Source organism: Isoptericola sp. NPDC055881 (assembly GCF_053615895.1).
This window is the reverse complement of the sequence record NZ_JBSHCR010000005.1, coordinates 1-46,242: the sequence shown is the minus strand read 5'-3', so window position 1 is coordinate 46,242 and position 46,242 is coordinate 1. Positions and strand designations below refer to the sequence as shown.

Below are 46,242 nucleotides of genomic sequence, written 5' to 3'. Positions count from 1 at the left end.
CGGGGAACCCTTTTGGGGCCCGCCCCGGCCCCGCCCCCGTGGGTTGTTCTTTTCACCCACACGCCATGTTATGCTTTATAATCTCCCCACGCTCGTCGCGTGGACGCTCCGTCCTGTCGGTACGGCGTGAAACGGTGTGCCCATGACGACGACCCTCGCTCTGCTCCTCATCGTCGGCGCCCTCGTGGTCGGCACGCTGGTGGGCTGGCTGTGGCACGCCAACCGCGCAGCCCGCGCGGGGCGCTCGCACGAGATGGAGCGGCTGCGCGAGCACGGCGAGCTCGAGTCCGTGCGGCGGGACGCCGCCGAGCTGCGCAGCAGGCTCGGGCAGGCCGGCGACGAGGCGGAGCGCCGCCTGGCGGAGCAGCGCGAGCTGGCCGAGCGCGACCTGGACCGCGCTCGCGACGAGGCGGACCGGCGCGTGGCAGAGGCGCGTCAGCAGGCGGACCGCCTGCTGGCCCAGGTCCGGGAGGACCTCGAGCGGCAGCTCGCCGAGGCGAAGGGCGACCAGGAGGCGGCGGCGCAGCGGTTCCGCGCACTGGCCAACGACGCGCTGGCCGCCAACCAGAAGCAGTTCCTCGACCTCGCGGACGAGCGGCTGCAGCGCAGCACGCAGAAGAACGACGAGACCCTGGCCCAGCGCGAGCAGGCCTTCCGGGCGCTGGTCGACCCGCTCGGCAAGAGCCTCGAGAAGGTCCGCGAGGAGGTCGTCGCGGCGGAGAAGGCGCGCGCGGAGGGATCGTCCGCCCTGGGCGAGCACCTGCGGCAGCTCACGCTGGCCAACGCCGAGCTGCGGCAGGGCACCAGCGACCTGGTCACCGCGCTGCGCTCCTCGCAGACGCGGGGTGCCTGGGGCGAGCTCCAGCTCCAGCGGGTGGTCGAGGCCGCCGGGATGATGGAGCGCGTCGACTTCGACGTCCAGGTGCAGGCGACGAACGAGGACGGCGACGTGCTCCGGCCCGACATGGTGATCAACCTGGCGGGGGGCAAGAACGTCGTCGTCGACTCGAAGGTGGCGTTCCTCGGCTACCTGGAGGCCCAGCAGGCGTCCGACCCTGCGGTCCGCGAGCAGCGGATGGACGCCCACGTGCGCCACGTGCGCAAGCACGTCGACGACCTCGCGTCGAAGCGGTACTGGGACCTCTTCGACCACGCCCCGGAGTTCGTGGTGATGTTCGTGCCGGCCGAGGCCTTCCTCGCCGCCGCCCTGGAACGCGACCCGTCGCTCATGGAGGAGGCCGCGCGCAAGAACGTGCTCCTCGCGAGCCCGGCCACCATGCTCGCGCTGCTGCGGACGGTCGCGTTCGCGTGGCGGCAGCAGGCTCTCGCCGACAACGCGCAGGAGGTCCTCAAGGTCGGCAAGCAGCTGCACTCCCGGATCGTGACCATGACCGGCCACATCACCAAGATGGGACGCTCGCTCGAGAGCTCGACCAAGGCGTACAACTCGATGGTCGGGTCCCTGGAGCGCAACGTGCTCGTCTCGGCGCGCCGGATGGTCGAGCTCGACGTCGTCGACGGCAAGGACGAGATCGAGGAGGTCAGGGGCCTGCAGGAGGTGCCGCGGCCGATCACCCGGCCCGAGCTGCTCGCCGCCGCCGAGGGCGCCGTCGTCGCTCTGGGCGACCTGAGCGTCGAGGACGACCGGGCGTCGGTGGACTCGCTCGTGACGGCGGACCGGGACGCGCTCGAACGCGCCGGCCAGGAGGCCCAGGACGACTCCGCCGCCGGCTGAGCCCGCAGGGGCCGCCGCCGACGGCGCGCGTCAGGCGGGCTCGACGGGCAGCGCGGTGCGCGCGCCGCGGCGGGGCCGCTTCTCCTCCTGGCCCGCGGCCTTGAGGCCTCGTGCCAGCTCGCGCGGCAGGGAGAACATCAGGTCCTCCGTGGCGGTCCGCACCTCCTCGACGGCGCCGAAGCCGTGCGCGTCGAGGTGGGCGATGACGTCCTGGACGAGGATCTCCGGCACCGACGCTCCCGAGGTGACGCCCACCGTCGTCGCGCCGTCCAGCCAGGCGTCGTCGATCTCCGTCGCCCGGTCCACGCGGTACGCGGTGCGCGCACCCGCCTGCAGCGCGACCTCGACGAGACGCACCGAGTTCGACGAGTTCGCCGAGCCGACGACGATCACGACGTCGCACTCCGGGGCGAGCTTCTTCACCGCGACCTGCCGGTTCTGCGTGGCGTAGCAGATGTCGTCGCTCGGCGGGTCCTGCATCTCGGGGAAGCGGACGCGCAGCCGTCGCACGGTCTCCATGGTCTCGTCCACGGACAGCGTCGTCTGCGAGATCCAGACGACCTTGTGCGGGTCGCGGACCTCCACCTGGTCGACCTCGTCCGGGGAGTTCACGACCTGCACGTGGTCGGGCGCCTCGCCGGCCGTGCCCTCGACCTCCTCGTGCCCGGTGTGGCCGATGAGGAGGATGTCGTAGTCGTCGCCGGCGAAGCGCACGGCCTCCTTGTGCACCTTGGTGACCAGGGGGCAGGTGGCGTCGATGGTCTCCAGGCTGCGGGCCGCCGCGGCCTCGCGGACCGCAGGAGAGACGCCGTGCGCGGAGAACACCAGCCGCGCGCCCTCGGGCACCTCGTCCGTCTCGTTGACGAAGATCGCACCGCGCTCGCGCAGCGTCTCCACGACGTGCTTGTTGTGCACGATCTCCTTGCGGACGTACACCGGCGCACCGTAGGTCTCGAGCGCCTTCTCCACGGCCACCACCGCGCGGTCGACCCCCGCGCAGTAGCCGCGCGGCGCGGCCAGCAGCACGCGCTTGGTCGACGTCGGGAGGGTGGGGGCCGGAGCGGTCGCAGTCACGCGGCCAGTCTAGGTGGGCGCGTGTGGACGTCCTGTGACGGGGGTCTGACGTGCCCGTCAGGGGCGTGGGGCATGCTGGACGCCGTGTCGGACGTGTCCCAGCCGGAAACCCAGCCGCAGCCCCTGCCCGAGCTCGCCCGTGAGACGACGGCCGAGCGGCCCTGGCCGGTGCGCCTGCTGTCCGCGAAGATCCGGGACTACGTCGCGAAGATGTCGCTGGTGTGGGTCGAGGGCCAGGTCGTCGAGCACACCTACCGACCCCGGGCGGGCATGCAGTTCGTGACGCTGCGCGACACCGATGCCGAGGCCTCGCTGCCGGTGCACATGCTCACGCGCGTCTTCGACGGCCTGCACCACAAGCCTGAGGTGGGCGACCACGTGGTGGTGCAGGCCAAGCCGGAGTTCTGGGTGAAGACGGGCCGGATGTCGATGCGGGCCACCGCCGTGCGGCAGGTGGGCGTCGGCGAGCTCCTCGCACGCATCGACCAGCTGCGGCGGGTGCTCGCGGCCGAGGGCCTCTTCGACGTCGACCGCAAGCGCCCCCTGCCGTTCCTCCCCGCCGTCGTCGGCCTCGTGTGCGGGCGGGAGTCCAAGGCCGAGCACGACGTGGTCGTCAACGCGCGGGCCCGCTGGCCGCAGGTCCGGTTCGAGATCCGTGAGGTGGCGGTCCAGGGCGTCGACGCCGTGCGCGAGGTGAGCGCAGCCCTCGCCGATCTCGACGCCCGCCCCGAGGTCGAGGTGATCGTCCTCGCCCGCGGCGGCGGCTCCGTCGAGGACCTGCTCCCCTTCAGCAACGAGGCGCTGGTGCGGGCAGCCGCGGCGTGCACGACGCCGCTGGTCAGCGCCATCGGCCACGAGACGGACGCACCGCTGGTCGACCTCGTCGCGGACCTGCGCGCGTCGACGCCGACCGACGCGGCGAAGTGCATCGTGCCGGACGTCGCCGAGGAGCGGCTGCGCCTGGACCAGGCCCGCCGCCGCATGCGCGGCGCCGTGGCGGCTCGGGTCGAACGGGAGCAGCACGGCCTGGACGCGCTGCGGTCGAGGCCGGCGCTGGCCCACCCCCAGACGACCGTCGACGTCCGGGAGCGTGAGATCGCCCAGCACGTGCGCCACGCGCGGCACTGCCTGGACGCCGCCCTGCTGCGCGCCGCCGGCCAGATCGACCGTCTGGAGGCTCAGGTCCGCGCCCTCTCCCCCCTGTCGACGCTCGCCCGCGGCTATGCCGTGGTGCAGCGCGCCGACGGAGGCGTGCTGCTGTCGTCCGACGACGTCGCCACCGGGGACGCCGTCCGCGTCCGCCTGGCGCGCGGGGCACTCGAGGCCGCCGTCACGGGTCGGACGCCGGCCCCCGCGCCGCACGCCTGAACCGCTCCGCCAGGCGGTCGAACGCCGCGGCGAGCTCCTCCCCCTCGAGGACCTCGACGTCCGCCCCGAGCTGGGCGATCCACAGCGCGAGCCGGTCCGGGTCGTCCGAGCCGACGCCGACCCGGCAGGCGTCCGGCCCGTCCTCGGTGATGTCGAGCGGAGCCCCGATCCTCGCCGCGACCTCGGCGGCCGGCGCGTGCACGCGCAGTCGCGCCCGGTAGCGCCACGTGGCACGGCGCACCCGTCCGACCACGTGCTCCACCACCGCGTCCTCGGGGATCTCCCGGCGGCGGAACCGCGCGCCCGTCGGGGCGCGGGGCTCCATCCGGTCCACGCGGAAGACCCGCCAGTCCAGGCGGTCGAGGTCCCAGGCGAGCAGGAACCAGCGCGCGCCCCAGCTCACCACCCGGTGCGGCTCCACGTGCCGCACGGAAGCGGTGCCGTCGTGCGAGGTGTACCCGAACCGGAGCCGCTCGGCCGCGCGGATGGCGGCGGCGACCGCGGAGAGCACGGCCGGGTCCAGCACCGTGCCCGCGCGCGGGACCACGCTCGTCGCGTCGCGGACCGCCTCCACCCGCGCCCGCAACCGCGCCGGGAGCACCTGCTCCAGCTTCGCCAGCGCGGTGAGCGACGTCTCCTCGGCGCCCAGGCCGTGGGTCGCGACGACGCCGAGCCCGACCGCCACGGCCACGGCCTCGTCGTCGTCGAGCACGAGCGGCGGCATCGCCGTGCCGGCGGCCAGCCGGTAGCCGCCGGCGACGCCGGGGCGCGCCTCGACGGGGTAGCCCAGGGAGCGCAGCTTGCCGATGTCGGTGCGGACGGTCCGCGTGCTCACGTCGAGCCGGTCCGCGAGCTCCGTGCTGGTCCAGTCGCGCCGCAGCTGGAGCAGGGACAGTAGCTGCAGCAGCCGGGCGGACGTCTCGATCACCTCGAGATCGTGTCACCGATCGCGGAAGCTCGTCTTCCGCGTTTGCGGGCACAGTGGCGTCATGACCACGAACGCCGCGAGCACCGCCCTCGTCCCCTTCCGCATCGACGTGCCGCAGGCCGATCTCGACGACCTGCACGACCGGCTCGCGCGCACGCGCTGGCCCCTGCCCGTCCCCGGCCGCGACGACCGCACGGACTTCAGCCGCGGCATGCCGCTGCCGTACCTGCGCGAGCTCGCCGAGCACTGGCGTGACGGCTTCGACTGGCGCGCCCAGGAGGCGGCCCTCAACGCGCACGAGCAGGTCACGACCGTCGTCGACGGCCAGACCTTTCACGTGGTGCACGCCCGCTCGGCGAACCCGGACGCCACCCCGTTGCTGCTGTGCCACGGCTGGCCGGGTTCGTTCGTCGAGTACCAGCGGCTCCTGCCGCTGCTGACCGACGCGTTCCACGTCGTCGTGCCGTCCCTGCCGGGGTTCGGCTGGTCGACCCCGCTGGCCGGGACCGGATGGGAGGTGGCCCGTACCACCGAGGCCTACGCGGAGATCATGACGCGGCTCGGCTACGAGCGCTTCGGGGTGCACGGCACCGACATCGGCGCCGGCACCACGGGGCGGCTCGCCGCCCTGTACCCGGACCGGGTGATCGGCACCCATGTCGGCAGCGACGGCCGGTCGCTCGGCATGGTCGGGGACCAGTTCCCGCTGCCGGACGGGCTGACCGACGACGAGGTCGCCCAGATCGAGGCGGTGCGCGCTCGCGACGCCGCAGAGCACGGCTACTTCGAGATGCAGAACCACCGCCCCGACACGATCGGCGCCGCTCTCACCGACTCGCCCGTGGGCCAGCTCGCGTGGATCGTCGAGAAGTTCCAGACCTGGACGAACCCGGCGTGCCACACCCCGGACGAGTCGGTCGACCGCGACCAGCTCCTCACGAACGTGTCGCTGTACTGGTTCACCCGGAGCGGTGCGTCGAGCGCGCAGTTCTACTACGAGGCGTCGCACTCCGGGCTGGACTGGCTCGCGGCGTCGGACGTCCCGTCCGCCTGGTCGGTCTTCGACACCCACCCGCTGATGGCGAAGGTGTTCAACGGCTGGGGCGCGATCGACCAGTGGGTGGAGCACCCCGAGGGCGGCCACTTCCCCGCGATGGAGGAGCCCGAGCTGCTGGCGACGGACCTGCGCGCCTTCTTCGTCGGGCGGTCCCGCGGCTGAGCGCCCTACCTCGCGCGGGCCACCCGGCCCTCGTCCCAGACGGGCTCGGGGGTCTCGCGCACGGTGCCGTCGGCACCGAACACGAGGAACCGGTCGAAGCCGCGCGCGAACCACCGGTCGTGCGTGACCGCGAGGACGGTGCCGTCGAAGGCCTCCAGCCCCTCCTGCAGCGCCTCGGCGCTGGCGAGGTCGAGGTTGTCGGTGGGCTCGTCGAGCAGCAGCGCGGTGCAGCCGGCCAGCTCCAGGAGCAAGATCTGGAACCGCGCCTGCTGACCGCCGGAGAGGCGGTCGAACTCGCGGTCCGCGGCGACGGTCAGCTCGTAGCGGCGCAGCACGGACATGGCGGCGCCGCGGTCCCGGGCGTGGTCCTCCCAGAGCACCTGGGTCAGCGTCCGCCCGAACAGCTCGGGCTGCGCGTGCGTCTGGGCGAAGACGCCCGGCACCACGCGTGCGCCGAGGCGCCACTCGCCCGTGTGCGCGACGTCGTCACCCCCGAGCAGCCGCAGGAAGTGTGACTTGCCCGACCCGTTGGACCCGAGCACCGCCACGCGCTCGCCGTAGAAGACCTCGAGGTCGAAGGGCTGCATGAGACCCGTGAGCCCGAGCTGCTCGCAGGTCACCGCCCGCACGCCGGTGCGGCCGCCGCGCAGCCGCATGCGGATGTCCTGGTCGCGGGGCGGCTCCGGAGGCGGGCCGGCCTCCTCGAACTTGGCCAGGCGCGTCTGCGCGGCGCGGTAGCGGGACGCGAGCGCGTCGCTGTTGGCCGCGGCCTGTCGCAGCTCGCGCACGAGGCGCACCAGCTGGGCGTGCTTCTCGTCCCAGCGCCGGCGCAGCTCCTCGAACCGCGCGAACCGCTCCCGCCGCGCCTCGTGGAACGTGGCGAACGAGCCGCCGTGCACCCAGGCGTCCGCGCCCGACGGCGCGGGCTCGAGCGACACGATCCGGTCGGCGGACGTCGCCAGCAGCTCGCGGTCGTGCGAGACGAACAGGACGGTCTTGCGGGTGGCGCGCAGCTGGTCCTCGAGCCACCGCTTGCCGGGCACGTCGAGGTAGTTGTCCGGCTCGTCGAGCAGGAGGACCTCGTCCGTGCCGCGCAGCAGCGACTCCAGGACGAGCCGCTTCTGCTCGCCGCCGGACAGGGTGCGCACCTCGCGCCAGCGTGCCTGCTCGTAGGGGATGCCGAGCGCGGCGACGGTGCAGACGTCCCACAGGGTCTCGGCCTCGTACCCGCGCACCTCGGCCCAGTCGGCGAGGGCCTGGGCGTACGCGAGCTGGGCGGGTTCGTCGTCGACCTCCATGATGGCCAGCTCGGCGGCGTCGACAGCGCGCGCGGTGTCGCGGATGCGCGGCGGGGCGACGGCGACGAGCAGGTCGCGCACGGTGCTGGCGTCGCGCACGGAGCCGACGAACTGGGGCATGACGCCGAGGCCCCCGGTGACGGTGACGGACCCGGCCTGCGGGGTCAGCTCGCCCGACAGCAGGCGCAGCAGGGTGGTCTTGCCCGACCCGTTCGGCCCCACGAGGGCGGTGGCGCTGCCCTCCGGGACGCGGAACGAGACGTCGTCGAGCAGCGTGCGGCCGTCCGGCAGCACGTGCTCGACGTGCGCCACCTCCAGGTGTCCCATGCCGCGCACGCTGCCCGACGCCTGCGCGGCTCGCAAGGCATTTCCGCCCGTCCAGCGGACTGCGCTGTCACCGTGTCGTCGCCATGTTGTTGACTGTCCCCCGTGACCGACGCGATCCCCGACGCCCCTCCCCCGACGCCCGGCGCGTCCTCCGACCTGCCCGCCGACGTCGCCGCCCTGACCTACGAGCAGGCCCGTGACGAGCTGGTCCAGGTCGTGGCCCGCCTCGAGGCCGGCAGCGAGCCGCTGGAGGCGTCGCTCGCGCTGTGGGAGCGGGGCGAGGCCCTGGCCACCCGCTGCCAGCAGTGGCTCGACGGCGCACGCGAGCGGCTCGCCGCCGCCCAGGCCGGCGCCGTCGCGTCCGGCGACGCCACCACCGGGGAGGACGACGCGTGAGCGCGCACGTGCTCGCGGTCGGCGAGGCACTGGTCGACGTGGTGCACCGCCCGGACGGTTCGAGCGAGGAGCACCCGGGCGGCAGCCTGGCGAACGTCGCGCTGACGCTCGGCCGCCTGGGCCGCGACGTCCGGCTGGCGACCTGGTTCGGGCCCGACGCACGCGGCGACGACGTCCGCGCCTGGCTGGCCGGGTCCCGCGTCACGCTCGCCCCGGGCAGTGACGGCGCGGCACGCACGAGCGTCGCGCAGGCGACCCTGGACGCGACGGGCGCCGCGACCTACGAGTTCGACCTCGAGTGGCAGGTGCCCGCGGGCGCCGGGGCCACCGACGAGACGCTCGCGGTGCACACCGGGTCCATCGCCGCGATGCTCCCGCCCGGGGACGCCGACGTGCGCCACCTCCTGGCGGCCGCGCGCGACACCGCCACCGTCACGTACGACCCCAACGCCCGCCCGGCCATCATGGGCGACGCCGACGCGGTGCGGCCGCGGGTCGAGGAGATCGTCACGCTCTCGGACGTCGTCAAGGTCAGCGACGAGGACCTGGCGTGGCTCTACCCCGGCCGCGACCCGCTCGACGTGGCGCGCGCCTGGCAGGCCACCGGGCCGGCAGTGGTCGTGGTGACGTTCGGCGGCGAGGGCGCGACGGCGGTGACGGCGGCCGGCGACGTCACCGTCGCGGCCCCGCGGGTCGACGTGGTGGACACCGTCGGTGCGGGCGACTCGTTCATGGGCGCCCTCCTGGACTGGCTGTGGGGCGCGGACCTGCTGGGCGCGGCCCGGCGGGACGCGCTGCGTGCCCTCGACCGCGCGGCGACGACCCGGATGCTCGTGCGTGCGGTCGCCGTGGCCGCCGTGACCGTCTCCCGGGCCGGCGCGAACCCGCCGTGGCCCCACGATCTCATCGGGCCGGACCGCGTGCGGGTCGGCGAGCACGAAGCAGAGGAGCAGTCATGACCCTGACCCCCACCGAAGCCTGGGCGCGTCTGCGCGCCGGCAACGCCCGGTTCGTCAGCGACCAGCCCGAGCACCCCGACCAGGACGCCGTCCGCCGGCGCGAGCTGCGCACGGTGCAGCACCCGCACACGGTGATCTTCGGGTGCTCGGACTCCCGGGTGGCGGCGGAGATCATCTTCGACCAGGGCCTGGGCGACGTCTTCGTGGTGCGGACGGCGGGTCACGTGGTCGACACGACCGTGCTCGGCTCCATCGAGTACGGCACCGAGGTGCTGCACACCCCGCTCGTCGTGGTGCTCGGGCACGACTCCTGCGGCGCCGTGGCGGCGACCGCGCACACGCTCGCGACCGGCGAGCAGCCCCCGGGGTTCGTGCGCGCGGTGGTCGACAAGGTCATCCCCTCGGTCGCGGAGCTCACGAGCCGCCAGGGCGTCACCGGGCCGATCGACCCGGACGTGCTGCGCACCGAGCACGTCAAGCACACCGTCGCGCTGCTGCGCGGCTACTCGGCCGCGGTCGCCGCGGCCATCGACGAGGGTCGCCTGGCCGTCGTCGGCGTCGTCTACGACCTGGACGACGGCAGCGCGCGGCTCGTGGCGGTCGACGGCGAGGTCGGCGAGCAGCCGGCCGCCGCCTGACCTCTCCCCGCCCTCACCAGGCACCGGCGCGAGGCATCGGCGCTCAGGCCCGTGCGGCGGCCGCCAGCAGCCGCCGCACGGTGCCGAGCGTGCGCGTCGTCGCGACCCCGCCGGTGAGCCGCTCGACGGCGGTGTTCGGGTCGCCCCCAGCTCCCGGCCCGCCGCGGGCCACCCCGAGCACGACGCCCCGCCGCGCGGCCACGAGGTCGAGGAGGTCGCGCGCGTCCGTCCACGGCAGGGCCACGGCCAAGGGGTCGCCGCCGTCGACGAACGTCACCGTCTCGCGGTAGGTCCGCTCGTCGCGGGTGAGCGCGAACGGGTCGCCGTCGATCGCGGCGGTGACCTCGCCGAGGGACCGCACCAGTGCCGCGCCGGCGTACCCGCAGCCTGCGGCCAGCAGCGGGGCTGCGGCGCGGGTGACGGCGGCGGCCGTCGCGTCGTCCCCGTCCCCGTCCCCAACGTCGAGCAGGACGGTCCCGTTCGTCTGGAACGACCGCGCCGCCTGCGCGCCGCCGTCGAGCAGCGCGCGCTCCAGCGCGGCCCGCACCGGGCTGCCGCGGTGCCCCAGGTTCATCGCGCGGTAGAGGACCACGTGGGAGAAGGTCACCCCCGCATCCTCGTCCGGGACACCGACAGCGACGTGACCCGCCTCACGACGGAGCGCCTGCCGGGGTGCGGCACGATAGAGGCATGACTTCCGACACCGTCGTCCCCGGCGCGTCCGGCGCGGGCGAGACCGAGTACCGCATCGAGCACGACACGATGGGCGAGGTGCGCGTCCCGGCGCACGCGCTCTACCGCGCGCAGACGCAGCGCGCCGTGGAGAACTTCCCCATCTCCGGCACCACGCTCGAGCGCGGGCACATCGAGGCCCTCGCGCGCATCAAGAAGGCCGCCGCGCGGGCGAACGCCGAGCTGGGCGTGCTGGACCAGGACATCACCGACGCGATCGTCGCCGCCGCGGACGAGGTCGCCGCCGGCACGCACGACGCGCACTTCCCGATCGACGTGTTCCAGACGGGCTCCGGCACGTCCTCGAACATGAACACCAACGAGGTGCTGGCCACGCTGGCCACGCGCTCGCTCGGCAAGGACGTGCACCCGAACGACCACGTCAACGCCTCGCAGTCGTCGAACGACGTCTTCCCCACGTCGGTGCACGTCGCGGCCACGGCGGGCGCGATCCACGACCTGGTGCCGGCGCTGCGGCACCTGGCCGACGCCCTCGGCGCCAAGGCGGACGAGTTCGCCACGGTCGTGAAGTCCGGCCGCACGCACCTCATGGACGCCACCCCCGTGACGCTCGGGCAGGAGTTCGGCGGGTACGCCGCCGCGATCCGCTACGGCGTCGAGCGCGTCGAGGCGGCGCTGCCCCGCGCGGCAGAGGTGCCCCTGGGCGGCACCGCCGTCGGCACCGGCATCAACACGCCGGCCGGCTTCCCGCAGCGCGTCATCGAGCTGCTGCGCGAGGACACGGGCCTGCCGCTGACCGAGGCGCGCGACCACTTCGAGGCGCAGTCCGCCCGGGACGGCCTCGTGGAGCTCTCGGGCGCGCTGCGCACCATCGCCGTGTCCGTCACGAAGATCTGCAACGACCTGCGCTGGATGGGCTCCGGCCCGAACACCGGCCTCGGCGAGATCGCGATCCCGGACCTGCAGCCGGGCAGCTCGATCATGCCGGGCAAGGTCAACCCGGTGATCCCGGAGGCCGTGCTCATGGTGGCCGCCCGGGTGATCGGCAACGACGCCACCGTCGCGTGGGCCGGGGCCAGCGGGTCGTTCGAGCTCAACGTGCAGATCCCCGTCATCGCGCAGGGCGTGCTCGAGTCGATCCGCCTGCTCGCCAACGCGTCGCGCGTGCTGGCCGACAAGACGGTCTCGGGCATCACGGCGAACGTGGACCGGGCCCGCGCCTACGCGGAGTCCTCGCCGTCGATCGTCACGCCCCTCAACCGCGTGATCGGCTACGAGGCCGCGGCGAAGGTCGCGAAGCACTCCGTCAAGCAGGGGCTCACCGTCCGCGAGGCCGTGGTCGACCTCGGCTTCGTGGAGCGCGGTGAGGTCACGGAGGAGCAGCTCGACTCGGCCCTCGACGTCCTGTCGATGACGCGGCCCCCGCAGGCCTGACGTCACCCGCCCCTCGACGGCGACGGCCCCCACGGGGTCGTCGCCGTCGTCGTCCCCGGCCGATCACCCCGGCCGATCACCCCGGCTGATCAACCGGCTGATCACGCCTCGAACGCAGGGTTGGTAAGCCTAACCTCACCTGCTACTGTCGCCGTAGCGGGGAGGCGTTCCTCGGGGCGCGGGGCTGGGGGGTTCCACCTGACGCGTGACGCCTCCCCGCGAGCACATCCCGGCACACGGCCGCACCGGCCTGGGCATAGGCACAGGCAGCACCCGGCATCAGTAGTCCCGCGGGTCGAGGCGGCGGAGCACGACGGCGAGCAGCCGGCCGAGCTCCACCCGCTCCTGGTCGGACAGGTCGCCCAGCGCCGCGCGCTCGTGCTCGATCTGCCGCGGGAAGAGCTCGTCGACGAGCCCTTCTCCCTGCGCGGTGAGCGCCACCAGCACCCCGCGCTTGTCCCGCTCGTGCACCGCGCGCTCCACCAGCCCGGACCGCTCCAGGCGGTCCAGCCGCTTGGTGATGGACGCGCCGGGCGAACCGGTCATGGTCGTGATCTCCCCCGCCCGCAACGGCCGCCCCGAACGGCGCAGCGCAGTGAGGACGTCGAGCTCCGCGCGGGTGAGGTCGCGGGCCGCCAGGTCGTCCGCGAGCTCGGCCTCCAGCAGCGCGGCGATCCGCCGAGCACGCGCCCCGACCTCGGCCGGCGAGGTGTCGACGTCGGGCAGCCGCTCGGCCCACTGCGCGCGCACGCGCTGGATGTAGTCCACGGCGACAGGATAGAGGTCACACCCGAAGTCCTTCCAGGATGATTCACCTGTGAACTATCATGGCGGGCAATGCCTCCCTCCCCCGCACCGTCCCCCGTCCTGACGAGCGCCCGCGACGTGCTCGACCCCGGCCACCTGCGCGCCGCCCTGCGCATCAACCCCGCCGACGCCACCGTGGCCGCGGCGCTGCGCGTCGGCGCCGCCGCCGCTGCCGTGCTGGCCCTGAGCGCCGCGGCAGGCCGCGCCGACCTCGCCGGCTTCGCCGCCCTCGGCGCGCTCACCATCCTGTACGGGCGGTACGAGCCCTACCGTCGCCGCGCCGCGCTGCTGACGGGGGTCGCCGCCGGGTTCACCGCAGCCTTCGTCCTGACGGCGGCGCTCACGGCGGCCGGAACGCCGACCGTCGTCGTCCTCGCGGTCGTGGCGCTCGTCGCCGGGGTCGCGACCGCGCTCTGCGCGCTGGTCCGCACCGGCCCCCCGGGCGCGACCATCGTCGTGTTCGCCGCGGCGGGAGGCATGGTCGGTCCGCTGGCCTGGTCCGACGTCGCACAGCGCGGCGCGGCGTTCGCGCTGGGCGCCGTGATCGCCTGGGCCGTCGGGATGAGCGGCTATCTCGTGCGGCCCAGCGCGCCCGCCCGCCTGGCCGTCCGGCGCGCGGCCGACGCGGTGCGCCGCGCCACCGCGCCGGGCACCGCCACGTCGGGCACCACCACCAGTGCCGCCGGGTCCGCGTCCGCCGACCGGGCCGCAGCCGCCGTCGCCCACGCCCAGGCGGTCCTTGCCGACGACCTGTCGCACCGCCGCACCCGGGACACCGCGCGGGTGCTGGCCACGGAGCTCGCCGCCGTCGCGGCCCTGCTCGACCCGGCCCTGCTCGACCCGGCCCTGCTCGACCCGGCCCTCCCCGTCCCGGCCCGAGCGGTCGCCGCCGCCGACACCCTGCCGCCCCGGCGTCGCCTGCGCGACGACGCGCGCGCCGCCTGGGCGACGCGCGGCTGGCGCCTCGGGAGCGTCCGCGTCGTCGTCGCGGGCGTCGTGGCCGGCGCCGTCACGCTGGCGGCAGGACTCAGCCACCCGGCATGGGCGCAGCTGGGCGCGACCGCCACCCTCCAGGGGACCACCACCCACCACGCGGTGGTCCGCGCGCTGCAGCGCGGCGCCGGCACCGTCGTGGGCGCGCTCCTCGCCTGGCCGCTGCTCGCGGCACACCTGTCGTTCGCCGCCACGTGCGTCGTCGTCGTCGTGCTGCAGGTCGTCACGGAGATCGTCGTCGGGCGCCACTACGGGCTCGCGATGCTCACCATCACCCCGATGGCGCTGCTGATGACGTCCCTCGGCGGCGCCGTCGACCCCGCGGGCATCGCCGCGTCCCGCGCCCTCGACACGGTCCTGGGCGCCGTCCTCGGCCTGCTCGCCGTGGTGCTGGTGCACCCGCGCCGCCGGTCGGCGCCCGCCTGACCGGCGGCGCGGGGCCGCTCAGATCTCCAGCGACTCCAGCATCTCGGTGACGAGCGCCGCCACGGGCGACCGCTCCGACCGGGTGAGCGTGACGTGCGCGAAGAGCGGGTGCCCCTTCATCGCCTCGATCACGGCCGCGACACCGTCGTGCCGGCCCACCCGCAGGTTGTCCCGCTGCGCGACGTCGTGCGTGAGCACCACCCGCGACTGCTGCCCGATGCGCGACAGCACGGTGAGGAGCACGTTGCGCTCCAGGGACTGGGCCTCGTCGACGATGACGAACGCGTCGTGCAGCGAGCGCCCGCGGATGTGCGTGAGCGGCAGCACCTCGAGCATCTCGCGGTCGATGACCTCGTCCAGCACCTCGGGCGAGACGAGCGCGCCGAGCGTGTCGAACACGGCCTGCGCCCACGGGTTCATCTTCTCGGACTCGGACCCCGGCAGGTAGCCCAGCTCCTGTCCGCCTACCGCGTACAACGGTCGGAAGACGAGGATCTTGCGGTGCTGCCGCCGCTCCAGGACGGCCTCCAGCCCGGCGCACAGCGCGAGGGCCGACTTGCCGGTCCCGGCGCGCCCGCCCAGCGAGACGATCCCCACCTCCGGGTCGAGCAGCAGGTCGATGGCGACCCGCTGCTCCGCCGAGCGGCCGTGCACGCCGAACACGTCCTGGTCGCCCCGGACGAGCCGGATCGTCTTGTCCGCCGTGACCCGGCCGAGCGCGGAGCTGCCCGCCGAGTGGACCACCAGACCGGTGTGGCACAGCAGCGGCGACGCCGCCTCGACGACCGACGGGTCGAGGGCGGCGAGCTCCACCTCGCCCCCCTCGTACAGGGTCGCGACCTGCTCGTCGGCGACGTCGACCTCGCGCATCCCCGTCCAGCCGGAGTCCACGGCGAGCTCGTGGCGGAACTCCTCCGCCTGCAGGCCGACGGCCGACGCCTTGACCCGCATGGGCAGGTCCTTGGAGACGACGGTGACGGCACGGCCCTCCGCGGCGAGGTTCGCCGCCACGGCGAGGATCCGGGTGTCGTTGTCGCCCAGCCGGAAGCCCGCCGGCAGCGCCTGCGGGTCCGTGTGGTTGAGCTCCACGCGCAACGTGCCGCCGGACTCACCGACCGGGATCGGGGCGTCGAGCCTGCCGTGCTTCACGCGCAGGTCGTCCAGCATGCGCAGCGCGCTGCGGGCGAAGTAGCCGAGCTCGGCGTGGTGCCGCTTGGCCTCCAGCTCGGTGACGACGACGACCGGCAGGACGACGTCGTGCTCGGCGAAGCGGTAGATCGCCCGCGGGTCGGACAACAGCACAGACGTGTCGATGACGAACGTGCGGCGGGCGGTGCCGTCCACGTCGGCGGTGCCCTGCTCAGGGACGGGTGCGGTTCGGGCCACGGCGAGCTCCCTCCAGGTGGGCGGGCGGCTGGCCCGGGGACGCCGCGCGGCGCCGGTCCGGAGCCGGCCCTCCCGCACGGAGCATGCTCCCCATCGGCTGGCCTCCCCGAGGACGGCTGGACACCGTCCCTGCCGCCAAACTACGACGCTGTGATTCACGCCACCACCCCCGCTGCGGCGGGTCGGGAACTTGTCACCCGTCGTTCACGCGCCGGACCCCGCCGCGACGCCGGGCCGACCGGCGAGCACCATGGAGCCCATGGCATCCTCCGAGCCCGCCCGCACCGCCTACGTCGTCCTGCTGCGCGGCGTGAACCTGGGCCCCCACCGCCGGGTCTCGGCCGCCGACCTGCGCGCGGCCGCGACGGACGCCGGCCTCGACGGCGCCCGCACCTACGCGAACAGCGGCAACGTCGTGGGCACGGGCGACGCCGGGGACGAGGGCGTCGCGGAGCGGGTCGCGGCGGCGCTCGCGGAGCGGCTCGGGGGCGACGTGCGCGCCGTCGCGCTGCCGGCCGGACGAGCGGCCGCGCTCCTGGCCGCCGACCCGTTCCCCGAGGCCGCCGCCGACCACCCGTCGCAGGTGCTGGTGCTCGTCGGCCCCGAGCCGGTCGACGCGGACGGGGTCGCGGCGCTCGCCGAGGACCACCCGGAGCGGTTCGTCGTCGCGGAGGGCGTGCTCTTCGTGGACTACGTCGACGGCATCGGCAAGTCCCGGCTGACGTCAGCCGTGATCGACCGCGCCGCGGGCACCTGGACCACCGGGCGCAACTGGAACACCCTCGCGCGGCTGGTGGCGATGACCCGCGAGGCGACCTGACGGACGACGCCGCCGTACCCCGGCACCGGACGTTAGGCTGGCCCGCGGGTGAGCCGGGAAGTCTGGTCGGTGGCACCGGCTGCGACGCCGGGAGCTTGTCGACCTCCGACCCCGACAGGGAGCATCTTGAGCACTGACGTCACCGTCCCCACGTTCGGCACCCGCCTGCGCCGCTTCGTCTCTCGCGAGACGACCGGCGGCGCGCTCCTCATCATCGCCGCGATCCTGGCGCTCGTGCTGGCCAACTCGGCCTGGCGCCAGTGGTACCTCGACCTGTCGGAGACCGTCCTCGGCTTCGCGTACCTCGGCCCGTTGCACATCCACCTCGACCTCACGGTCGCCGCATGGGCCGCGGACGGCCTCCTCGCGATCTTCTTCTTCGTCGTCGGGCTGGAGCTGAAGCACGAGTTCGTCGCAGGCAGCCTGCGCAGCCCCAAGGAGGCGGGGGTCCCGATGCTCGCCGCCGTCGGCGGCATGGCGTTGCCCGCCATCATCTACACGGTCGTCGTGCTGGCCCTCGGCGACTCCAGCGCCCTGGAGGGCTGGGCGATCCCGACGGCCACCGACATCGCCTTCGCGCTGGCGGTGCTCGCCGTCTTCGGCAAGGGGCTGCCCGCGGCGATCCGGACCTTCCTGCTCACCCTCGCGGTCGTGGACGACCTGCTCGCGATCATCGTCATCGCGGTCTTCTACACGGCCGAGGTCCAGTTCGGGTACCTCGCCGCGTCCCTGGTCGTGATCGCGCTCTTCGGCTGGTACGTCCGCACGCGCACGCCGCGCTGGTGGGTGCTCGTGCCGCTGTTCGTCGTCGCCTGGGCCTTCATGCACGCGTCCGGCGTGCACGCGACGGTGGCCGGTGTGCTCATGGGCTTCACCGTCGCGGCCCGCCCGGTGCACGGGGAGGAGCAGAGCCGCACGCACCGCTACGAGCTCGCGGTCAAGCCGTGGTCGCAGGGCCTCGCGCTCCCGATCTTCGCGTTCTTCGCGGCCGGGGTGGACCTGCGTGACGGCGGGGGGATCGCCGAGGTCCTCGAGCAGCCGGTCGTGCTCGCGATCCTCGCCGGCCTCGTCCTGGGCAAGCTCCTGGGCGTCCTGGGCACCACCTGGCTCGTCACCCGGGTCACGCCGCTGCGCCTGGCCCAGGGCATCGGCGTGCGGGACCTGCTGCCGGTGGCCCTGCTCGCGGGGATCGGGTTCACCGTGTCGCTGCTCATCACCGAGCTGTCCTTCGGCCACGAGTCCGAGCACACGCTCGGCGCGAAGTCGGCCATCCTGCTGGCATCGGTGATCGCCGCCGTCCTCGGCGCGCTGATGCTGCGGTGGGACGTGCGCCAGGCACGGACGGCCGACATGAACCGCGACGACGTGGACGACGCCGTCACCGACTTCATCGGGGACGAGAAGGACCGGCTGGAGCACTGAGGGCGCCGGCGGCGCGGGCGGGCACGCGCGGTCCCACCGCGAAGCCCGCGAGCGCCGGCTCCCGCTGCGCCACCCCGGCCGCCGCGGGGCCCACGGTGGGCGCCGGTCCCGCGGGCCGGCGGGTCCGGCTCCCCCAGGCCGTCAGCACGCGGTCGACGACGACGCCGATCACGGTGCCGACGACGATCCCGACTGCGACGGCAAGGAGGGGCTGGTCCCCGAGCGAGGCCGCCGCCACCACGCCGAGCAGCACGGTCCAGCACGCCCACGCCAGGGACGCCACGGCCGACAACGCCATGAACCGGCGCCGGGAGAAGCCGACGGCGCCGGCGGTGACGTTGACGGCCATCCGGCCCACGAGCACGAAGCGCGCGCCGAGCACGACCGAGGCTCCGCGGCGCTCGAAGGAGCGGGCCGCCCAGGCGACCGCCCGCTGCCCGCGCGGGCCGCGCAGGAACGGCACGCGCGACGCCCCGAGCGCCCGCCCGACGGCGTAGGCCACCTGGTCCCCGCACCAGGCGCCGAGGGCCGCGACGAGCACCACGAGGCCGAGGTTCACGCCCTGACCGGTCTCGGAACCGACGGCCAGCATCATGACCATCGTCTCTCCGGGCACCGGCGGGAAGAAGCCGTCGGCGGCCGTGGACACGAACAGCGCGGGGAACGCCCAGGCGGAGGCGACGAGCGCGAACAGCGTGCTCTCCAGCTGGGCCCACAGCGAGGCGATCGCGTCGATCATGCGTCCACCTTCGGACGGCGGGACCGGGCGCGACCATGGGGTGTGCCCCCGGTTCGACCCTGGGGGGACCCTGAGACTGCCTGCTCAGCCCTGGTGGGGAGCGCCGCCGAGCAGCGCCTCTCGGCTGCGTCCCACCTGTTCGCGCAGCGACTCCAGCAGGGCGGCGACAGCAGGGCGCCGCCACGACTCCGGGTGCACCACCGCCCAGTAGGGCAGCCGGTCGCGTACCTCACCGGGCAGCAGGCGCACGAGGTCGGCGTGCCGGTCTGCCATGAAGCACGGAAGGAACCCGACCCCTGCGCCGGAACGCGTGGCCTCGACGTGGACGAAGACGTTGGTGGACGTGAGCGCGTCGCGCATCCCCGGCACCAGCCGACGCGGAGCGTCGAGGGCGTCCACCTGCAGCATCGAGTTCACGAAGTACACGAGCCCGTGGCCTGCGAGGTCCGCGACCGACGCCGGCGCCCCGCGGTCGTCGAGGTAGGAGCGCGAGGCATACATGCCGAGCTCGTACTCCCCCAGCCGCACGGCTTTCGCGCGGCCCACCTGCGGCTCCCCGACCACCACCTCCACGTCCACGCCGGAGCGGTGCTGCGTCGCGTGCCGGGTCACCGTGACCAGCTCGACGGACAGCTCGGGGTGGCGCCGGCGCAGGGCCGCGACGGCGGGGGACGCGATGTAGGCGCTGAAGCCGTCGGTGGCCGTCATCCGCACGACGCCCGTGACAAGGTCGAGCTCGCCGTCCCGCGCCGCGAGGCCGGCCACGGCCGTCGCGACCGCCTCTGCGGCTCGCGCCGCGCGCTCGCCCAGGCCGGTGAGCTCCCAGCCCTCGGCGCCGCGGACCAGCACCCGGCCGCCGAGCGCTCGCTCGAGGGACGCGACATTGCGGGCGACGGTCGTGTGGTTGACGCCCAGCACCTCGGCCGCCGTCGTGTACCGGCCCGTGCGAGCCACCTCGAGCAGGACGAGGAGCTGGTCGGGAGAGGGCTGCGGCGTCGTCGGCACGAGCGCACCCTACTGTCACCGCTCGACGTCTGTGCATCCCTGCACACCAGGCGTGCTCAGTTGGTCGTTGCACGCACACGTGCCGGACCGGCAGCATCCTCGGCGTCAGGAGTGGCGCCAGCCACCGTGTCAACGACGACACCGGAGGAACCATGGCCTCGGGCCAGAACACCGCGCAGGACCGCGCGACCCACGGCGCGGCGGGCGACGCCGGGAGCGACCGGTCGCTGCTCACCAGGATCGTGTCGGCCTCGATGGCCGGCACGGTCGTCGAGTGGTACGACTTCTTCCTCTACGCGACCGCCGCGGCGCTCGTGTTCGACAAGGTGCTGATGCCCGCCATGGGCAACGAGTACGACGGCATCATCGCCGCCTTCGTCACGTACGCGATCGGCTTCCTCGCGCGGCCGCTGGGCGGCGTGATCTTCGGTCACCTCGGCGACCGGCTGGGCCGCAAGCACACCCTGCAGATCACGATCATGATGATCGGCGCCGCGACGGTGCTCATGGGATGCCTACCGAGCTACGCCACCATCGGCCTTGCTGCGCCGGCGCTGCTCGTGGTGCTGCGTTTCGTGCAGGGCATCGCTCTCGGCGGCGAGTGGGGAGGTGCCGTCCTGCTCGTGGCCGAGCACGCCCCTGACCGCAGCCGCGCCCAGTGGGCCGCGTGGCCGCAGGCCGCCGTCCCCGTGGGCAACCTGCTCGCCACCGCCGTGCTGTGGGTCATGTCGACCACTCTCAGCGACGCCGCGTTCCTCTCGTGGGGCTGGCGCGTCGCGTTCTGGCTGTCGGCCGTCGTCGTGCTCGTCGGCTACTGGATCCGCACCACCATCACGGACGCGCCCATCTTCGAAGAGGCGAAGGCCGAGCTCGAGCAGGGCAAGTCCGCCGGCTATGGCGTCGTCGACGTCGTCAAGCGGTACCCACGCGGCGTCCTGACCGGCATGGGCCTGCGGTTCGCGGAAAACATCATGTACTACCTCGTCGTGAGCTTCTCGATCGTCTACCTCGGCACCGGGCTGGGGATGGACACCACGTCGATCCTCGGGGTCATCGCTATCGCCCACGCGTTCCACTTCCTCGTCATCCTCGCGGTCGGCAGGCTCGCCGACCGGGTCGGCCGCAAGCCGGTCTACCTGGCCGGGGCGATCCTCGGCGGCACCTGGGGCCTGTGGGCGTTCCCAGCGTTCGGCACGCGGAGCACCGTCGTGGCGCTCCTCGTCATCATGGTGGGCCTGCTGTTCCACGCCCTCATGTACGCCGGACAGCCCGCGATCATGGCCGAGATGTTCCCGACCCGGATGCGGTACTCCGGGGTGTCGATCAGCTACCAGGTGACGTCGATCCTCGCCGGGTCGCTGGCCCCGATCCTCGCCACCACCTGGCTGAAGACCACCGGGTCGTGGTGGCCGACCGCCCTCTACCTCCTCGTGGCCGGCGCCATCACCACGGTGGCCGTGCTGAGCATGCGCGAGACCCGCGGCATCTCGCTGCGCGAGCTCGACGCCCGCGACCGGGCGGCGACCGGGGCCGCGGCATGACGGGGCCCGCGACCTTCGCTGCGGCCGGCGGGCGCACGCTGGCCGGCCGCAGGGCCCTCGTCACCGGCGGGGCGTCGGGCATCGGCGCTGCCTGCGCCCGCGAGCTCGCGGCGCGCGGCGCCCACGTCGTCGTCGCCGACGTCGACCCGGACGGGGCGAAGCGCCTCGCGGACGAGCTCGACGGGGAGGCGTGGGTCGTGGACCTCGCGGACACCCGTGGTCTGGACGACCTGCGCCTCGACATCGACGTCCTCGTCAACAACGCAGGGATCCAGCGGGTCAGCGCGATCGAGGACCTCGCGCCGGACGACTTCCGGCTCATCCACCGCCTCATGCTCGAGGCGCCCTTCCTCCTGGTCCGCGCCGCGCTGCCCTACATGTACGGCCAGGCATGGGGGCGGGTCGTCAACGTCTCCTCGGTGCACGGGCTGGTCGCCTCGCCGTTCAAGGCCGCGTACGTCTCCGCGAAGCACGGACTGGAGGGGCTGTCCAAGACGGTGGCTCTCGAGGGCGGACCGCGAGGCGTCACGAGCGTCTGCGTGAACCCCGGCTACGTGCGCACCCCGCTGGTGGAACGGCAGGTCGCGGACCAGGCGGCGGCCCACGGCATCGCCGAGGCCGACGTGCTGGCCGACGTGATGCTCGCCGAGACCGCGATCAAGCGGCTCGTGGAGCCCGGGGAGGTCGCGTCGCTGGTCGGCTGGCTCACGGGACCCGACGCCTCGATGGTCACCGGCGCCTCGTGGACCGTCGACGGCGGCTGGAGCGCGCGATGACGGGCCTGGACGTGGTGGTCGCCACCGCAGCGGAGGCGGTCGCCGACGTGCCGGACGGCGCGTCGCTCGCCGTCGGCGGCTTCGGGCTGTGCGGCACGCCCGTCGCGCTCGTCGACGCCCTGCTCGCCCGCGGCACCACCAGCCTGTCGGTGGTGAGCAACAACTGCGGCGTCGACGACTGGGGCCTCGGCCTGCTGCTCGGCGCCGGACGCATCCGGCGTATGACCAGCTCGTACGTGGGCGAGAACAAGGAGTTCGAGCGGCAGTTCCTGGCCGGCGAGCTGGAGCTGGTCCTGACACCGCAGGGCACGCTCGCCGAGCAGCTGCGTGCGGGCGGCGCGGGGATCGCCGGCTTCTGGACCCGCACCGGGGTCGGCACGCAGGTGGCCGACGGCGGTCTGCCGCGGCGGTTCGACGGCGCAGGCGGCGTCGCGGTGGCATCCCCGCGCAAGGAGGTGCGCAGCTTCACCGCCGCTGACGGCACGAGCGCAGAGTTCGTCCTGGAGGAGGCGATCACGACCGACTTCGCCCTCGTGCACGCCGCGCGCGGCGACCGGCACGGCAACCTCGTCTTCCACCGCTCCGCCCGGAACTTCTCTCCCCTCGCCGCGATGGCGGGCCGGGTGTGCGTGGCGCAGGTCGAGGAGCTCGTCGAACCCGGGGAGATCGACCCGGACGACGTGCACCTCCCGGGCGTCTACGTCCACCGCGTGGTCCATGTGCCCGGCGGGGAGAAGCGGGTCGAGAAGCGCACCACCACGACCGCGAAGGAGGGCTGAGACGTGCCTCTCACCCGTGCCGAGATGGCCGCGCGCGCCGCGGCGGAGCTGGCCGACGGCTGGTACGTGAACCTGGGTATCGGCCTGCCGACGCTCGTGCCGAACCACGTGCCACCGGACCGCCAGGTGGTGCTGCAGTCGGAGAACGGGCTGCTGGGAGTGGGTCCCTACCCCGCCGAGGACGCGGTGGATCCCGACCTCATCAACGCCGGCAAGGAGACCGTCACCCTGCTGCCGGGTGCCTCGGTGTTCGACTCCGCGACCAGCTTCGGCATGATCCGCGGCGGCAAGATCGACGCCGCGATCCTCGGCGCGATGCAGGTCTCCGCCACGGGCGACCTCGCCAACTGGATGATCCCCGGAAAGATGGTCAAGGGCCCCGGCGGGGCCATGGACCTCGTGCACGGCGCCCGCCGCGTCGTCGTCCTCATGGAGCACAACGCGAAGGACGGCTCGCCCAAGCTGCTCCCCGCCTGCACGCTGCCGCTGACGGGCCGCGGTGTCGTGCACCGCGTCATCACCGACCTCGCGGTGCTCGACGTGGCCGCCGACGGCTTCGTGCTCCGCGAGCTCGCGCCGGGCGTCTCCGTCGACGACGTGGTGGCGGCGACCGGCGCACCCCTCACCGTGTCCCTCGACGCCGTCCCGCCCGGCCGAGTCGCGGCGCCGAGCGGGAGTCTTCCAGGGCTCAGACGGGCCGGCGGGAGCGTGCCGCCAGCACGAGGGCGACCAGGACGCCGACCACGCTGACCGCCGCCGCCACCCAGAACGCGGCAGAGTAGGCCGCGGCGAGGTCGGTCGTGGCCGCGGCGAGCAGCGCCATCACGACCGGCGCCGCGGCCGCCGAGCCGACGGTGCGGACGACGCTGTTGAGCCCGGTCGCGGCACCCGTCTCGGTGGGCGGCGACCAGCTCACGACGAGCTGCGCGCAGATCGCGTAGCCGATGCCGTTGCCCAGGCCCAGCACGGAGAACGCCACCACGACGAGCCACGACGTCGTCGGCCAGAGCGCGAGACCCGCCGCGCCCACCGCCATGACCGCGGCGGCGGTCACGGCCGCTCCCCCGGCACCCGCCCGGCGCACCAGCCACGGCGTGGCACGACCGCCCAGGAAGACCAGCACGGCGCTCGGCAGCATGGCGAGCGCGGAGACGGTGACGCTCATCCCGTGGCCGTACCCGGTGCCGGCGGGGGCCTGCATGAGCAGCGGCAGCGCGACGTAGCAGACGTAGGGCACGAACCCGATGGCCACCGTCAGGAGGCTGACGAGGACGAGCGGGCCGTGGCGGAACGTCCGCACGTCGACCACCGGCGCGGCGGTGCGCAGCTCGACGAGCACGAGAGCGACGAGGAGCAGCACCCCGGCGACGCCCACGGCGAGGGTCCGGGCGGAGGCCCAGCCCCAGCTGCCGCCCTGGGACACGGCGAGCAGGACACCGACGAGGCCGCCCGCCAGCAGGGCGATGCCCGGCCAGTCCGTGCGTCGACGCACCGCGGGGGCACCGCCGCGCGGCACCCACGCCGCGACGAGCGCGGCGGCGACGAGGATGAGCGCGGCGCCGAGCACGAACAGCCACCGCCAGGAGAGCGCGTCGACGACGACGCCGCCCACGACGAGCGCCGCACCCGCGCCGAGCCCGATCATCCCGGGGATCCAGCCGAACGCGGCCGCGAGGCGCGGGCCCGCCAGCACCGAGCGCGCCAGAGCGAGGGCGAGCGGGAACGTCGCCGTGCTCACGCCCTGCACGACGCGCGCGGCAAGCAGCACCCCGAGGCTCGGGGCCGCCGCCGCGAGCGCCGTCGCGCCTGCGAAGACGAGCATCGCGCCGAGCAGCACGCGGCGGTGACCGAACCGGTCCCCGAGGTTCCCGACGACGGGCGCCAGGACGGCGCCGGCGAGCAGGAAGGCGGTCAGGATCCAGCCCGTGCCCTGGGCGCTCGCGTCGAGCTCTCGCCCCAGCGTGGGCAGCGCCGGGACGACGAGCGTCTGCATGAGCGAGAACGCCAGCACCGCGGCGCTCAGGGCGAACGTCACCCGGCCGGGGTGGCGGACCACCGTGCTGTCGGGAGCGGCGAGGTGGGCCGGGGGCACGGGGCTGCTAAGACCGCCGGGGTTGCTGGGGGTCTGGGGTCCGCCGGTGGACGTGGCGGTACTGGTCGGAGGCACGGCGTGCTCGCTCTCTAGGGACGTGGGTGGGCTGCGCCTCGTCGCGCGGGGCCGGATGGTCGGCTCGACGACCCGGTCCCGAGAGCGGCCCGGCTCCACCGGGGTCCCGCTGAATCGGAACGGAATCGTCGTTCCGATTCACTGTAGCACCGCCGCGACGACTACCGTGGTGCGCGTGCCTCCCGCCGCCCGCGCCGACGACCTCCCGCCCGCCGACCGCCCGCTCCCGGGCCGGCTGCGCGAGGCCCGTGCGAACGACACCGCCGTCCTCGCCGCCGCCCGCGAGGTCTTCGCCGCCCAGGGGCCGGGCGCTTCCATGGCCGACGTCGCACGGCACGCCGGCGTCGGGGTCGGCTCGGTGTACCGCCGCTACCCCACCAAGGAGGCTCTGGTCGAGGCGCTCCACGTCCAGGGCGTGCGCGACGCCGCGCGGCTCGCGGCCGACGTCGCCGACGACGTCGTGAGCGCGTCCGAGGCAGCGGCCGACGGCACGTTCGACGGCGGCGGCGCGGTGGGCGCGTTCCTCACCCGGCAGATCACCGGCGCCACCGGGCCGCTGCTGCGGCCCACCGGTGCGGGCGGCCCGCTGCCCGCCGACCTGGCGGCGGCCTCCGAGGACCTGGGCGCAGGCCTCGAGCGGCTGGTCGCCCACGACCGCGCGGCCGGCCTCCTGCCGGACGGGTTCACGAGCGCCGACGTCATGCAGCTGCTGCTGCACCTGCGCCCGTCGCTGCCGTTCCCGCGCGCCGAGGCGGACGCCCTGCACCTGCGCTATCTCGCGCTCGTCCTCGCGGGTCTGCGAGCGCGCACCCGCGACGGCGACAGCCTCGGCGACGGCCCTCGCTGGGACGAGTGGGTGGGCGCCTGGCACGACTGACCGCGACCACCCCCGCCGACCAGGCGGTTCCGCACGGAATACCCGCTCAGAAGGTGAACAACCACCTGTTCGGCGTCAGTCGTCGGTCGGTGCGTGCCGCTCGAGGAACTCGTAGACCTCGGTCGTGTCGACGCCGGGGAACGCGCCGGACGGCATCGCCGCGAGCATCGACGCGTGCGGACGGGCGCTCGGGAAGGCGTGACCGTCCCACCGCCGGGCGAGCGGAGCGGCCGGGCGCCGGCAACAGCTCTCGTCGGGGCAGCGGGACGTGCTGCGCGCCGTCGTCTCCCGACCGAGGAACCACTTGACCTGCGCGAACGGCACCCCGACGCTCACGGAGAACCGCCCGTCCGCCGTGTCCTGCACCCGCGACGTGCACCAGTACGTGCCCGTCGGCGTGTCCGTGTACTGGTAGTACGGGCTGAGCCGGTCGGCGATCCCGAACACCACGCGGGCGGTCCAGTGCCGGCAGACGTGCTGCCCCTCGACCGTGCCCAGCGGGTCCGACGGGAACCGCACCCCGTCGTTCTCGTACGCCTTGTGGATCGCGCCCGACTCGTGGACCTTCATGAAGTGCACCGGGATGCCCAGGTGCCGGGTGGCCAGGTTCGTGAACCGGTGCGCCACCGTCTCGTAGGAGACGGCGAACGCGTCACGCAGGTCCTCCAGCGAGATCGCGCGCGCCTCCTTCGCCTCGCGCAGCTGCTTCACCGCCTCCCGCTCGGGCACCAGCAGCGCCGCGCACAGGTAGTTCGCCTCGACCCGCTGGCGCAGGAACTCGCGGTAGTCGCGCGGCTCGGCATGCTCCAGCACGTGCGAGGCGAGCGCCTGGAGCACGGCCGAGCGCGCCTCGGACCGCCCGCGGATCCCGTTGCTCGGCAGGTAGACGCGGCGGTGCCGCTGGTCGATCACCGCGCGCGTGGACTGCGGCAGGTCCGGCTCGTAGTGGATCGAGAACCCCAGGTGGGCGGCCAGCTCCCCCACGGCGCGCTGCGGCAGCGGCCCGCGACCGTGCCCGACGTCGTCCAGCAGGCGACGGGCGACGATCTCCAGGTCGGGGAAGTAGTTGTCCTGCGCGCGCATGTCGGCGCGCAGCTCGGTGTTGGCCCGCCGCGCCTCCTCGGGGGTCAGGGCGCGCTCGGAGTGCAGCCGCTCGAGCTCGCGCTGCAGCCCCACGATGGCCTCGAGCGCGTCGGTCGGGAGCGACTTGCCCACCTTCACGGGGCGCACCCCGAGCGCGGAGAAGAGGGACCCTCTTTGCACGCGCTCCAGCTCGATCTCGAGCGCGTCGCGGTGCGACGGCGGCTCGGCCGACAGCAGGTCCTCGACCGTGGCGCCGAGGGCACGCGCGACCGCCTGCAGGCGCGCGATCGTGGGCTCACGCTTGCCGTTCTCAAGCATCGAGACCTGTGACGGGGCACGTCCGATGGCCTCCCCGAGCTGTTCCAGGGTCATGCCGCGACGGGTGCGCAGGTGCCGGATACGGCGGCCGATCGTGAGGGCGTCCGCCTCCTGATCGATCGGCAGCGTCGCGTCGTCCCGGGTACCGGGCCGCGGGTCGGTCGAGATCGCCATGCTCGAGGGTGACACGGCGCACACCTTCCGTCCAGGAGAAGAACCCGCAAAGTTCTCCGCGACAGTCCTGGCCGCGGGGTGGCGCGCCGGGCCAGGGTCGTGGTCAAGGACGACGGCGGGCCACCGCCGTCGCCGCACGACGAGAGACGAGAGAGGCACGACATGACCGCGATCCTCGAGCCCCGCAGCGCCGCCCACCGGGCCGGCGACCAGACGCAGACCGCCGCGGAGCTGGCCGAGCAGTGGGCGACCGACCCCCGCTGGGCGGGCATCCGGCGCACCTACACCGCCGAGGACGTCGTCGCGCTGCGGGGGTCGGTCGGCGAGGAGTTCACCCTGGCCCGGCGCGGCGCCGAGCGCCTGTGGCGCCAGCTGCACGAGGAGGACTTCGTCAACGCTCTCGGCGCCCTGACCGGCAACCAGGCCGTGCAGCAGGTGAAGGCCGGCCTGCAGGCCATCTACCTCTCCGGCTGGCAGGTCGCGGGCGACGCGAACCTCGCGGGCCAGACCTACCCCGACCAGTCGCTCTACCCGGCCAACTCGGTGCCCGCCGTGGTGCGCCGCATCAACAACGCGCTGCTGCGCGCCGACCAGATCGACGTCGCGGAGAGCTCCGCGAACGGCACCACGCCGTCCATCGACTGGCTGGCCCCGATCGTGGCCGACGCCGAGGCCGGCTTCGGTGGGCCGCTCAACGCGTACGAGCTGATGCGCTCGATGATCGCGTCCGGCGCGGCCGGCGTGCACTGGGAGGACCAGCTCGCCAGCGAGAAGAAGTGCGGCCACCTGGGCGGCAAGGTGCTCGTCCCGACGCAGCAGCACGTGCGCACCCTCAACGCGGCACGCCTCGCGGCCGACGTCTCGGACGTGCCGAGCGTCGTCATCGCCCGCACGGACGCCGAGGCCGCGACGCTGATCACCTCGGACGTCGACGAGCGCGACCGCGAGTTCCTCACCGGCGGGCGCACGGGCGAGGGCTTCTACGAGGTGCGCAACGGCATCGAGCCCTGCATCGCCCGCGCCAAGGCCTACGCCCCGTACGCCGACCTCATCTGGATGGAGACGGGCACCCCCGACCTGGAGCTCGCGCGGTCGTTCGCCGAAGCCGTCAAGGCCGACTTCCCCGACCAGATGCTCGCCTACAACTGCTCGCCGTCGTTCAACTGGAAGAAGCACCTGGACGACGCGACGATCGCGACGTTCCAGCGCGAGCTCGGCGCGATGGGCTACACCTTCCAGTTCATCACCCTCGCCGGCTTCCACGCCCTCAACTACTCGATGTTCGACCTCGCCCACGGCTACGCCCGTGAGCAGATGTCCGCCTACGTGCGGCTGCAGGAGGCCGAGCTCGCCGCCGAGGAGCGCGGCTACACCGCGACGAAGCACCAGCGCGAGGTGGGCACCGGCTACTTCGACCGCGTGTCGACGGCGCTCAACCCCGACGCCGCCACCCTCGCGCTCGCCGGCTCCACCGAGGCCGCGCAGTTCTGACCCTGCCACGCCCGCTCAGCCCCACCCCCGCCCAGCCCCGACGCCCGGAGGCACGCCATGACCACGCTCACGTCCCCGACCACCGCTCCCCCGCGCACCGCCCCGGTGCCGGTCGTCGCGCCGGCCGTCGGCACCCCGCTCGCCGACACGGCACCCGGGCCGTCGGCCTGGGGCACGGCAACCCTCGGCGCAGGGCACCTCACCGTCACGGCGCCCCTCGGGCCGCGCGACGAGGAGATCCTCACCCCGCAGGCGCTGGCCTTCCTGGCGCTGCTGCACGACCGGTTCGCCGACGACCGCACGTCGCTCCTGCTGGAGCGCCAGCGCCGCATGCGGCGCATCGCCGACGGCGACGACCCGGACTTCCACCCGGCCACCCGGCCCGTGCGCGACGACCCGTCCTGGCGGGTCGCCGGCTCGGCCGGGGCGCCCGGGCTGGGCGACCGGCGGGTCGAGATCACGGGACCGACGGACCCGAAGATGACGATCAACGCGCTCAACTCGGGCGCCCGGTGCTGGCTGGCCGACGCCGAGGACGCGCAGTCGCCGACCTGGCGGAACGTCGTCGAGGGCCAGCTCGCCCTGCACGACGCGATCCGCGGCACGCTGACCTTCACCAACCCCGCGGGCAAGCGGTACGCCCTGCGCTCGACGGACCTGACCGAGCTGCCGACGATCGTCTTCCGGCCGCGCGGGTGGCACCTGTTCGAGTCGCACCTGGCCTACACGGGGCCTGACGGGTCCACGCAGCCGGCGTCGGGCACGCTGGTCGACTTCGGCCTGTACCTGTTCCACAACGCGGCCGAGCTGGTCGCCCGGGGGCGGGGGCCGTACTTCTACCTGCCCAAGCTGGAGGGCTACCGGGAGGCGCGGCTGTGGAACGAGGTCTTCGAGGTGGCGCAGGACGCCCTCGGCATCCCGCGGGGCACCGTCCGGGCGACCGTCCTCATCGAGACGCTGCCCGCCGCGTTCGAGATGGAGGAGATCCTCTACGAGCTGCGCGACCACTGCGCGGGGCTGAACGCGGGCCGCTGGGACTACCTGTTCTCGGTCATCAAGTGCTTCCGCACGCGGGGGTCGTCGTACGTGCTGCCCGACCGGGCGCAGGTGACGATGACGGCGCCGTTCATGCGGGCGTACACGGAGCTGCTGGTCGCCACGTGCCACCGGCGCGGGGCGCACGCCATCGGCGGGATGAGCGCCTTCGTCCCTGACCGCCGCTCCCCCGAGGTGACCGAGCGCGCCGTCGAGCAGGTGTGGACCGACAAGACCCGCGAGGCGCACGACGGGTTCGACGGCACCTGGGTGGCCCACCCGGACCTGGTGGAGGTGGCGCGCGGCGCGTTCGACGAGGTGCTGGGCGAGCGCGAGCACCAGGTGGACCGGCTGCGGGACGACGTCGAGGTGGGCCAGGCCGAGCTGCTCGACGTCGCGTCGGCCCGCCGGTCGGGCGCGACGGTCAGCGCCGCGGGGCTGCGCACCAACGTCTCCGTCGGGGTGCGGTACATCGAGTCGTGGCTGCGCGGCGTGGGCGCGGCGGCCATCGACCACCTCATGGAGGACGCGGCCACGGCGGAGATCTCCCGCTCGCAGGTGTGGCAGTGGGTGGCGTCGGGCACGACGACGGAGGACGGCCTGCCGATCACGCGCGTGCGCTGCGAGGCCGTGCTGCGCGACGTGCTGCGCGGGCTGCCGCGGTCGCCCGGCGACCGGTTCGACGACGCGGCGGCCCTGTTCCGCGAGGTCGCGCTCGGCGAGGAGTTCCCGCCGTTCCTCACCACCGGCGCCTACGCCCGCTACCTGGCCGGCTGAGCGCTCCCGGCCCGGTCGCCGAACAGGTGGTGACGCACGTTCTGAGCGGTCAGAGCGTGCGTCACCGCCTGTTCGGCGAGTCGGCGCCGGGGGCTGTGGACAACGGCCGAGGGCGTCGGCGCCGCTGCGGCAGAGTGACGAGGCATGGACACCACCCTCACCTTCCGCCCGGGCGACCTGGTCGCCGACGACGCCGCGCTCCTGGAGCTCGCCCGATTCCTCGCCGACGGCACGTTCGCACGCCGGCGCACCCTCACCGTCACCTGGCTCGACGCCGACGACCGGCTCCTCGGCGTCGCGCTGCCCCTCGAGGACGTGCCCGCCCGACCCGACCCGGAGACCCTCGCCGGGCTGAGCGCCGTGCTGCGCAGCGTCGTCGACGACGAGGCACCCGGCGGCTCCGCCGTCGCCGTGCTGGACCGGCCCGGTGACGCCACCGTCACCGCCGACGACCGTGCCTGGAACCGCGGCCTGCGCGAGCAGGCCGCCGCCCAGGACGTCCGGCTGCGCGGCTTCTTCGTCGCCGCCGGCGGGCAGGTGCGCCCGCTGACCCTGGACGACGCGTAAGGTCGCAGGCTCCGACCTCGTGACGACGGTCGTCTCGCTGCCACCGCGGGCCGCCCCCAGCGGTGCCCTCCTGCCCCCCGAACCTGTCCCGTCGAGGCGTATGCCCTGGACTTCCAGGCTTCGGCGGCATACTTTCACCTCGGCAGCATGCTGTGATCTGCTTCACACGGTGTGCGGGCCGGCCGAGGAGGGAGCACGACCGTGGCCGACGTCCTGGTGCTCAACGCGGGCTACGAGCCCCTGCACCGCGTGTCGGTCAAGCACGCCATCACGATGCTGGTGCGCGAGGTCGCGGTGGTCGAGGAGGCGGTGGAGGGCCACCGGTTCGGGCCGTACCCGATGCCGCGGGTGCTCCGCCTGGTGCGGTACGTCGCGATGCGCTGGCGCTACCACTCCGCCGGCCGGCCGGCGGTCACGAAGGACGGGGTGAAGCGGCGCGACGGCGCGTGCGCGTACTGCGGCGGCGCCGCGGAGACCGTCGACCACGTGATCCCCCGCTCCCGCGGCGGCGACTCGACGTGGCTCAACCTGGTCGCGGCGTGCGAGCGGTGCAACGGCCTCAAGGCCGACCGCACCCCGCTGGAGGCGGGCATGCCGCTGCTGCTCGCCCCGTACGTGCCGCCCGCCGAGCACGGCCTCGTGCGACGGCGACGGCGCGCCGCCGCGACGGCCGCCGCCTGACCCGAGGGTCGGGCGGCGGCCCGGCAGGTGCGGAGCCGGCCGTCAGGCGGCGGGCTCGTCGTCGTCCGGCAGGTCCGGCACGACCGACAGCGACCCGGTGACGGCGACGACGCCGGCGCTGCCGCCCGTCTCCGCAGAGGTGAGCGCGCGCGACGCGATCACGCTGCTCGCGAAGTTCGCGTGGCACTCGGTGCAGTACCACTCCGGCGTCGGCACGGGCACCTCGAAGCCGCCGTAGACGACGTCGGGCTCGGCGTTCATCACGTCGTCCTGGAACGTCATGCCCCACACGATGCGCTTGGTCTTGCCACGCGCTCCGCAGCCGGGGCACTGCGGGCGCATGCGCGCCCGCTGCGACGAGACGGAGTGCGCGTGCATGAGGTCGTGGCACTGCTCGCACAGCAGGTGCACGTCGCGCACGAGCTGCTCGAGGGTGCGGCCGCCGGCCGTGGTCGTGCCGAGCCGGACGGCGCCGTCGTCGTGCGCCTGCATGCGGTGCACGTCGACGAACCGCTCGCAGGTGGCGCAGCGCTCCTCGCGCCGCATCGACCAGCCGGTGACGGCACGGTGGCCGAGGATGCGCAGGGCGTGCACGTCCGGCGCGGTCGCGCCGGCGCCGCAGTCGCCCGGGTCGAGGGTGTGCACCGGGCCGCCGCGGAACTGCTCGGCGACCCCGTCGAGCACGAGCCGCGCGTGCTCCGGCGGCAGCCAGCCGGAGGACCCGGTGTAGGTGTCCGCCCCGTCGAACAGGTCGGCCCAGACGATCGGGCGGTCGGGACCGAAGAGGTCGTCGCTCACCCAGCTCTCGCCGTGGGTGGCTCCCATGAGCTCCACGGCCGCGACGACGCCCGCGTCCCCGAGGACCGTCACGACCACGTCGCCCCGCTGCGGCCCGTCGGGCCCGCCCGGCAGCCGGTGCTCCGGCGAGCGGGTCGCGATCGCGACGGACTCCGTGAGCCAGTCGGTCGACCAGTGGAGGTAGACGGACGGCACGAGCCACGCGGGCAGCGCCGACAGGGAAGGGAGGGTCTCTCGGGTCACCCGCAGAACATATCGGGCGCGGACCCTCCGACACCACGGGCGGGGTCGTTCCCGTCGCGACGTCGGCGCGCTAGGTTCCGGACCAGGCACGACGGCGTCGCCGCTCCGCACCGTGCACGAACATCAGGCACCGCCGCCGCCCGCCGTCGAGCTGCTGCTGCGAGGAGGCACGGGATGAACGTGGGACTCTGGGTCGCCGCCGGGCTGCTGGCCCTGCTCTACCTGGCCGTCGGTGTCGGGAAGCTCACCCGCAGCCGCGACCGGCTGCGGTCGGCCATGGGGTGGGTCGAGGACTTCCCCGGCGTCGTCGTCCGGTTCATCGGCCTCATGGAGATCGCCGGCGCGCTCGGTCTCGTCCTGCCGCAGGCCACCGGCGTCCTGCCCTGGCTGACCCCGGTCGCGGCGACGTGCCTCGCGGTGCTGCAGGCGCTGGCGATCGGGGTGCACGTGCGCCGCCGGGAGCTCGGGCAGCTGTGGATCAACGTGCTCCTGCTGCTCGCCGCGGCGTTCGTCGCCGTCGGGCGCTTCGCCGGCTGGTGACGACACCGGCCCGCGCTCTCACGTCAGGGCCCCGCCAGCGCGACCGACTCCGCGTCGGTGAGCAGCCGCGAGCGGATGAGAAAGCGCACCCCCTCGGGCGCCTCCACGCTGAACCCGGAGCCCCGCCCCGGCACCACGTCGATCGTCAGGTGCGTGTGCCGCCAGTACTCGAACTGCGCGCGGCTCATCCACACGGGCACGGTGAAAGCCTCCCCCGTCGCCCCGGCCTCGCCGACCGGGCCGTCGGTCACGACCAGGTCTCCCAGGTGCACGTCGGCGTCCCCGAGCAGGAAGTCACCGTCCGGGTAGCACATCGGGCTGGACCCGTCGCAGCAGCCGCCGGACTGGTGGAACATCAGCTCGCCGTGCTGACGCCGCAGCCGGGCGAGGAGCCCGGCCGCGGCGTCGGTCACGGCGACCCGGGCGGGGCGTGCCCCGTCGTCGTCGCTCATGGTGTGGTCCGGCCTCCTAGAAGAACCCGAGCTTCTGGCCCGAGTAGCTGACCAGCAGGTTCTTGGTCTGCTGGTAGTGGTCGAGCATCATCTTGTGGTTCTCGCGCCCGACGCCGGAGCCCTTGTACCCGCCGAAGGCCGCGGCCGCCGGGTAGGCGTGGTAGCAGTTCGTCCAGACCCGTCCGGCCTCGATGGTGCGCCCGGCCCGGTACGCCGTCTCGCCCTGGCGGGACCAGACCCCGGCCCCCAGGCCGTAGAGGGTGTCGTTGGCGATCTTCATCGCGTCGTCGAAGTCCGCGAAGTCGGTCACCGACACCACCGGCCCGAAGATCTCCTCCTGGAAGATGCGCATGGTGTTCTTGCCCTCGAAGACGGTCGGCGTGACGTAGTAGCCGCCCGCCAGGTCGCCGTCCAGCTCGGCCCGGTGCCCGCCCGTGAGGACCTTCGCACCCTCGGCCTTGCCGATGTCGATGTAGGACAGGATCTTCTCGAGCTGGTCGTTGCTCGCCTGCGCGCCGATCATCGTGTCCGTGTCCAGCGGGTTGCCCTGCTTCACCGCCTTGGTGCGCTCGAGGGCGTCGCCCAGGAACTGGTCGTAGATGTCGGACTGGATGAGGGCCCGCGACGGGCAGGTGCACACCTCGCCCTGGTTGAGGGCGAACATGGTGAACCCCTCGAGCGCCTTGTCGTAGTAGTCGTCCTTGGCCGCGGCGACGTCGGAGAAGAAGATGTTCGGGCTCTTGCCACCCAGCTCCAGCGTCACGGGGATGATGTTCTGCGACGCGTACTGCATGATCAGGCGGCCCGTCGTCGTCTCGCCGGTGAAGGCGATCTTGCGGATGCGCGACGACGACGCGAGCGGCTTGCCCGCCTCGACGCCGAACCCGTTGACGACGTTGACGACGCCCGCGGGCAGCAGGTCGCCGATGAGGTCCATGAGGAACAGGATCGACGCCGGCGTCTGCTCGGCCGGCTTGAGGACGACGGCGTTGCCCGCCGCGAGCGCCGGGGCGAGCTTCCAGGTCGCCATGAGGATCGGGAAGTTCCAGGGGATGATCTGCCCGACCACGCCGAGCGGCTCGTGGAAGTGGTAGGCGATCGTGTCCTCGTCGATCTCCGAGATCGACCCCTCCTGGGCGCGGATCGCGCCGGCGAAGTAGCGGAAGTGGTCGATGGCGAGCGGGATGTCGGCGGCGAGCGTCTCACGCACGGGCTTGCCGTTCTCCCAGGTCTCGGCCACCGCGATCTTCTCGAGGTTCGCCTCCATGCGGTCGGCGATCTTGTTGAGGACGTTCGCCCGGTCGGTGACGGAGGTGCGACCCCAGGCGGCCGCCGCGCCGTGGGCGGCGTCGAGCGCGCGCTCGATGTCGGCGGCGTTGCCGCGCGCCACCTCCGTGAACGTCTGCCCGGTGACCGGGCTGGGGTTCTCGAAGTACTGGCCGCTCGACGGCGGCACGTACTCCCCGCCGATCCAGTGGTCGTACCGCGCGCGGTACTCGGCGATCGCCCCGGGCTGGCCGGGGGCTGCGTAGACGGTCATGCTGCCTCCTCGCGTGGCGGCGCCTCGTCGCGCCGCGTTGCGCCGACGGTAGGACGCCGAGGGTTGCAGTCCCGTTGCACCTCGAGGCGGGTGGCGCTAGCCGAGCTCGGCGTCGAGCAGCGTGAGGCGCGCCCGTGCCCGCACGGCCCGGGGGCTGCCGGCGGGCGTGACGGCGAGGAGCCGGGACCACGCCGCGTGGTCGTCCGCGCCGTCGGTGCCGCACACCCAGGCGTCCAGCACGTCCGGGTCCCCGGAGGCGAGGACGGCGGCGCGCACCTCGGCGGACAGCTCGGCCCGCAGCCGCTCGACCCCCGGCGCGACGGACCGCGGCAGCAGCGGCGCGTAGGCGGTGACGGCGCTCCGCACGTCGCCGAGCGCGAGCGCCGCGCGGACCTCGTCGGCGTCGCTGCGCAGGGGGCGGGCGAGCCGGTACGGTCGCGACCCGGCGAGCAGCGGCCCGACGACGTGCCGCAGCCGGGAGACCTCCGCACGGACGGTGACGTCGGACAGCGCGCCGGGGTGCAGCAGCACGGCGAGCTCGTCCGCGCCCAGGCCGCGCGGGTGCTCGGCGAGGAGCAGCAGGATCTCCGCGTGCCGCAGCGAGAGCGGTCGGTCGCCGTCCGGCCCTCGCAGCGCGGGCCGGCCCAGCACCTGCAGGCCGGCGGGCGGTCCGGTGCCGGGGCGCGGCGGGCCGGCCGCCCTCGTGGCGAGCTCCCGCTCGACGGTGGCGACGGTGGCGCGCACCAGCGACAGCACGACGTGCGTCGCCGCGGCCCGTCGGCCGGTGATGTCGAGCACGCCGAGCACGCGTCCGGTGGCGGGGTCGCGGACGGGCGCGGCGGCACAGCTGAGCCCCTGCACCGGGCGGGAGAAGTGCTCGGCGCCGATCACCTGGACCGCGCGCCGGGTCGCGAGGGCCGTGCCGGGCGCGTTGGTGCCGACGCTCTCCTCGCGCCAGACGGCGCCCTCGACGAACCCGACGCGGTCGACCGTCCTGCGAAGGCGGTGGTCACCCTCGACCCACAGCAGGCGGCCGACCTCGTCCGAGACGGCGACCACGAGCCCGTCGTCGGCCGCGCCGTCGACCACGAGCTCGCGCACCACGGGCATCACGGAGGCGAGGGGATGGGTGGTGCGGTAGGCGGCGAGGTCGGCGTCCCCGAGCGGGTCCGGGGGGTGCGGGGTGTCCGGGTCGACGCCGCTGCGCACGGACCGGCGCCACGAGTCGGCGACGACCGGGTCGATGCCGCCGGGCAGCTCGCCGGTGTCGAGGAAGCGCTCGTACGCCGCGCGGACGGTGCGCGGGTCACGACGCACGCCGGCGGCGTGTCCGGCGGGGACACGGTTCCCTGGCATCGCGACCTCCCGACGTCGTCGTCCGGGCGCGGCCAGTCTAGGGGGCTCCTCTGCCGACGGCGGGGTCAGTCCCGCAGCGCGAGGCGGCGCGCGAGGACGGCGCAGACCACCAGCTGGAGCTGGTGGAAGATGATCACGGGCACGGCGACGACACCGGCCGCCGCGACGGGGAAGAGCACGCTGGCCATGGGCAGGCCGGTCGCGAGGGACTTCTTGGACCCGCACATGAGCAGGGCGATCCGGTCCTCGACCGGCAGCCTCAGCAACGCGCCGCCCCACCACGTGAGGCCGAGCATGACGGCGAGCAGCACCCCGCTCACGACGACCAGGGCCACGATCGCCCAGCCCGAGATCCCGGCCCAGACGCCCGCCGAGCTCGCACCGGCGACGGCGGACAGGACGACGACCAGGATCGTGCCGCGGTCGACGCCGAGGGTGAGCCATCGGCGGGCGCGGACCCGGTCGCCTGCCCACGGCTGCAGCAGCTGGCCGACGACGAACGGGAGCAGCAGCTGCAGCAGCACCGTCTGGAGGCCGTCCAGCCCGTGCCCGGCGGCGGCACCCCCGCTCCCGTCGGCGTCGCTCATGAGCCCGAGCACGAGCAGCGGCGTGAGCACCATGCCCAGCACGTTGGACACGGTGGCGCCGCAGATCGCGCCGGCGACGTTGCCGCGCGCCACGGAGGTGAACGCCACCGACGACTGCACGGTCGACGGCAGCAGCGACAGGTAGAGCATCCCGGCGGCAAGCGGCGCGCCGACCAGCGGCGTCACCGCCCAGGCGACCACGAGCCCGAGCAGCGGGAAGACGACGTACGTGGCCGCGAGGATGCCGCCCTGCAGGCGCCAGCTGCGCAGGCCGGCCCACACCTCACGGGTGGACAACCGCATGCCGTAGACGAGGAAGAGCGCCGTCACCGCGACGTCCGCCGCGATGTCCAGCACGTGCTGGGCCCCCGCCGGGACGGGGACCACGAGGCCGAGGACGAGGACGAGGAGGAGGGTGACGACGAACGGGTCGACCCAGCGGTTCAGCACACGACGCACCGCGCGAGTCTAGGCAGGCGGGGCGGCGCGGACCTCCACCGCGTTGCGCCACGGGTCGTCGAAGCGCAGGACGGCGCCGTCGTGCCGTACGGCGACGCCCGCCCGGTCCAGCCGCTCGCGCAGCGCGCCGACGTCGTCGGTCCCCGGCACGGTGAGGGCCACCGTGCCCAGGCCGAGGGTCGACGCGCGCGGCCCGGCGCCCCGGCTGTGCCACGTGTTCATCGCCATGTGGTGGTGGTACCCGCCGGCGGAGACGAACAGCGCGCCGGGCACGCTCGCCGTCTCCGCGAAGCCGAGGGTGTCGACGTAGAAGGCACGGGCGGCCGGCACGTCGCCCACCTGCAGGTGCACGTGCCCGACGACGGCGCCCGCCCCGGCGGCCCGCGTCGCGGCGGCACGGGCCTCCGGGTCGGTCGTGGCCAGGGCGTCGCGCGCGGCGTCGGTGAGGTGGTCGCCGAGGAAGGCGTTCGGGTCGAGGAAGAGGGTGGCCATGCGCACGTGCGTGCCGTCCCACGCCCACTGGTCGCGCGGGCGGTCGGCGTACAGCTCGACCCCGTTGCCCTCCGGGTCCGTGAAGTAGAACGCCTGGGACACCAGGTGGTCCGCGCTGCCGACGAACGTGCTCGGCGCCGTCGTCGCGACGGACGCGAGCGCGTGCGCGAGCCCGGGCTCGTCGTCGAACAGCACGGCCGTGTGGAACAGGCCGGCCTCCCCGCGACCAGGGGCGGGCAGGTCGCGCGTGCGGTGCAGCACGACCAGCGGCGTCGCGCCGCGGCCCAGCACCGTCGTCTCCTCGGCCCGGACGCCGGCCGGGAGCTCGAGGCCCTCGGGCACGGCGAGCTCCGTGAGCGTGAGGGCGTCGCGGTAGTAGCGCGTCATGAGGTCGAGGTCGCGCACGTGCAGCGTGACCGCGTCCATCCGCGTGTCGTCGGCGAGACGGTCGCCGGGGAGGGCGGGCATCACGCGTCCAGGGCGCGACGCAGGCCCTCGGCCAACGGCGTGGTGGGACGGCCGATCAGGCGCGCGAGGTCGCCCGAGGTCTCGGCGAGCAGGCCGTCCCGGGTGTCGCCGTCCAGCGCGACGACGAAGCCGGCCGTGCCCTCGTCCAGGCCCGCGGCCAGCAGGGCCGCGCGGTGCTCGTCGGCCGTGAGCCGCCGGTAGGTCACCGGACGGCCGAGGATCTCGGCGGCGGCGGCCGCGAGATCGTCGAAGTCCCAGGCCACGTCGCCGGACAGCTCGTACACGGCGCCGTCGTGGCTCCCGGCAGGGCTCCCACCGAGGCGCGCGTCGAGCGCGACGACGGCGGCCGCCTCCGCGTAGTCGGCGCGGCTGGCGCTGGCGACGCGGCCGTCGCCGACGGAGCGGACGATCTCGCCGCTCTCGCCTGCCCCGCGCACGTCGTCGAGGTAGTTCTCCGTGTACCACCCGTTGCGCAGCACCGTGGTGGACAGGCCCGACGCGGCGAGCAGCTCCTCCGTGGCCTTGTGCTCGGGCGCGAGGACGAGCGGGGACGTGTCGGCGTGCGGCGCGCTGGTGTAGATCACGCGGCCGACGCCCGCGCCCTTCGCCGCGTCGATCACGGCGCCGTGCTGGCGCACGCGCTGACCGACGGCGGAGCCGGAGACGAGGACCAGGACGTCCACGCCGTCCAGAGCGAGGGCGAGGGTCTCGGGGCGGTCGTAGTCGGCCTCGCGGACGACGACGCCGCGCGCGGCGAGGTCGGCGACCTTCTCCGTCGAGCGCGCGAGGGCGACCACGTCGGCGGGCGCGGCGCCCCGGGCCAGGAGGGACTCGACGACGAGGCGGCCCAGGTGGCCGCTGGTGCCGGTGACGGCGATGGTCATGGTGTGCTCCTTGATGAGGACGGCTCGGGTGCACGGCTGCGTGGCCGCCCTGCCAGCATGCGCTAACTTTTCGTTAGTGCCAACCAGCAGACGGTGCGCTCTTCGTCACAGTGCCGTCGTCCGGTGAGCGCCGTATCCTGGACGGGTGACCCCCGACTCCCCCGCCGACCTTCTCGACCAGGTCGCGACCGGCCCGACCGACGCGATGATCGCCGACGTCTTCTCGCGCGGGTGCACGTCCCGGCAGGCCCTGGAGGCCGTCACGGGCCGGTGGGGCGTCCTGACCGTCGCGGGGCTGCGCGACGGCGCCGTCCGGTTCAACGCCCTGCGCCGCCGGATCGACGGCGTGAGCGAGAAGATGCTCGCCCAGACCCTGCAGGCCCTCGAGCGCGACGGCATGGTCGCGCGCGAGGTGCGGACCACCATCCCCCCGCACGTCGAGTACTCGCTCACCGACCTCGGCCGCAGGGTGGCCGACCGGCTGGTCGGGCTCATCGACGTGCTCGAAGGCGCCGTCGACGAGGTCAGCGCGGCGCAGCAGCGCTACGACAGCCGTCGCGACGGCTCATGACGCCCGACGCCCCCGCGCCCGGTGCCATCTCGACCGGCGCCACGGCGCCCGATGCCTCCGCGCCCAGCGCCACCGCGACCGGGCGGGCCGTCGCCGTCCTGCTCGCCGCCGGCGCAGGCACGCGTCTGGGCCGCGGCCCGAAGGCGCTGCTCCCCCACCGGGGCCGGACGCTCGTCGAGCACCTGACGGGCGTCCTCGCCGCCGGCGGCTGCGACGACGTGGTCGTCGTCCTCGGCGCGGACGCCCCCCGCGTCGCGGCCACCACCGACCTTGGCCGCGCGCGCGTCGTCGTGAACGAGCACTGGGCCACGGGCATGGCCTCGTCCCTCCGGGTCGGCGTCGCCGCCGCCCTCGACGACCATGATGACCACGACGGCAACGACGGCAACGACGGCCACGACGTCCCGCGCGTCACCCGCGTCGTCGTCGCGCACGTCGACCAGCCCGGCGTCGTGCCCGACGACGTCGCCCGCCTGCTGGCCGCGCACCGGCCCGGCCGTGTCACCGTCTCCCGCTGGGCGGACGCCCCGGTGCCGGACGAGGCACGGCCGGGCTGGTCGCACCCGCTCGTGCTGGACGCGACCCTCGCCTCCCCGGCGGCCGCGAGCGCCGCGGGCGACGCCGGGGCGCGCGCCTTCCTGCGCGCGCACGCCGACCTCATCGACGTCGTCGTGCACCCGGGCGACGGACGAGACGTCGACACCGCGGCCGACCTCGACCTGCTGGCCTGAGCTCTCGCGCCGCCGTGCGACGGCCGGTCACGCCCGCGCGGCCTTGATCCCCAGGTAGACCTTGTCGCGCGCGAGCGGGAGGTCGGTGAACCGCACCCCCGTGGCGGCCCGCAGCGCGTTCGCCAGCGCCGGGGCGACCGGGTTGAACGGGCTCTCGCTCATCGACTTCGCGCCCATCGGCCCCGTCGTGTCCGTGGTGCGCGCGAAGTAGACCTCGCTGCGCGGCACGTCCGCGAACGTGGGCAGGTGGTACTGGCGGAAGATGTCGGTCGTGACGCGGCCCGCGTCGTCGATCACCACCTCCTCGAACAGGGCGGCGCCGAGCGCCTGCGCGATGCCACCCTCGACCTGGCCGCGGCACTGGCGCGGGTTGACGACCTCTCCGGCGTCGGCCGCCTGCACGCTCTGCAGGATGCGGATCTCCCCGGTGCCGCGGTGCACGGCCACGCGGAAGCCGTGCACGTTGAACGCGACCGACCGCGGCGTCCCGCCCCAGCGCCCCTCCGCCTCCAGCCGCACCCCCGCGGCATCGGCGTGCCGGGCGACGTCGGCGAAGGACAGGGTGCGCCCGGCGGCCTCGACCGCGCCGGGCACCAGCCTGCACTCCGCGACCTCGACGCCGAGGACGGTCGCCGCGAGCGCCGTGACCTGGGTGGCGAGCTCGGTGGCCGCGGCGAGGGACGCCTTCCCCGCCACCACCGTGCCGGTGGAGCCGAAGGCTCCCGTGTCGTGCTCCACGAGGTCGGTGTCCGACTGTCGCACGGCCACGTCGCCGGCCCGCTGCCCCAGAGCGCTCGCGACGAGCTGGGCGTGCACGGTCGTCGTGCCGTTGCCGAACTCCGCGGTGCCGACCTCCGCCTCCACCACCCCGTCGCGGCGCAGCCGGGCGCGCGCGTGCGCGACGTGCCCGCGGGGCGGCACGGTGTCGATCATCGACACGGCCGTCCCCTCGCCCACGCCCCACTCCTCGCCGAGCCAGGGCAGCGTCAGGTCGGCCGGGTCGGCGCCGTATTCCGCAACGTCCCGTGCCCGGCCGCGGGCCAGGGCGTCGTCGGCCAGCTCGATGCACTGGTCGAGGCCGTAGCTGCCGAAGAGCACGTCCTCCTCCGGCTCCGGGTTGAGGGACAGCATCGGGTCGCCCTCGCGCACCACGTTCCGGCGTCGCAGCTCGAGGGGGTCCAGACCGAGCTGCCGGGCGAGCTCGTCCATCGCGGACTCGACCGCGAAGATCATCTGGCTCAGCCCGTAGCCCCGGAACGCGCCCGCGGGCAGGGTGTGCGTGTAGACGCAGTGCGCGTCGACCTTCTTGTTCGCGCAGGTGTACACGGCGATCGACTCGCCGCACCCGTGGAACATCACGCCCGGACCGTGGTTGCCGTACGCGCCGGTGTTGCTCAGCACGTCCAGGTGCAGCGCCGTCAGGGTGCCGTCGCGGCGCGCGCCCGCCCGCACCCGGATGCGGAACGGGTGGCGCGTCGTCGTGCCGACGAACGTGTCCGTGCGCGTGAGCTCGAGCTGCACGGGGCGGCGCAGCCGGAGCGCCGCGAGGGCCACGACGTCCTCGACCAGCACCTCCTGCTTGCCACCGAAGCCGCCGCCCACGCGTTCGCACAGCACGCGGACGCGGTCCGGCGGCAGGTCCAGCACGCGTGCCAGGAGGCGGCGGGCGAGGAACGGCACCTGGGTGGAGGACCGCACCACGAGCCGCCCGTCGTCGTCGAACGACGCGATGGCGGCGTGGGTCTCCAGGGCCGCGTTCTGCACGCGCTGGGTGCGGTACGTCGCCTCGTGCACGACGTCGGCCTCCGCGAGCCCCGCCTCGACGTCGCCGAGCTCGCTGTGCACCTCGGCGACCACGTTGGCGCCCGGCCGCGAGACGCGCGCCTGCACGGCGTCCAGCTCCGGGTGGACCAGCGGCGCGCCCGGCTGCATCGCCTGCTCGGGATCGATCACGGCGGGCAGCACCTCGTACTCGACACGCAGCTGGCGCACGCCCTCTTCCGCGGCGGCCACCGAGTCGGCGACGACGGCGGCCACGCGCTGCCCGACGAACCGCACCACCTCGTCCAGGACGCGCGTGTCGTCGGGGTCGTCGGTCCACTGCTCGTGCTGGGCGGTGCTGAACCGCGCCGCGGGGGCGTCGGCGTGCGTGAGCACCGCCTGGACGCCCGGCACCGCGAGGGCCGCGGAGGTGTCGATCGCGATCACCCGCGCGTGCGCGTGGGGCGAGCGCACCAGCTTCAGGTGCAGCAGCCCCGGGTAGTCGGCCGGGTCGACGTCGAGGGTGTAGCGGGCCTGCCCGGTGACCACCCCACGGCTCGCAGGGGCGGGCTCGCTCGTGCCGAACGCCGTGCCGGGAGGGAGGCCGGGAGGGGTGCCGGGCGCGGTGCCGCAGGACCCGAGCACCTCCGCGTCCTGCGTGCCGCGGACCGCGTCCTCGACCGCCCGGTACCCGGTGCACCGGCACAGGTTCCCCTTGAGGTTGCGGGGCAGGTCCGCGCGCTGCTCGTCGTCGAACGTCGCGGCGGTCATGATCATCCCTGCCGTGCAGAAGCCGCACTGGAAACCCTGCGCGTCGTGGAACCGCTGCTGCACCGGGTGCAGCCCGTCGGCGGTCGGCTCCGCAGCCGTCGCGGCGAGGCCCGCGACCGTCGTCACGTCACGCCCGGCTGCCCGCCGCGCGGGGTACACGCAGCTGTGCACCGGCACCCCGTCCACGTGCACCGTGCAGGCCCCGCAGTCGCCGCCGTCGCAGCCCTTCTTCACGCCGAGGGAGCCCTGCTCGCGCAGGAACGTGCGCAGGCACTGGCCGGCCCGCGGCACGGCGACGACGTCGCGCCCGTCCACACGGAGCACGGGCGCGGTGCTCGGGTGCGGGGCGCTCGGGTGCGGGTCGCTCGGGGAGGTGGTGCGGGGGCGGGTGGTCGCGTCGGTCATCGCCGGCCTCCGTCGGTGCGGTCGAGCAGCTCGCGGCGGATCTCCTCCGCGAGCCGGTAGGTCATGTCGCGGCGCCACGCCGGCAGGCCGTGGATGTCGTCGTGGTACAGGTCGGCGGGGATCGCGGCGTCGATCGCGGCCGACAGCGCGGCGGCGTCGGGGTGCGCGCCGGGCGCGAACCGCAGCTGGACGGGGCGCCGGGTGGACGCGGTGACGGTCAGGACGAGCGCACCGCCGTCGTCGTCCGCGTCGCGGCGGCCGATCAGCAGGACGCCGGACCGGCCCAGGTTCGTCAGGGAGAGGCGACGGAACGCCGTGCGGGCGCGCAGCGCCGCCGCCGGGACCCGGATCGCGCGCAGCAGCTCGCCCGGGCCGAGGGTGTTGCGCATGTCGCCCGTGACCAGCTCGGCGACGGGCTGCGTGCGCCGGGCGCCGCCCGGGCCCCAGACCTCCGCCATGCCGTCCAGCGCGGCGGTGAGGGACGTCATCGGGCCCGCGGGGAGGGACGTCGCGACGTTGCCGCCGACGGTCGAGGTGTTCCAGATCTTGAAGGACGCGACAAACGAGTCGCAGCACGGGCGCACGAGGTCCAGGGCGCGCCAGGAGTCGCGCACCGGCGCCGACCCAGGGTCCTGCGGGAAGGCGTAGAGCTGCGCGACGGTGCAGGTGGCGGCGATCTCGAGGCCTGCGTCGGTCACGGTGAGCGCGGGCCACCCGGCGCTCGTGACGTCGAGCAGGCGGCGCAGCGACCCGCTCCCGTACGAGAAGAGGACGGTGCCGCCGGCGAGCCACGCGTCACCCTCGCGCCAGTCGGCGGGGTCGGCGGTGGGGACCAGGTCGGTGACGGTGCTCAGGTCCACCGGGATCGCTCCTTGCTCGGGGTCGTGCTGGCGGTCGTGCTGTCGGTCGTGCTGTCGGTCGTGCCGTCCGCCCGCTTCGGGCCGGGAGCCGCGTGCAGCGGTCCGCCGGTACGGCTCAGCGGGACGGCGGAGGTGCGGCCGTAGCGCACGGTGAGCAGCTCGGCGACGACGGAGACGGCGACCTCCTCGGGTGTCACCGCGCCCAGGTCGAGCCCGATCGGCGACCGCAGCCGGGCGAGGTCGTCGGCGTGGACGCCCTCGTCCCGGAGCGCCTGCAGGCGCTGGGCGTGAGACCGCCGCGAGCCCATCGCCCCGACGTACGCGAGCGGCAGCCCGAGCGCGAGGCGCAGCGTCGGCACGTCGAACTTCGCGTCGTGGGTGAGGACCGCGACGGCGGTGCGGGCGTCGAGGCGGCCGGCCGCGGCTTCCGCGGCGAGGTACCGGTCGGGCCAGTCGACGACCACCTCGTCCGCCTGCGGGAAGCGCCGGGGGGCGGCGAAGACCTCGCGGGCGTCGACGAGGGTGACGCGGTAGCCGAGGAGGCGCACGGCCCGGACGAGGGCGCCGGCGAAGTCGTTGGCGCCCACGACGACGAACCGCGGCGGTGCCAGCCGGGTCTCGACCAGCAGCGCGACCGGCTCCTCGGGGTCCGTGCAGGTGCCGTCCACCACCCCGGGCGCGGCGTGCACGGTGGCGGCGCCGCCCGCGCGCAGGACGGCGGCGACCTGGGCGGACGCCGCGGGCAGCGCGCCGTCGTCCACGAGCCCCCGCAGCGCGTCCTCAAAGTTGTCAGAACCAGGTGCGGCCCTACCCGTACGTGGCTCTGACAGCTCTCGGGAGCCAGAGTTGTCAGCACCAGGTGAGGCCATACCCGCGCCTGGTTCTGACAGGTCGGGGAGGAGGACGGCGGTCGGGCGCGCGGTGTCGATGCGGCGCACGAGGGCGGCCGGCGTGTCGCCGTCCGCGGCCAGCTGCGCGAGCGCGAGGGCGGCCGGGTCGTCAGGGTCGCCGGGGCGCACCGGCTGCACGTGAACCTCGAGGCTGCCGCCACAGGTCAGCCCGACGGCGAACGCATCGTCGTCGGAGTAGCCGAAGGTCTCGCGGTGGCACGCGCCGACGGCGATCGCGTCGAGCGCGGCCGCGTGCACGGCCGCCTCCACGCAGCCGCCCGACAGGCTGCCGATCACGGCACCGTCGGCGCGGACGGCCATCGCGGTGCCGACGGGCCGCGGCACCGAGCCGGACGCGCCGACCACGGTGGCGACGGCGAACGGCACGGCGCCGGGCGTTCCACCAGCCGACCAGCATGAGCACCGCGAACACCCCGAGGCCGGCGTTGGTCCACACCTCCAGTGGCGTGTTGAGCCACCGGGTGTCGCGGGCGAAGTCGG

42 protein-coding genes are annotated in these 46,242 nt (G+C 74.5%); 22 read left to right on the top strand and 20 right to left on the bottom strand.

Annotated features, from left to right (window positions below; genetic code table 11):
- The first annotated feature begins 142 nt into the window (after positions 1–142).
- The gene (gene rmuC / locus ACWGKI_RS02705) at positions 143–1,735 is read left to right on the top strand and encodes a DNA recombination protein RmuC (protein ID WP_380242904.1); all 1,593 of its coding nucleotides are present in this window, start codon (positions 143–145) and stop codon (positions 1,733–1,735) included.
- A gap of 30 nt (positions 1,736–1,765) precedes the next feature.
- Here the strand turns inward: rmuC and ACWGKI_RS02700 are convergent, their stop codons facing one another.
- Entirely contained in the window at positions 1,766–2,809 is a 1,044-nt protein-coding gene (locus ACWGKI_RS02700; RefSeq protein ID WP_452184494.1) for a 4-hydroxy-3-methylbut-2-enyl diphosphate reductase, read from the bottom strand.
- A 72-nt stretch (positions 2,810–2,881) separates the two neighbouring features.
- Between ACWGKI_RS02700 and xseA the strand changes: the two genes are divergently transcribed.
- Complete coding sequence (gene xseA / locus ACWGKI_RS02695; protein WP_452184492.1) at positions 2,882–4,177, top strand: exodeoxyribonuclease VII large subunit; 1,296 nt, start codon at positions 2,882–2,884, stop codon at positions 4,175–4,177.
- Here xseA and ACWGKI_RS02690 read toward each other — a convergent pair.
- A complete protein-coding gene (locus ACWGKI_RS02690) occupies positions 4,140–5,105 on the bottom strand; it encodes a helix-turn-helix transcriptional regulator (RefSeq protein WP_452184490.1) in 966 nt (321 codons plus the stop codon). The two genes, xseA and ACWGKI_RS02690, sit on opposite strands and share 38 nt — an antisense overlap.
- A 61-nt stretch (positions 5,106–5,166) precedes the next feature.
- Between ACWGKI_RS02690 and ACWGKI_RS02685 the strand changes: the two genes are divergently transcribed.
- Positions 5,167–6,324, top strand: coding sequence for an epoxide hydrolase family protein (locus ACWGKI_RS02685; RefSeq protein WP_452184488.1), 1,158 nt, complete (start codon positions 5,167–5,169; stop codon positions 6,322–6,324).
- Positions 6,325–6,329: 5 nt separating this feature from the next.
- Here the strand turns inward: ACWGKI_RS02685 and ACWGKI_RS02680 are convergent, their stop codons facing one another.
- The gene (locus ACWGKI_RS02680; RefSeq protein ID WP_452184486.1) at positions 6,330–7,949 is read right to left on the bottom strand and encodes an ATP-binding cassette domain-containing protein; all 1,620 of its coding nucleotides are present in this window, start codon (positions 7,947–7,949) and stop codon (positions 6,330–6,332) included.
- A gap of 102 nt (positions 7,950–8,051) precedes the next feature.
- On the opposite strand from ACWGKI_RS02680, the gene ACWGKI_RS02675 reads away from it, so the two are divergent.
- The 3 genes from ACWGKI_RS02675 to ACWGKI_RS02665 are packed head-to-tail and all read left to right on the top strand — an operon-like array spanning position 8,052 to position 9,942.
- Complete coding sequence (locus tag ACWGKI_RS02675; RefSeq protein WP_452184484.1) at positions 8,052–8,345, top strand: exodeoxyribonuclease VII small subunit; 294 nt, start codon at positions 8,052–8,054, stop codon at positions 8,343–8,345.
- On the top strand, positions 8,342–9,304 hold the full coding sequence (locus ACWGKI_RS02670; protein WP_452184482.1) for a carbohydrate kinase family protein: 963 nt from the start codon (positions 8,342–8,344) through the stop codon (positions 9,302–9,304). Before ACWGKI_RS02675 ends, ACWGKI_RS02670 begins: the two co-directional genes overlap by 4 nt.
- Positions 9,301–9,942, top strand: coding sequence for a carbonic anhydrase (locus tag ACWGKI_RS02665; RefSeq protein ID WP_380242889.1), 642 nt, complete (start codon positions 9,301–9,303; stop codon positions 9,940–9,942). Before ACWGKI_RS02670 ends, ACWGKI_RS02665 begins: the two co-directional genes overlap by 4 nt.
- Before the next feature lie 43 nt (positions 9,943–9,985).
- On the opposite strand, the gene ACWGKI_RS02660 is transcribed toward ACWGKI_RS02665, so the two are convergent.
- Positions 9,986–10,549, bottom strand: a complete 564-nt coding sequence (locus tag ACWGKI_RS02660) for a DUF1697 domain-containing protein (protein ID WP_452184481.1) — start codon at positions 10,547–10,549, stop codon at positions 9,986–9,988.
- 83 nt (positions 10,550–10,632) lie between these two features.
- On the opposite strand from ACWGKI_RS02660, the gene ACWGKI_RS02655 reads away from it, so the two are divergent.
- On the top strand, positions 10,633–12,069 hold the full coding sequence (locus tag ACWGKI_RS02655) for a class II fumarate hydratase (RefSeq protein WP_452184479.1): 1,437 nt from the start codon (positions 10,633–10,635) through the stop codon (positions 12,067–12,069).
- Positions 12,070–12,348: 279 nt separating this feature from the next.
- On the opposite strand, the gene ACWGKI_RS02650 is transcribed toward ACWGKI_RS02655, so the two are convergent.
- Positions 12,349–12,837, bottom strand: a complete 489-nt coding sequence (locus ACWGKI_RS02650) for a MarR family winged helix-turn-helix transcriptional regulator (protein WP_452184477.1) — start codon at positions 12,835–12,837, stop codon at positions 12,349–12,351.
- Between the two features lie 69 nt (positions 12,838–12,906).
- Here ACWGKI_RS02650 and ACWGKI_RS02645 point away from each other — a divergent pair, with 69 nt between their 5' ends.
- Positions 12,907–14,295: an FUSC family protein gene (locus ACWGKI_RS02645; protein WP_452184475.1), complete on the top strand. Its 1,389-nt coding sequence runs from the start codon at positions 12,907–12,909 to the stop codon at positions 14,293–14,295.
- Between the two features lie 18 nt (positions 14,296–14,313).
- Here the strand turns inward: ACWGKI_RS02645 and ACWGKI_RS02640 are convergent, their stop codons facing one another.
- Positions 14,314–15,681, bottom strand: coding sequence for a PhoH family protein (locus tag ACWGKI_RS02640; RefSeq protein ID WP_452184473.1), 1,368 nt, complete (start codon positions 15,679–15,681; stop codon positions 14,314–14,316).
- 259 nt (positions 15,682–15,940) lie between these two features.
- Here ACWGKI_RS02640 and ACWGKI_RS02635 point away from each other — a divergent pair, with 259 nt between their 5' ends.
- Positions 15,941–16,501 (top strand): DUF1697 domain-containing protein, encoded by a 561-nt coding sequence (locus ACWGKI_RS02635; protein ID WP_452184471.1) that lies wholly within the window; start codon positions 15,941–15,943, stop codon positions 16,499–16,501.
- 126 nt (positions 16,502–16,627) lie between these two features.
- Positions 16,628–17,923 (top strand): Na+/H+ antiporter NhaA, encoded by a 1,296-nt coding sequence (gene nhaA / locus ACWGKI_RS02630; protein ID WP_452184469.1) that lies wholly within the window; start codon positions 16,628–16,630, stop codon positions 17,921–17,923.
- Here the strand turns inward: nhaA and ACWGKI_RS02625 are convergent.
- Positions 17,889–18,662, bottom strand: coding sequence for a DedA family protein (locus ACWGKI_RS02625; protein WP_452184467.1), 774 nt, complete (start codon positions 18,660–18,662; stop codon positions 17,889–17,891). The two genes, nhaA and ACWGKI_RS02625, sit on opposite strands and share 35 nt — an antisense overlap.
- Before the next feature lie 84 nt (positions 18,663–18,746).
- Positions 18,747–19,667, bottom strand: coding sequence for a LysR family transcriptional regulator (locus ACWGKI_RS02620; RefSeq protein ID WP_452184465.1), 921 nt, complete (start codon positions 19,665–19,667; stop codon positions 18,747–18,749).
- 152 nt (positions 19,668–19,819) lie between these two features.
- Between ACWGKI_RS02620 and ACWGKI_RS02615 the strand changes: the two genes are divergently transcribed.
- From ACWGKI_RS02615 to ACWGKI_RS02600, 4 genes are read left to right on the top strand one after another with little or no spacing between them, the layout of a single operon-like run.
- Entirely contained in the window at positions 19,820–21,208 is a 1,389-nt protein-coding gene (locus ACWGKI_RS02615) for an MFS transporter (RefSeq protein ID WP_452184463.1), read from the top strand.
- Positions 21,205–21,984, top strand: a complete 780-nt coding sequence (locus ACWGKI_RS02610) for an SDR family oxidoreductase (protein ID WP_452184461.1) — start codon at positions 21,205–21,207, stop codon at positions 21,982–21,984. The genes ACWGKI_RS02615 and ACWGKI_RS02610 overlap by 4 nt, the downstream gene beginning before the upstream one ends.
- Positions 21,981–22,763 carry a CoA transferase subunit A gene (locus ACWGKI_RS02605; protein WP_380244759.1) on the top strand — a complete coding sequence of 261 codons (783 nt, stop codon included), beginning with the start codon at positions 21,981–21,983 and terminating at the stop codon, positions 22,761–22,763. Before ACWGKI_RS02610 ends, ACWGKI_RS02605 begins: the two co-directional genes overlap by 4 nt.
- A 3-nt stretch (positions 22,764–22,766) precedes the next feature.
- The gene (locus tag ACWGKI_RS02600) at positions 22,767–23,513 is read left to right on the top strand and encodes a 3-oxoacid CoA-transferase subunit B (protein ID WP_452184459.1); all 747 of its coding nucleotides are present in this window, start codon (positions 22,767–22,769) and stop codon (positions 23,511–23,513) included.
- Here ACWGKI_RS02600 and ACWGKI_RS02595 read toward each other — a convergent pair.
- Positions 23,452–24,855 (bottom strand): MFS transporter, encoded by a 1,404-nt coding sequence (locus tag ACWGKI_RS02595; protein ID WP_452184457.1) that lies wholly within the window; start codon positions 24,853–24,855, stop codon positions 23,452–23,454. The genes ACWGKI_RS02600 and ACWGKI_RS02595 overlap by 62 nt on opposite strands.
- Positions 24,856–25,105: 250 nt before the next feature.
- Between ACWGKI_RS02595 and ACWGKI_RS02590 the strand changes: the two genes are divergently transcribed.
- A complete protein-coding gene (locus tag ACWGKI_RS02590; protein WP_452184455.1) occupies positions 25,106–25,807 on the top strand; it encodes a helix-turn-helix domain-containing protein in 702 nt (233 codons plus the stop codon).
- 75 nt (positions 25,808–25,882) lie between these two features.
- Here ACWGKI_RS02590 and ACWGKI_RS02585 read toward each other — a convergent pair whose 3' ends face one another.
- Positions 25,883–27,382 carry a helix-turn-helix domain-containing protein gene (locus tag ACWGKI_RS02585; RefSeq protein ID WP_452184576.1) on the bottom strand — a complete coding sequence of 500 codons (1,500 nt, stop codon included), beginning with the start codon at positions 27,380–27,382 and terminating at the stop codon, positions 25,883–25,885.
- Between the two features lie 162 nt (positions 27,383–27,544).
- Between ACWGKI_RS02585 and aceA the strand changes: the two genes are divergently transcribed.
- The 4 genes from aceA to ACWGKI_RS02565 all read left to right on the top strand — a co-directional run bounded on the left by aceA (position 27,545) and on the right by ACWGKI_RS02565 (position 31,933).
- The gene (gene aceA, locus ACWGKI_RS02580; RefSeq protein ID WP_452184453.1) at positions 27,545–28,873 is read left to right on the top strand and encodes an isocitrate lyase; all 1,329 of its coding nucleotides are present in this window, start codon (positions 27,545–27,547) and stop codon (positions 28,871–28,873) included.
- Positions 28,874–28,930: 57 nt separating this feature from the next.
- A complete protein-coding gene (gene aceB, locus ACWGKI_RS02575) occupies positions 28,931–30,685 on the top strand; it encodes a malate synthase A (protein WP_452184451.1) in 1,755 nt (584 codons plus the stop codon).
- 144 nt (positions 30,686–30,829) lie between these two features.
- The gene (locus tag ACWGKI_RS02570) at positions 30,830–31,252 is read left to right on the top strand and encodes a hypothetical protein (RefSeq protein WP_452184449.1); all 423 of its coding nucleotides are present in this window, start codon (positions 30,830–30,832) and stop codon (positions 31,250–31,252) included.
- Positions 31,253–31,453: 201 nt separating this feature from the next.
- Entirely contained in the window at positions 31,454–31,933 is a 480-nt protein-coding gene (locus ACWGKI_RS02565) for an HNH endonuclease (protein ID WP_380244752.1), read from the top strand.
- A 42-nt stretch (positions 31,934–31,975) separates the two neighbouring features.
- On the opposite strand, the gene ACWGKI_RS02560 is transcribed toward ACWGKI_RS02565, so the two are convergent.
- Positions 31,976–32,974 carry a hypothetical protein gene (locus ACWGKI_RS02560; protein WP_380245614.1) on the bottom strand — a complete coding sequence of 333 codons (999 nt, stop codon included), beginning with the start codon at positions 32,972–32,974 and terminating at the stop codon, positions 31,976–31,978.
- A gap of 174 nt (positions 32,975–33,148) precedes the next feature.
- Between ACWGKI_RS02560 and ACWGKI_RS02555 the strand changes: the two genes are divergently transcribed.
- A complete protein-coding gene (locus tag ACWGKI_RS02555; RefSeq protein WP_452184446.1) occupies positions 33,149–33,514 on the top strand; it encodes a DoxX family protein in 366 nt (121 codons plus the stop codon).
- Between the two features lie 23 nt (positions 33,515–33,537).
- On the opposite strand, the gene ACWGKI_RS02550 is transcribed toward ACWGKI_RS02555, so the two are convergent.
- From ACWGKI_RS02550 to ACWGKI_RS02525, 6 genes are all read right to left on the bottom strand, one after another.
- A complete protein-coding gene (locus tag ACWGKI_RS02550; RefSeq protein WP_452184444.1) occupies positions 33,538–33,966 on the bottom strand; it encodes a DUF779 domain-containing protein in 429 nt (142 codons plus the stop codon).
- A 16-nt stretch (positions 33,967–33,982) separates the two neighbouring features.
- Positions 33,983–35,506, bottom strand: a complete 1,524-nt coding sequence (gene exaC / locus ACWGKI_RS02545; protein WP_452184442.1) for an acetaldehyde dehydrogenase ExaC — start codon at positions 35,504–35,506, stop codon at positions 33,983–33,985.
- Between the two features lie 96 nt (positions 35,507–35,602).
- Positions 35,603–36,862 (bottom strand): GAF domain-containing protein, encoded by a 1,260-nt coding sequence (locus ACWGKI_RS02540; protein WP_452184440.1) that lies wholly within the window; start codon positions 36,860–36,862, stop codon positions 35,603–35,605.
- Positions 36,863–36,927: 65 nt separating this feature from the next.
- Positions 36,928–37,908, bottom strand: a complete 981-nt coding sequence (locus ACWGKI_RS02535; RefSeq protein ID WP_452184438.1) for a bile acid:sodium symporter family protein — start codon at positions 37,906–37,908, stop codon at positions 36,928–36,930.
- Positions 37,909–37,917: 9 nt separating this feature from the next.
- A complete protein-coding gene (locus ACWGKI_RS02530; RefSeq protein ID WP_452184436.1) occupies positions 37,918–38,868 on the bottom strand; it encodes a VOC family protein in 951 nt (316 codons plus the stop codon).
- Positions 38,868–39,752, bottom strand: coding sequence for an SDR family oxidoreductase (locus ACWGKI_RS02525; protein WP_452184434.1), 885 nt, complete (start codon positions 39,750–39,752; stop codon positions 38,868–38,870). The genes ACWGKI_RS02530 and ACWGKI_RS02525 overlap by 1 nt, the downstream gene beginning before the upstream one ends.
- Before the next feature lie 145 nt (positions 39,753–39,897).
- On the opposite strand from ACWGKI_RS02525, the gene ACWGKI_RS02520 reads away from it, so the two are divergent.
- Both ACWGKI_RS02520 and ACWGKI_RS02515 read left to right on the top strand, forming a co-directional pair.
- Positions 39,898–40,323, top strand: coding sequence for a winged helix-turn-helix transcriptional regulator (locus tag ACWGKI_RS02520; RefSeq protein WP_380244555.1), 426 nt, complete (start codon positions 39,898–39,900; stop codon positions 40,321–40,323).
- Positions 40,320–41,054, top strand: coding sequence for a nucleotidyltransferase family protein (locus ACWGKI_RS02515; protein ID WP_452184431.1), 735 nt, complete (start codon positions 40,320–40,322; stop codon positions 41,052–41,054). Before ACWGKI_RS02520 ends, ACWGKI_RS02515 begins: the two co-directional genes overlap by 4 nt.
- Positions 41,055–41,081: 27 nt before the next feature.
- On the opposite strand, the gene ACWGKI_RS02510 is transcribed toward ACWGKI_RS02515, so the two are convergent.
- From ACWGKI_RS02510 to ACWGKI_RS02500, 3 genes are read right to left on the bottom strand one after another with little or no spacing between them, the layout of a single operon-like run.
- Entirely contained in the window at positions 41,082–43,991 is a 2,910-nt protein-coding gene (locus ACWGKI_RS02510; RefSeq protein ID WP_452184429.1) for a molybdopterin-dependent oxidoreductase, read from the bottom strand.
- Positions 43,988–44,851, bottom strand: a complete 864-nt coding sequence (locus tag ACWGKI_RS02505) for an FAD binding domain-containing protein (RefSeq protein ID WP_452184427.1) — start codon at positions 44,849–44,851, stop codon at positions 43,988–43,990. The genes ACWGKI_RS02510 and ACWGKI_RS02505 overlap by 4 nt, the downstream gene beginning before the upstream one ends.
- A complete protein-coding gene (locus ACWGKI_RS02500; protein ID WP_452184425.1) occupies positions 44,842–46,128 on the bottom strand; it encodes an XdhC family protein in 1,287 nt (428 codons plus the stop codon). The genes ACWGKI_RS02505 and ACWGKI_RS02500 overlap by 10 nt, the downstream gene beginning before the upstream one ends.
- Positions 46,129–46,242 lie beyond the last annotated feature (114 nt).

Coding starts and splice junctions, on each gene's coding strand:
- aceB (WP_452184451.1), top strand. CDS start 28,931: ATGACCACGCTCACGTCCCCGACCACCGCTCCCCCGCGCACCGCCCCG.
- ACWGKI_RS02645 (WP_452184475.1), top strand. CDS start 12,907: ATGCCTCCCTCCCCCGCACCGTCCCCCGTCCTGACGAGCGCCCGCGAC.
- ACWGKI_RS02665 (WP_380242889.1), top strand. CDS start 9,301: ATGACCCTGACCCCCACCGAAGCCTGGGCGCGTCTGCGCGCCGGCAAC.
- ACWGKI_RS02530 (WP_452184436.1), bottom strand. CDS start 38,868: ATGCCCGCCCTCCCCGGCGACCGTCTCGCCGACGACACGCGGATGGAC.
- ACWGKI_RS02510 (WP_452184429.1), bottom strand. CDS start 43,991: ATGACCGACGCGACCACCCGCCCCCGCACCACCTCCCCGAGCGACCCG.
- ACWGKI_RS02680 (WP_452184486.1), bottom strand. CDS start 7,949: ATGGGACACCTGGAGGTGGCGCACGTCGAGCACGTGCTGCCGGACGGC.
- ACWGKI_RS02525 (WP_452184434.1), bottom strand. CDS start 39,752: ATGACCATCGCCGTCACCGGCACCAGCGGCCACCTGGGCCGCCTCGTC.
- ACWGKI_RS02605 (WP_380244759.1), top strand. CDS start 21,981: ATGACGGGCCTGGACGTGGTGGTCGCCACCGCAGCGGAGGCGGTCGCC.
- ACWGKI_RS02540 (WP_452184440.1), bottom strand. CDS start 36,862: ATGCCAGGGAACCGTGTCCCCGCCGGACACGCCGCCGGCGTGCGTCGT.
- ACWGKI_RS02610 (WP_452184461.1), top strand. CDS start 21,205: ATGACGGGGCCCGCGACCTTCGCTGCGGCCGGCGGGCGCACGCTGGCC.
- ACWGKI_RS02625 (WP_452184467.1), bottom strand. CDS start 18,662: ATGATCGACGCGATCGCCTCGCTGTGGGCCCAGCTGGAGAGCACGCTG.
- ACWGKI_RS02635 (WP_452184471.1), top strand. CDS start 15,941: ATGGCATCCTCCGAGCCCGCCCGCACCGCCTACGTCGTCCTGCTGCGC.
- rmuC (WP_380242904.1), top strand. CDS start 143: ATGACGACGACCCTCGCTCTGCTCCTCATCGTCGGCGCCCTCGTGGTC.
- ACWGKI_RS02615 (WP_452184463.1), top strand. CDS start 19,820: ATGGCCTCGGGCCAGAACACCGCGCAGGACCGCGCGACCCACGGCGCG.
- ACWGKI_RS02570 (WP_452184449.1), top strand. CDS start 30,830: ATGGACACCACCCTCACCTTCCGCCCGGGCGACCTGGTCGCCGACGAC.
- ACWGKI_RS02550 (WP_452184444.1), bottom strand. CDS start 33,966: ATGAGCGACGACGACGGGGCACGCCCCGCCCGGGTCGCCGTGACCGAC.
- xseA (WP_452184492.1), top strand. CDS start 2,882: ATGCTGGACGCCGTGTCGGACGTGTCCCAGCCGGAAACCCAGCCGCAG.
- ACWGKI_RS02555 (WP_452184446.1), top strand. CDS start 33,149: ATGAACGTGGGACTCTGGGTCGCCGCCGGGCTGCTGGCCCTGCTCTAC.
- exaC (WP_452184442.1), bottom strand. CDS start 35,506: ATGACCGTCTACGCAGCCCCCGGCCAGCCCGGGGCGATCGCCGAGTAC.
- aceA (WP_452184453.1), top strand. CDS start 27,545: ATGACCGCGATCCTCGAGCCCCGCAGCGCCGCCCACCGGGCCGGCGAC.
- ACWGKI_RS02515 (WP_452184431.1), top strand. CDS start 40,320: ATGACGCCCGACGCCCCCGCGCCCGGTGCCATCTCGACCGGCGCCACG.
- ACWGKI_RS02655 (WP_452184479.1), top strand. CDS start 10,633: ATGACTTCCGACACCGTCGTCCCCGGCGCGTCCGGCGCGGGCGAGACC.
- ACWGKI_RS02585 (WP_452184576.1), bottom strand. CDS start 27,382: ATGGCGATCTCGACCGACCCGCGGCCCGGTACCCGGGACGACGCGACG.
- ACWGKI_RS02685 (WP_452184488.1), top strand. CDS start 5,167: ATGACCACGAACGCCGCGAGCACCGCCCTCGTCCCCTTCCGCATCGAC.